Raw genomic sequence first — 48,657 nt, forward strand, 5'->3', positions numbered from 1 at the left:
AGATCCATGCACGTGTAGCAGTCCTTAACAGATTTACGGAATTAGGTCGCCCACTTACCCAAGTTACGCCTTAAATTTGGATCAATTAGGGGCGCTTTGCATTTCAAATCTTTGTGCAACAAAGCCCTCAAGATGAGGAATATTCCGCAAGAGGATGAGGGTGCTGAATTAGAGGCTTAAAATCATGTATGAAAAAAACTTATTTCAGAGGAAGTACAGTTATTTCGTTTGTTTAAATAAAATGCATCAAGTTGTCATAATCTGCACTTAAGCTATTCAGCAAACTCAGTGAAATGTAATAGGTCGTGTTTAGTCTATTTCAGTATAAGTTCTGTATATAAATGTGGCAAAGTGCGCTCAAATGTTACGCTTTAACTATCAAAAGAGGCATGAATATGACAGAACGATACCTGAGAATAGTGACAATTTTTCATGATTAAATAAATTTAAAAGGAATTGTGATGTCTATTTTAGGAATTGCCATTACCACTATTTTGGGTTTATTGGGTATTGCTGCAATTATTATTGGTTTTTTTGGTGGTGAAACTTATTTGGTGGTTGTGGGTATTTTATTATTGGTTAGTGGTGCACTCACTTTATCGATGTTTAAAAAAGCTTATCCAATCCATTTAAAGATTAATTAACTAAGCACTCAATAAATAGAAAACTTAAGTGAAAACGAATTGCCTTGATACATAAAGTCTTGATTTAGCATGTTTAGAGGCTGAATTGTAACTACGCATCAGCCGTAAATTTTATTACAATGTTTTTATGAAAGTAATGAAAAATTAGACCTTTAGATACAGTCTAAAAAGGATAGTTATGTTTATAAAAACAAAGGCGCCAACGCATACTTTAATTTTACAGTTATTGCCAATCGTGCAGCAGGCGTGTGAAATTTTAAATCAGGAATTTCAAGATTATTGTTCAGGTGCTGCTTTTGATGTAGAAAAGAAAACCGATGATTCTCCTGTTACGCAAGCCGATTATCGAGTCAATTATTATTTAATGCAGGCTTTGGCAAAAATCTCCAATTTACCTGTGTTGTCCGAAGAAGGTGAGCAAGACCAACGTCAGCAATGGCAGCAATTTTGGTTGCTTGATCCTTTAGATGGCACGAAAGAGTTTTTACATCAACGTCCTGAATTTACCATTAATTTAAGTTTAATTTGTGGTGTGCAAACAACTTTTGCAGTACTTGCAGTACCAGGCGAGCAAACTATTTATTTTTGTCCTGAACAGGGTATGCCATTGAAATATCATATTTTAACTCAGCAATGGTATCTCTATCAGTCTGAACCCACGGTAACATCTTCAGTTCTAAAAATTGGATTAAGCCACAGTAGTCAAAAAAAATCACACTATGCAGACTATTTAAAAAGCTTGGCGCAGTTGACCAATTTTGAAGAACTAAAAGCAGGTAGTGCTTATAAATTCTGCATGATTTTGGAAGATCGTGTCGATATTTACCCACGTTTTCATCCGACTTCTGAGTGGGACACCAGTGCAGGACAATGTTTATTGGAACGAATAGGTGGTGGATTGGTCGATTTTCAGGGGCGGGCATTTTTATATAATCAGCGCGATACATTGTTAAATGGTGGTTTTATCGCCTATAAAAATACGCAGATGAAACAGATTGCCTTACAAGCACTTGGACTTATGGCGAAGTCAGATTGAGCAAAGTGCTGAACATGGTATAGTGTCAAGCAACCAAGTTAAAATTTTGGCTAGATCATGGCATTAGAACTACTCCCTGCAAGTATGCTTAAAGCAATTGATTTATTGCCTGATGCTCAGACGCCTGTGACTTTGTTTACCCGTCATTCTATTCGTGAAATTGTCGTTGGTCAGGGTTTGGCTGGCTATAATTTACAATTGACCGAACAAGGTCGCGATTTAGCCGAAGCATGGGGAGGCTACTTGGTTGGAAATACAGATCGGGTGATTCAACACTGTATTTCAAGTCCTATTCAGCGTTGTGTCGATACGGCTGCTTTAATGATTCGTGGGGCAGATGGCATTACCCTCGAACCCAATACCCATCACATTGAAATTATAGAACAAGGTTTATTGGTGGAACCAGGAAGCTTTGTACTTGATATCAAACAGGCAGGCCCATATTTTCAGAAACAGGGTGCTTTAGGCTTTATTAATAGTTTTGTGAATAATGCCTTGCCCGGCATGAAACATCCGATTCATGGTGTCGTGGATGTCCTTGAGCTGATTTATAACACCCATCCAACCAACCAATACGGACTGAGTTTAGCTGTGAGTCATGATACGATTTTAGCTGCAATTATCGCGGTGATTTCTGGACGTAATGAAGTCACGCAAGCCGATTGGCCAGACATGATGGAAGGTTTATTCGTTTGGTTTGAAGGTGATGAGTTTTTAGAATCCAAGCTAAAATGGATTTGGCGCGGTCAGATTCACACTTTAGATATCTCGCAATTTCGTCAGAAAGTTTAAGCAGAACATTGAACGCATATTCTAGTGCTATCCATTCAGTACGATAGAATACCGTCTGTCAGAAATTAAAAAAAATAATTCAAATTTTATTCTCTTTTTTTCCTTCATTTTATGCAGTTGTGAGCGCAAACTCGATCAAATATTGTCTATCAATCTGTGTGCTGCTTTAAAAATTCGCTGATTTTTATAAAGAAAAATTAATAAAATTGTGTTGAAAATATAAAGCGATATGAAACTTGAGAATTGCATAATTTTATACATCTATTTAATATAAAAATACAAGCCATTGAAAAATATGTGTTTATTTTTATATTTTTTGTCATAAATTGACATTGGGGTGGAATAAATAATGAAAAGTGTGACTCGGTTTTCGCTTAGTCTATTAAGCGTATGTATATTATCATCCATGCTTGCCGCATGTGGTGGTGGTGGCGATGGGGATGCCGCTGGGAATTCAAATCAAGAAAATCCAACACCATTGGAAATTCCTCAGCAACCACCTGTGGGTAATGTGGCTAATCCTTACCCTGAACCTACACAAGATGTCATCAATCAATCGGCACTTGGGTTTTATGATTACAACGCCAATTCTGAATCACGTGAAGTGCGTAATGATTTAGAAGGTGATTTTCAGGCAATGATTCAATTTGCTCAAGGGCATGTGGTTGATCCGAATGGTAACGAGGCGAAAAAAATGCCACGTTTGACCGCAGAAAAAGAAGCATTATTATTGGTTACACCAAATCAGGGCATGGACAATATCGACACTTTGCAGCTTGAAGTGTATCAAAATGAACGCTTGTTACGTCGTGTTGCTTTACTTGATCCAACCCAGATTCCTGCTTCAGACCAGAGCAATCAAGATGGTCGTGCCGAGGTACTGTATAGTAAGCGTGCGTGGTCGGCTAAATTAAATTGGGATGAAGTACGTCCCGGTTTAAAGCTGCGTTTGGTTGATTCTAAAAACCGTAGTGGTGCACTTGACGCAGAAAAAATTGATTTTGCAGCACCGGGTGAATTGGTACTCAACAATATTCGTATTGGTTTATTGACTGCGCCGCCGAAGTCTGGCGGGCATTATATGTTATTAGAGCCTGAAAAAGCGGGTACCGATTATTTCCAAACCATTCCTGCGGCGCAAATGACTGTGGCTAAATACGACGACATTCAGCTAGATCGGGTGATGGTCGCTAACGGTACGATTTATGATACCCAAAGTACGGGTGAAGGTGGTGTCTATTCGGGGGACATGCGGGAAAATACTGCAAAATCGACCTTTAGTGTAGGAATTAACTTGGCCAACTGGGGGGTGACCAGTGCCTCGATGTTGAGTCATCAACAGCCACAACTTACACAAACTGTAATTGCCCATCATGCACGAGGTAAATATACAAATGGTGATCAAACGCATGGTTTAAGTGGCGGTAATGGTATGTTGACCCTGTATGATTCTGTGGGCAACGAGTTTAGCCATGAAATTGGGCATCATTATGGTCTTGGGCATTATCCGGGTTCACAAGGTGAAAATATGTTCTGGGCTGCACACCATGCAGACAGCGGTTGGGGCTATATTGCGTATCGTAATAAAATGCGTGGCAACTTGGCGTGGCATACTCGAAACTTGGGTGATGGCAAAAATGGTGTGCCTAACTTCCTGAAACAATATGCTTATGGTTGGGATGCGATGTCAGGTGGTGCAACCAACATAGCATTTCGCGTTATACCCATTACACGGGTTACAGTACCCATATTCGGATTCAACCCCACTTTGGGGCGCGACATGTTTGGGATGAAAGCTCACCAAGTGGTTATAAAATTTGGAATAAAGACACACGCCAAATGGAAGTGGTTTATCCAAAAGTACCAAGCTCCAATCAGGTTTGGTACAACAGTGCCGATGGTTACTATTTAAAACCGCGCCTATTTGGTGTGCCTGTAATTACTATTATTGGCGGATATGATCCTGAAACTCAGCAAGGTGTGTTGTATCCTGCTGCACGCAGTAACTGGGGTAATGTTTATAATTTACCTGTGGCAAATCGTGCTGCTGAAAATGCCGCATGTTGGTTAGATGTTCAATATGCCAATCGTAATCAGAACGTAGCATTGGCACCTAACCGTATGACCAGCAATGCCAATAAACTGCATGTCAATTTAGCACTTGCTGAGCAGCCAAAACAGGTGAATTTATACTGTAAAAAAGCCAATCATGCCGAGAAGTTATTATCGACACTGAATATTCCGCAATATAGCGATAGTATTCAACCTGCGGTAAAAATTGGTCGTACACATGGCTATGAAGCTTTAAGAAAAGTTGAAATGCCTGATTTTCAGAAGCAGTTGGAAGCGCAAGCCAGTCAAGCTGTGGTGGCTTTAAAACCTGCTGCACAACTATTGTATGATTCTTATGCAGATTATCGTCAAGAGCTAAGTGCAACTGCACAGCAACAATTACAGCGTTATGAACAACAGCAAAATACGATTTATCGTTTAAACCGCTGGATGAATGTTTATCGTGCCGATTTAGAAAAGACTAAGCCTGAAGCGGAAACAGCATTGCACAATTTTGTGGAGCGATTGGGTTTAGGCAATGAAAATATTGTGGCTGAAGCAACACTAATGAAAAACAGAAATAACTGTTTGAAAGTTGAAACTTTGGCGAGTGGTCAGAAAAATGCTTACATTAGTGGAGCAAGTGGCTGTACAGGCGATGCAACTGAGCAGTGGATTTATGATGGTTTGGGGCGTATTCACAGCAAAGCAGAAATGGATCAGTGCTTAACTAACAACGGCAATGTGGTCTCACTTGCAAGCTGCAGTACATCTAAAGACAGTCAGGTCTGGGAAATGCACACAGCTTCGGGAACGATTCGTCAGGGGAGTCAGTGTTTTGATTTAGAGCATGGCTACCTAAAAGAAAACCGCGCGCGTTTAATTCGTTATGGTTGCACAGGTGGTGCGAATCAGCAATGGACGCAATTAAAGGCTAATAACAGTTTGCAACTGGCTTATTTAAGTCCACAAAATTTACGACTGATGCTGAAATAATTCTTCGTCTGAATTATTCATCTTCATTAATTTAAAACACCTTTTGACCAGTTCAGGAGGTGTTATTTATTTTATGGTGGCAGGTGTATTTGAAGTGATGTAATTGGCGTGCAGAAACTAAAGATTGCTTAATTTGATAAATTATCGAAACAGCAGGCACAAAAAAAGCCCTTAACGGGCTTCTTTTGTTTAACACTTAGTTAGAAGCTAAAGCTTTAACTTGAGCATTTAAACGGCTCTTATGACGAGCTGCTTTGTTCTTATGGATGATGCCTTTATCAGCCATACGGTCAATTACTGGAACAGCTTTTTTGTAAGCTTCAGTAGCAACCGCATAATCACCTGCAGCAATAGCAGCGATTGTGCGTTTTAAATAAGTACGAACCATAGAACGTAAGCTTGCGTTGTGTTTACGTGCTTTAACGTTTTGACGAGCACGTTTTCTAGCTTGAGCAGAGTTTGCCACTCGTGCACTCCTTGAAATAGATTGGTCTGGGCGGGCTGCAATTACTTCCGAAAACCAACATCAGAAGAATTATCACCAGCCCGTAAACAAGTGCCATATTTTGATGAAACTAGACAGTTAAGTCAAGTCTTGACATGCTTTGACAACATTTTAGCTGCAGAAAAATCAGAAAGAAACAGGTAGATTAGCTTTAAGCCTCAGAGATTGTTTAAAAAATGACAAATTCTATTCAAAATGCAATTGTAATTGGTGGGAATGGTTTAGTTGGGCAGCAATTGGTCAAACAGCTTAATCAGCTGCCTGAATGTAAAAATATCACCGTTGTTTTGCGTAGACCTTGCTCGGAATTAAATCGCTTAGAAAAAGTCCAGACGTTACTCCTCGAAGACTTTTTATTGCTCAATGATGAAGATGTGAGCGGTTATAGTCATGCATTCAGTTGTTTAGGCACAACCTTAAAAAAGGCAGGCTCAAAGCAGGGATTTTATGCTGTGGACTATACCATCAATGCACATTTTGCCGAATTATTGCAGGCGAAGGGTACGCATTACATATTGGTCAGTGCTTTGGGAGCAGAAGCCAAATCAGCCGTATTTTATAATCGTGTCAAAGGTGAGCTAGAACAATATATTGAAAGTTTGGATTTAGACAAAGTATCAATTTTGCGTCCATCTTTATTATTGGGTGAGCGCAACGAACAACGGCGTTTAGAAGATTTAGGACAAAAGCTGTATCTTAAAATATCACGATTTATTCCCGATCATTCTACATATAAGCCAGTAAGTGCTACGCAAGTGGCTCATACTATGGTCGAGGCAGCGCAATCGCAAATTCATAAATTTCAAATTTATGATAATTTACAAATACAAAAAACCAAGTAAAAGGGGAACAACGTGTCTACAGTACCATTCGTAACTTGTGACTTATTAGATGACCATCCAGAACATGACCTTCAAGTGGTGATTCCATCTTTGGATGGCAAATTTTTCAAAAGTTACGGTGCACGTAAAACTTTTGGCGGTCAAATTGTGACTGTAAAGTGCTTTGAAGATAACTCGCGTGTAAAAGAGTTGTTGGCAACCGATGGCACGGGCAAAGTTTTGGTGGTAGATGGTGGGGCATCTATGCGCTGTGCCTTAATGGGTGACTTGATTGCTGAATCCGCAGTGAAAAATCACTGGAATGGCGTGATCATTTACGGCTGTGTACGTGATGTCGATGCAATTGCAGCACTTGATTTAGGTGTACATGCTTTGGCTTCAATTCCACAAAAAAGTAACCGCAAAGGCGTGGGTGAAGTGGATGTGAGTTTGCATTTCGGACAAGTCACTTTTAATTCGGGCGATTATGTCTATGCTGATAACAACGGTATTATTGTGGCAAAAGAAAAGTTGGTCGATTTATAAGCGGTTTGATGGCGCAGTCATCAAATTGCTGAGCACATCACAAGGAAAACAAAATGGTGCATCATCAAATTAAAGTCATTCAGGCAGTGGCATCTATGCTTACCGAAGGTGGACGTGGAGTGAATGGGACAGCATTTCCCAAGCAACCCGAAAAAGCCTTAAAGTTATATGAGTTTGAAGGTTCACCATTTTGCCGTCGTGTACGCGAAGTCATGACCTTGTTAAATTTGGATTATGAGGTTTATCCATGCCCCAAAGGCGGCACAAAATATCGACCTTTGGTGAAACAACTGGGTGGTAAAACTCAGTTTCCATTTTTAATTGATGAAAATACAGGTGATCAGCTCTATGAATCACAGCAGATCATTCATCATTTATTCAAACATTATGGCAAAAGTGGAAAAACGCCAAAAAAATACGCGCATTTTCCTAAAATTCCTTATGTTGCACTTGCAGGCACGTTATTGAATGGTGCACGTGGTGTGTGGATTAACCAGAAAATTGTAGAGCGCGCTGCACCTGAACAACTGATTGAACTGTGGGGTTTTGAGGGAAGTCCTTATACACGTGTAGTACGTGGTGTATTGACTGAACTGGAGTTGCCATTCAAATTTCATAATGTAGCCAAAGAGCGTTGGCAAGATCAAGGCTTGGCAAAATTACGTTTAAAACCGGGTAAATATGTGCCACTGGCAGGTGGTAAGCGTGAGCAGGTATTAAAAGTTATGGGTGATAATATTCAAGTCCCATTTTTAATCGATCCAAATACCCAGACTCAGCTTTTTGAATCGGCCAAGATTGTGAAGTATTTACAGCAAACTTATGGCAAATAAGCTTTAAGTCATTTTTTGATTGTTATAAAAGCATCTTCAAGATGCTTTTTTGCATTTGGCAGGATGCAAAATATGCATCATTATAAATAGCCTAAGCAAAGTGGGGTTGAAACACTGACTTATAACATCAGGGGAGCATAAATCACCCTGATCAGTTGCATCTATTTTAGTGAAGCATTTAAACTCTGCAGCATTCACTTTGATTTCGCCAATTTATAGGTTCAAAATGTTCAGCAAACTTACAGGGTTGTTTAAAAATAAAGCCAATCTCGAAGAAATTGCCTATTTAGAAGCACAGAATATTCAATGGGATGCGGAACAAGGCTATATTGTCGATGGTATTTTGCTTAACGATGTTTTGGCAGAGCGTTTAAATTATTTATCCAACCGCCGTATGCAGCAGTTTGATGATTTGGCACAGCTGTATTCTACAGCTATGATTATCAATGAAAAAATTGATCTGGAAATTGCGCAACAGCGTTTTAACACAATGCTTGGTAATACCGAAGAAAACTTACTGGAATTTAAAGCGATTGTTAAAAAATTGAATGATTATTATCGACAGTTTTTACGTGATCAAAAGTAAAGAGGCGTGTGTATCAAACTTTAAAGCTCGCTGTTTTATAAAATTTTGCAATTAAATACGCTGTAATGGTGGATGAAAAAAATTACGTAAAACCGTCAATTCATCGTGCTAGTATAAGCCCCATGTTGTTTAGACCCTAAAGCTATATACATGTTCCAACACGAAATTTCCCAACTCAATTTAGCACAACTGAAAGCTGGCGAAAAACGCTGGATTGGTAATCTACAAGGTTCTGCCGCAGCATTATTATTTAAAGAAATTGGTCAGCAGAATCAGCATTTATTTGTGATTGTCGCGCGCAATCAACAACATTTGGCGCAGTTAGAAAGCGAATTAGAATTTTACGGGGTAAAACCGACTATTTTCCCCGATTGGGAAATTTTGCCTTATGACCGCTTGTCACCGCATCAAGATATTGTGTCGGAGCGTTTGGCGATTTTATCCAATATGCCGCAGCAAGGTGTATTGTTGGTTTCGGCAACCACTTTGGCACAACGTGTTGCACCAACCTCATGGGTGTTAGGCGAGCATTTCGATATTCGTGTTGGGCAAAAGTTTGCTTTGGAACAACAAAAACAGCGTTTGGTACAAGCAGGCTATCATCTGGTCGATACAGTCTATGATCATGGTGAGTTTGCTGTGCGTGGCAGTATTATGGATATTTATGCTTCGGGACAGGAAGCACCCATCCGTATTGATTTATTTGATGATGAAGTTGAAACCTTAAAGTTTTTTGATCCAGAAACGCAGCGTACCACCCAAAGTTTGCAGAATTTTACGGTTTTACCCGCCAAAGAATTTCCATTAAGAGAAGGTCGTGCGATTTTCCGTGACCGCTATGCAGAAAGTTTCCCAACGGCAAACCCGAAAAAGAACCCTGTGTATCAGGATGTGTTAGAAGGCATTGCATCGCCTGGTTTAGAGTTTTATTTTCCGTTATTCTTCACTCAAGCACAGCTTGAAGGTCAAAATACATTACTTTCATACTTACCAAAGCATTGCATTGTCATTACAGATAAGGCGGTGGATGACTGTTTAACTCAATTTTGGAAAGATGTGCTGTATCGTTATGAGGACAGACGTCATAACATCGACCAGCCGATTTTGCCGCCTGAGCAATTATTCCTACAACCAAATCAATTATTAGAACAACTGAATCAATTTGGACGTGTGATTGCATCGCCCGAAGCTTTTGAGCAAAAAGCAGGTGTAGTGAACTTAAGCACACTTGTACCACCACGTTTGGCGGTTGATCCTAAACAAGAACAACCCTTTCATGCCGTTAAGCAATATATTGATGCGGCCAATCATCCTGTTTTATTGGTGGCAGAAAGTGCAGGTCGTCGTGAAACCTTAAAAGATGCGTTGCGTGCCGCTTTGGGTGAAATTCCACAAGTGGAGAGTTTTGAGGCATTTCAGCAGTCTTTACAAGCCATTGCGATTACCAATGCACCTTTAGATCGCGGCTTGGTCATTCAAGATCAATTGAGTGTAATCTCAGAAAATCAGTTGTATGAACATCGTGTGGTGCAGCGCCGTCGTAAACGTCAGCAGGAAGTTTCTGAAGAGTTTTTAATTCGCAGTTTGACCGAGTTAAGCATTGGTGCACCTGTGGTACATATTGATTATGGCGTAGGGCGTTATGCAGGTTTAATTACTTTAAATATTGATGAGCAAGAGCATGAGTTTTTACAACTTGATTATGCCGATGCTGCAAAAGTGTATGTACCTGTTACCAATTTGCATTTAATCAGCCGTTATAGCGGTGGTGATCCAGACCTTGCGCCTTTGCATAAATTAGGCACAGATGCATGGAATAAAGCCAAACGCAAAGCGTTGGAACAAATTCACGATGTGGCAGCAGAATTACTGCATATTCAGGCACGTCGTCAATCTAAACCGGGTTTTGCTTTTGAGTTGGATCATAGTCTTTATATGCAATTTGCCAGTGGCTTTGCTTATGAAGAAACCCTAGACCAAGCCAATGCAATTGAAGCGACTTTACATGACATGCAACTGGCAAAACCAATGGATCGTTTGGTCTGTGGTGATGTTGGTTTTGGTAAAACCGAAGTCGCCATGCGGGCTGCATTTGTCGCGGTACAGAATAATAAACAAGTCGCGGTATTGGTTCCGACCACATTGTTGGCACAACAGCATTATGAATCTTTTAAAGACCGTTTTGCCGACTGGCCTGTGCGTATTGAAGTCTTATCGCGTTTTGGTTCAAGCAAATCTCATCAAAAAACCATTGAAGATTTAGCTGAAGGCAAAGTCGATATTGTGATTGGGACGCACAAAATTCTGCAAGAAAATATTCAGTTCAAGCAGTTGGGTTTAATGATTGTCGATGAAGAACATCGTTTTGGGGTGCGTGACAAAGAACGTATTAAAGCGCTGCGCGCCGATGTGGATATGCTGACTTTAACCGCAACGCCAATTCCACGTACCTTAAATATGGCATTTAGCGGTATGCGCGATTTATCCATTATTGCCACACCACCTGCACGCCGTTTAGCGGTCAAAACCTTTGTGCAAGAGCATACAGGCGATACGGTGAAAGAAGCCATTTTACGTGAATTGTTACGTGGTGGTCAGGTGTATTTCCTGCATAATGAAGTGGAAACCATTGAGCGTAGTGCTGAAACCATTCGTGAATTGGTACCAGAAGCGCGGGTTGCAGTTGCGCATGGGCAAATGCGCGAGCGTGAATTAGAGCAAGTCATGCAGCAGTTTTATCATAAAGAATATAACGTGTTGGTTTGCTCAACCATTATTGAAACAGGGATTGATGTTCCAAATGCCAATACCATTTTAATTGAACGTGCAGATAAACTCGGATTGGCGCAGTTGCACCAACTACGTGGTCGTGTTGGACGTTCGCATCACCAAGCTTATGCGTATTTGCTGGTACCTTCCATTAAGGGCTTAAAAGGCGATGCTGAAAAACGCTTGGATGCGATTCAGCGTGCCTCAACTTTGGGTGCAGGTTTTATGCTGGCAACCGAAGACTTGGAAATTCGTGGTGCGGGCGAATTACTGGGTGAGCAACAAAGCGGTTCAATGCAAGCTATTGGTTATAGCCTGTATATGGAAATGCTGGAAAAAGCCACCAAAGCCATTCAAAAAGGTAAAACCCCTAACTTCGATGCACCATTGTCTTTAACTGCAGAAATCAACCTGCACATGCCTGCTTTAATTCCAGATGATTATTTGGGCGATGTGCATCAGCGCTTATTGTTCTACAAACGCATTAGTAATACCGATACTCAAGAAAAGCTTGATCATATCCGTATGGAGTTGATTGACCGTTTTGGTATTCCACCACAAGCGGTGAAACAATTATTTGCTGTACATCAACTGCGTTTAAAAGCAGAGCAGTTGGGCATCACTAAAATTGATATTGGTACAAATGGCGGTCATATCGAATTTTCACCAGATACACCTGTGCAAGCCATGAGCATCATTCAAATGATGCAAAAACATCCGACCTATTTCCGTATGGATGGTGGACAGCGTTTAAAAGTGATGGTGATGTTGGAGGAAGCTGAAAAGCGGATTCAATTTATTGCCGATCTATTAAATAGCCTGCTAAAAACTTTGCACAGCTGAGTTTAAAAATGCAAATTGATCCAAATATCATATCGGTAAATTTATGAATATTTGCTAAGAAACCTCTGATTCTATAATGAATATTATTCATGATGAATTTGGTTAAAATTGCACTTTATTTACATCGAAACATGATGGGAATCATACTCAGTTCACTAGGGATGTGATAGTATTACCCATCATTACAATTTGCGTCATTTATAAAGATATGTTTAGTTTGCATCCACAACTTGCTCAAGATACTTTTTTTGTAGGCGACTTTCCTCTGTCAACATGTCGTTTAATGAATGATATGCAATTCCCTTGGTTAATTCTAATTCCACGTGTGCCAGGGGTTACAGAACTATACGAATTAAGCCAGGCAGACCAAGAACAATTTTTACGTGAATCTAGCTGGTTATCTAGCCAATTATCACGTGTATTCCGTGCCGATAAAATGAATGTGGCGGCTTTAGGTAATATGGTTCCACAATTGCATTTTCATCACGTCGTGCGTTATCAAAATGATGTGGCTTGGCCTAAACCAGTTTGGGGTACGCCAGCTGTACCATACAGCAATGAAGTTTTGGCTCACATGCGTCAAACCTTGATGCTTGCTCTGCGTGGTCAAGGCGATATGCCATTTGACTGGCGAATGGATTAATTGAAATGAATTGCCACGCAGGATGCGTGGCTTTTTAATCCTAGATTGGAGTAGGCCGCGGTGTTCATGTACAATTGGATGGAAAGAGATCCCAAACAATTCGAATTTCTGCATCGTTTAGTCGGGTATGCAAGTTTATCCCTGATTATGGTGGTCTATCACTACACCTACGCCGATACCAATTATCAAATTTACCTTCCGTTTTTTCTTACTTTTTTATTACTGATAATTCCTAAATTTTCGCGTTGGCTGCAATATAAATATAGTCATCAAGCCAAGCGTAATATCCTGTTTATTATTGATATTGTGGTAGTCGCAGTATGTTTGTCTGCGGTACATCTGAATTTGGTACTTACTTTTGCCGCTTTATTTGCGCTGCTATATACCGCCATTTATATTAAAGTTTCTTTCTTTTTGGTGGCATTGGCATCCTTATTGGCGGTCACAGTTTTTTATTTTTGTAATATTTTTATTTTTGGTTTTAACGAATATTTTGAACAAAGCAGTACCGAACTTACGATTTTAGCCTTTTTATGTATGATCTTTTACTTTGGCATGGGCAGTGCCTATCAGGCACGTCGTATCCGCTATACCACGGCAAAGAAAGACCATTACTACACACAAATGAACCGCTATATGGAATTTGCGAATCAGCTTAGTCGCTATGCACCTTTGCAGTTGTGGCAATCGATTATGAAAGGTGAGTCGGAAGCGAAAATTGAATATAAACGTAAAAAAATGACGATTTTCTTTTCTGATATTCAAGGCTTTACTGAACTTTCTGAAACACTAATTCCAGATGATTTAGCATTCCTGCTCAATGATTATTTAAGCCACATGACCGAAATTGCCAAGCAATATGAAGCGACGGTGGATAAGTTTATGGGTGATGCGATTTTAATTTTCTTTGGTGATCCAAATACGCAAGGTGTTGAACAAGATGCTAAAACTTGTGTAGAGATGGCTATTGCGATGCGTCAGCAAATGAAATTGTTACGCGAACGTTGGGTCAAAATGGGCTATCCGCCTTTACATATTCGTATGGGTATCAGTACAGGATATTGCCACGTTGGGAACTACGGTGCAGCACATCGGATGGCATATACCATTGTTGGGCGTGATGCTAACTTAGCTGCGCGTTTGCAAAGTGCGGCCGAAGTTGATGAAATTTTACTTTCAGATGACACTTATAAACTGATTAAAAATGATTATTTGTGTGCTCCGAAAGCACCGATCTTTTTAAAGGGGATTCAAGGTCCTGTAAAAACTTGGCAAGTGATGGAAAAATATGCGGCCAGCAAGTCGGATTATCAGCGTTGGTTTGACTACGAATATAAAGGTTTTCATTTGTTGCTTAATTTGGATGAAGTGCAGAATTTTGAATATCCTGAGCTAATTACCGTATTAGAAAAAATGATTAAAAGAATTCAAACGCAGCAAAAGCTGACCAACTCACAGGGCATTGTAAAACTTAATCTTGAAGATGAAGTGATTGAACATCCACCTGTTGAAGAAATTGCCAAAACTCATATTCCTGAAAAACACTAAAATTTTTCTTATAATGTAGATCTCGTTTAACTTTTAAATCCTCAAAAATTTTAAATCTAAAGTTGTGCAATAAAAAAACTGCGCCGTAGCGCAGTTTTTTAGAATTAGCATCATTTTATGATTAATGATTTTCTGAAGCATGGTTAATGGTGTATTTTGGAATTTCGACTTCCAAGTCTTCATTGACCACTTTAACCTGACAAGATAAGCGTGAATCAGGCTCTAAACCCCAAGCACGGTCTAATAAGTCAGCTTCAACATCATCCATTTCTTCTAGGCTGTCAAAGCCTTTACGAACAACAACGTGGCAAGTGGTACATGCACAAGACATATCGCAAGCATGTTCAATTTTAATGCCATTTTCAAGTAAGCTTTCGCATAAGTTGGCATTTTGTTCGACTTCAAACTCAGCACCTTCTGGGCAGAATTGCGCATGTGGAAGTACTTTAATACGTGGCATAATCTTTACCTTAAATTAGTTTGAGTTTGACCAGTCGTCGAGTTTAGTGCCTTTAAGTGCTGCATCAATATGTTGATTCATACGAATTGCAGCAAAAGCATCACTGTGTATTTTAAGCTGTTCAACAGCATGTTCAATGGCTTTAATGTCTTGTCCAGTCAATTCGGCTTCCAACTGTGCTTTGGCAGTATTTAAAGCTTCTAATTGTTCTGGGCTTAATAGTTGTGCATCTACTTTTAAGGCTTGTTGTAAAGCTTCAAGTTCACGTTGTGCTTCAACTTTGGTTTCATGCAAATGACGCAATTGCTTGTCTTCTTCTGCATATTTGAAACCATCTAGCAGCAAACGCTCGGTATCTGCTTCAGATAAACCATAAGATGGCTTGATGTCGATATTTGCAGTCACACTAGAAGTGGTTTCTTTAGCAGAAACACTGAGCAAGCCATCAGCATCGACTTGGAACGTAACTTCAATGCGTGCCTGACCCGCAGTCATTGGTGGAATACCGTGTAGCACAAAACGACCTAAGCTACGACAATGTTCTACCAAATCACGCTCACCTTGTACCACATGAATCAACATGGCAGTTTGGCCATCTTGATAAGTGGTAAATTCTTGGCGACGTGCTACAGGAATTGCAGTATTGCGTGAAATTAAGCGTTCCACCAAACCGCCCATGGTTTCTAAACCCAAAGACAGTGGGGTAACGTCTAATAGCAACGAACCATCTTTGCTGTTACCAATTAGTTGATTGGCGGTAATTGATGCACCAATTGCAACCACTTCATCTGGGTTAATTGTGCATAATGGTTCTTGATTAAATACTTCACGAACAGCTTTTTGCACGGCATAAGAACGTGTTGAACCACCAACTAAAACTACATTTTGAATGTCATCTAGGTCAAGTTTGGCATCGCGTAATACACGTTTGCATACACTAATGGTTTTATCTAAAGCAACCTGAATAATACTTTCAAAGTTTGCGCGGTCTAATTGCAGCGTGTGCTCTAACAGTTTTAATTCAACACTTTCTGCATTGCTGAGCGCTTCTTTGGCTTTACGTGCAGACACAATAAAGTGTGCATATTCTGCATCATCTAAACTTTCAATATTCAGCTGTTTTTTTGCCCATTTTACAATCAGACGATCTAAGTCATCACCACCTAAAGCAGTGTGGCCGCCTGTGGCTAAAACTTCAAAAACACCTTGAGAGAAACGTAAAATAGAAACGTCAAACGTACCACCGCCCAAGTCGTAAATCACATAGTTACGGTCTTGAGCCAAGTTGGTGTCTTGATCTAAACCGTAGGCAACCGCTGCTGCAGTCGGTTCATTCAATAAACGCAATACTTTTAAACCTGCAAGCTCGGCAGCGTCACGTGTGGCTTGGCGTTGAGCTTCATCAAAATAAGCAGGAACAGTAATCACTGCACCATTTACAGGGTTTTGTAAGCTGGCTTCTGCGCGGTCTTTGAGTTGTTTAAGTAATTCTGCCGAAATTTCAACAGGTGTTTTACGGCCTTGAGCTGTTTCAAAAGCAGGCATTTGATTGTCTTCACCCACTAACGTGTATGGATGTTGAAATTTAATGTCCGCTTTAGAACGACCCATAAAACGCTTGACTGAAACAATCGTGTTTTTAGGGTCTGTAGTAATAAATGGCGCAGCAGCATTGCCATAATGTGTATTTTGCTCTGCATAATGGACGATAGAAGGCAGTAGCACGCGACCTTGCTCATCATGCAAGACTTTGGCTTTACCAGAAAGAACTGTGGCAACCAATGAATGAGTGGTGCCTAAGTCAATGCCAATCGCAATGCGATGTTCATGCGGTGCACTTGATTGACCTGGTTCTGCAATTTGCAAGAGCGCCATTATGTAAAATCCTTTGCCCGTTAAATATTAAAATACAAACTAAAATTAAAAATCATCGTCTAAATCAAAACTGTCATCATCAAGGAAACGATCTTCAGCTTTGTCTAGGTCAGCCATAACTTTCATGAAAAAGCGTAATTTACGCACAGTGTCACGCGCTTCTGCCCAATCTTCTTCGGCATAGTCAATTTTAAATTCACGGACTAAGCCATCAACCCATTGTTGTACTTCAACCTTTAATGACTGTAAGTCATCGGCACAGTTGGCATCATCCAATTGCTCACGAATTTCCAAGGCATCTTGTAAAAATTCAAAGTCATGGATGGATTGATCGAGATGATAATCTTGCTTTTTCAATGAGAGTAAATATGCAGCACGACTGTCTACCGCAGAGAGTTGTTTAAACGCCTGATTAATTTTACTAGATTTAATCAAGGCTTGATCTTTGTCTTCGGCTTTGTCGGGGTGATATTGCTGCTGTAGCTTTAAAAATTCAGCTTTTAAAGTAGCGAAATCAATATCGAGTGCAACAGGAAGATTAAACAACTCAAAATGATTCATGGGAGATGGAATCCGCGATTAGTGTGCAAAATTGGCTGCATAAATGCAATTAAAACAGTGTATTGTACACTGTTTTAAGCTAAAAAGAGGGAGGTGGCGTTATACCGTGAACGATTCACCGCAGCCACATTCACCTTTTTTATTGGGGTTGTTAAACTCGAAACCTTCGTTTAAACCATTTTTGACATAGTCCATTTCCATGCCATCTAGGTAAACTAGGCTTTTCGGATCAACGAAAACTTTAACACCAAACTGTTCAAACATTTGGTCGTGCGTATCGACTTCATCTACAAATTCGAGTACATAAGCCAAACCAGAACAGCCTGAAGTTTTCACACCAACGCGAATACCTTGACCCTTACCGCGATTCTTTAAGTAATTGCTGATATGAGTTGCAGCATTTTCAGTTAAATTGATCATGAAAACTCCGTTTGTTTTTCCACAAAACTTAGCAAATTAAGCTTTGGTCTTTTTGCTGCGATAGTCTTCTACAGCAGCTTTAATTGCATCTTCTGCCAATACAGAGCAGTGTACTTTCACTGGTGGAAGGGCAAGTTCGGTAGCAATATCAATGTTCTTGATCGCTTGTGCTTCATCTAAAGTTTTACCTTTAAGCCACTCAGTAACCAAAGAACTAGAAGCAATGGCAGAACCACAACCATAAGTTTTGAAACGTGCTTCTTCAATCACGCCTTCGTCATTCACTTGAATTTGCAGACGCATTACATCGCCACATGCAGGTGCGCCCACCATACCTGTACCAACGTTTTCAGCATTTTTGTCTAAAACGCCAACATTACGAGGGTTTTCGTAATGATCAATTACTTTATCGCTATAAGCCATGTCGCTTCTCCAAACCTCGGGGTCAGCCTTAATATAAATATGGGGGTGAAATTACCTTTATCAATCTAATGGCTTCCTGTCAAAGCCATTAGATTTGGGATGAATTAGTGTTCAGTCCATTCTACTTTAGAAAGGTCAATCCCTTCTTTATACATATCCCAAAGCGGTGAAAGTTCACGTAACTTTTCAACAGCAGCTTTAGTCACAGTTAGGACATGATCAATATCTTCTTCAGTGGTGTATTTACCAAAACTGAAACGAATTGAGCTGTGTGCAAGTTCGTCTGAAAGACCTAGTGCACGTAATACATAAGATGGCTCTAAAGTCGCTGAAGTACACGCAGAACCTGAAGATACCGCAGCATCTTTAAGAGACATCATTAAAGATTCACCTTCAACAAAGTTGAAGCTGACGTTTAAATAGTTGGCTACGTTTAGTGTTGGGTGACCATTCAGGAAAACTTGTTCCATGGTGTTCAAGCCATTCCAAAGTTTGTCGCGCAATACACGTAAACGGGCTTGTTCAGAAGCCAAGTTTTTGCCTGCAAGTTCAAATGCTTCGCCCATACCTACAATTTGGTGGGTTGCAAGTGTGCCTGAACGCATGCCACGCTCATGACCGCCACCATGCATTTGTGCTTTTAAGCGTACGCGTGGACTGCGGCGTACAAATAGCGCACCAATACCTTTAGGGCCATAGATTTTGTGTGCAGAGAAGCTCATTAAGTCTACTTTTAAGGTAGATAAATCAATTTCTACCTTACCTGCAGCTTGCGCAGCATCAACGTGGAAGAAGATTTTTTTGGCACGGGTGATTTCGCCAATTGCAGCGACATCGGTAATCGTACCAATTTCGTTATTGACCATCATCAACGACACTAAAATTGTGTCTGGACGAATTGCCGCTTCAACCATTTCAGGTGTAATTAAACCTGTTTGTGGTTGTGGCTCTAAGTACGTGATTTCAAAACCTTCAGATTCAAGCTCACGGCAGGTATCTAAAATGGCTTTGTGTTCAATTTTAGAGGTAATAATGTGTTTGCCTTTAGACGCATAGAATTGTGCTACGCCTTTTAGTGCAAGGTTATCTGATTCTGTTGCACCAGAAGTCCACACGATTTCACGTGGGTCTGCTTTGATCAAGTTCGCAACTTGTTCACGTGCATATTCAACTTTTTCTTCTGCTTGCCAGCCATAAGCGTGCGAACGAGAAGCGGCATTACCGAAAGTCCCATCAAAAGTCAGGCACTCCATCATGCGTTCTGCAACTTGAGGATCTACAGGAGTGGTTGCTGCGTAGTCAAGATAAATTGGACGTTTCATGTCAAATACCTGTAACCGATAACAGAGCTGAATCAAACGGTGCTGTGTTCTGGCGAATGGCAACAGTTTGTACGTTGTCACGCGCAACTAAATCAGCAAGTGAGATTTTAGCGAGATAGTCGGCAATATGATGGGAGAGTTCCTGCCATAAGTCGTGAGTCAAGCACATTGCACCATTTTGACAGTTGCCTTTATGGTCGCAACGCGTTGCATCAACAGTTTCGTTTACGGCTTCAATGATTTCTAGCACAGTGATTTCATTTGCACTACGTGCTAAATGGTAACCACCGTTAGCACCGCGAACACTAGACACTAAGCCGTGGCGCTTAAGTTTTGCGAATAACTGCTCAAGATAAGCAACAGAAATAGTTTGACGGGCTGCAATTTCAGCAAGCGTGATCGTTTGTTCAGTTGGCTGCAAAGCTAAATCAAGTAGAGCAGTCACTGCGTAGCGACCGCGAGTTGTTAAGCGCATGATTCGATACACATGATTAGACTAGATATGGGTATTCTATGAATCCCGACTAAATTAGTCAAGTATTTTATTGTGATATTGTGCGCGAGGATTTACGCTGTTTTTCTTAATATTTTAATGCGTTTAAACGATCCATAAATTATACACTAATAACGTAATTAATAGTACTGTTATTACACCAAAGACGATGTTAATGCGCTTTTGACGACGTTCAATCCGACGAATACGGTTTTTATGCTGTTTAAGCTCAACTTGTAGGGTGTTGATCTTAGAGCGTTGTTCATCAATTTTGTCTAAAAGTGGGGCAATGCGCTTTTTAGAACCAATCACTTCTTGTTCTTGCGGTGCTTCTTTCAGCCATTGTTTCCAGTCAGCTAAAACTTTGGGTGCACTAAAATGCAAAATTAGATCACGAAACTCATCTTTAAGGGTAATGTCACCATCTATACGCATGTGTTTAATACTGCGACGATTACCTAAAATAAAGATTTTAAATAAATCTATGAGGGTGGTGCGCACATCTAAATCGACAGCTTGTTCAGGTGCTTTGCTGTCAAATAAGATGCCGTTTGGATTGAATTCCACGTAAATGTCGAAATAAGGAATATAGCTATTAATTTTAATGGTGATTTTCTGGTCGACAAACTTTTTAGCCTGCAAAGCGACCACACGATCATGTTTTAGAATAAAGCTAAAAATTGTTTCCAGCACAATCATGAGCATGGTCAGCAACAAATGTGGATTACTTTGTCTTTGTTGCGAATCACTCATAAAATCAAGTCCCTAAATCTAAAGTTGAATTCCTTGTTTTGCGCTTCGTTGAGAATACATTCTAAGAAGCGCAGCGAATAATCTTGCTTTGTAGAACAGTTTAGCAAAACGATCAAGTATTTAATTTGCTATTATGAAAGCATTTTGTAGGTTTATTACATTTATGTGCGCATAAAATAAGCAGGAGAGAGGTTCATGGAAAAAACGACGGATAGCGTAGAAGAGCATTTGGTTGAACCAGAAACCACATTGAAAAATAAAGATAAATTACGCTCAGGACGTAAATCATCACTCGATTTTCGTAAATATACCAAGCAAATTTGGCTAGCAGGTTTAGGTGCATTTTCACGCGCAGAAGAAGAAGGCAATAAATTGTTTGACTCTCTGGTCAAGGTGGGTGAGGAATTAGAATCTAAAACTACAGAAATTGCCGATCAAACAGTTGAAAAAGTGTCTGAAAAAGCCAAAGAGTCGGTCATTGATACTAAAGATAAAGTTGAGCGTTTAATTGACCATAGCGTCAATCATTCTTTAAATAGAATTGGCTTGGTGACAGCAAAAGACCTACAACATTTGGAGCAATTGGTACTGCAATTACATGCCAAAGTCGATGCGTTGATTGAAGAAAATAAACAATTAAAAGAAGATGTTGCGAAAAAGTAATTCTGTGGAAAGGGGGGCTTAAAGGATGTTGCTTTATTATACATCGGGTATTTTAGGGCAAAACTGAATAGAGGCTAACAGTTCCATCGTTTTTACCATTTATTTTGCATAAAAGCGTGCAGGGAGTATTGCTTTTACCCTCAAAGCATTGCTATAAAGGCGTTACGGTAATTTAAATTAAATCTCTGGACCTTAAATAAACGATATTAAGAGGACGTAATTTTCATGAATAAATCAGAATTAATCGATGCAATTGCAGAGAAAGGGGGATTGTCTAAGACTGATGCAGGTAAGGCCTTAGACGCAACAATTGCTTCTATTACTGAAGCGCTTAAAGCGGGTGATACTGTAACCCTCGTTGGTTTTGGTACATTTAATGTGAAAGAGCGTGCTGCTCGCACAGGTCGTAACCCACAAACAGGTGCTACACTTGAAATTAAAGCAAGCAAAGTACCAAGCTTTAAAGCGGGTAAAGGTTTAAAAGATTCAGTAGCATAATCTTTTAAAATGCCAAGAAAGCGCGCCAATTGGCGCGTTTTTTATTAATAATGTCAATAAACGGCTTCAACGCATTCATTCGTTGAGGGTTTTCAGTTAAAATCTCGCACAAATAAAATATTGGAATACTTATGGAATCTTTTCGTAAAGTTATTAAGGGTTGGTTGGGCAAAGTTTTGCTCGTCTTGTTCTTGACCCCTTTAGCACTTGTAGGTATTGAAGGATATTTTAGTGGAGGTCAGTCTGAAGACACTGCACAAACAGTCAATGGTCAGCAAATTTCAAAACGAGAATTAGATAATCTGACCAATTCCTTGAAAGAACAATACTTGGCCTATACCAATGGTGATGAAACACTATTGAATCAAAATTATATTCAAAACAAAGCCAAAGATACTTTGGTTGCACGTACCTTGTTATTACAACAAGCTGAGAAATTAGGGATTTCTTTGAGCGATGCACAAATTGAACAAATGATTGCACAGCAACCGAATTTCCAACAAGATGGCAAGTTTTCTGAAAGCTTGTATGCGAACTATCTGCAATCTGTAGGCATGACCAATCAGGCGCTTGTGGCAAATTTACGCCAAGACCATGCGTTAAAAATGCTGAGTGCTAGCTTTACCGATTATGCTTTAGTTAGCCCGTCTGATATTCAGCAAATTGCCAATTTACAAACCCAGCAACGTACTTTGCATTTATCTAGCATTAAGTTAGATGACTACAAGAAAAACATCACCACAAATGCACAAGAGATTGCTGCGTATTATGAACAGCACGCCAATGCCTTTAAACAGGTTGCTAGCGTTGATGTCGATTACATTGTGGTGACTCCAGCCAATATTGCACCTGCAAATACGGCTGTCACTGACGCAGAGTTACAACAGGCTTATCAAAAGTTTGTCGAAACTCAAAAAGGTGCTGCTGTACCGACAGTGAAACATATTTTAATCACCACCGATGCGCGTGATGATGCCGCAGCTAAAAAACTTGCAGAGCAAGCCGCAGCTGAAATTAAGCAAGGTACAAGCTTTACTGCAGCTGCACAAAAGTATTCGGATGATCCTGAGTCTAAAGCCAAAGGTGGTGAGGTTGCAGGTTATGAAGCAGGCGTATTTGGCGATGCCTTTGACAAAGCCGTGGGTAGCTTAAAATCTGGTGAAGTATCACAGCCGATTAAAACTCAATATGGCTATCATGTGATTCAAACAGAAGGTGCTACAGTTCAAGTCCCTGCGTTTGAAACTCAAAAAGCACGTTTAATGGCAGAGTTGCAAAAAGCCAAAACTGAAAATGCGTATACCGATACCATCAACAGCTTAAATGAATTGGTGGTGAGTAGTGATGCTTTAGATGTTGTGGCAGAAGAAGTGAAAACGGCCAAAGTCGAATCTGTTAATGGTTTAACTTTGGCGGCGCAGCATCCTGTTTTAAGCCAGCCATCTGTCAAAGTTAAATTGTTTAATGATGATGTGAAAAATGGCGATCGCAACGCATCGAGTAACATTACTTTAGCCAATGGCGATGTGGTATGGGTGAAAGTGCGTAATTACCATGCCGCAGGTGTGCAAACTTTAGAAGAAGCAACACCCCGCGTAAAAGCTAAACTGATTGAGAAAAAAGCCTTTGATGCAGCGAAAAAAGATATTCAAGCTGCGTTGGATGCCTTTAAAACTCAACCTGCAGCGACCGTTTTGGCGAAAAACCAAATCCGTTTTGAAAATGCAGGCACATTCACCCGTGCAGATGGTTTGTTAAAGCGTGAAATTGAACGTGCTGCATTTAGTGTGCTTGCGCCTAAAGATGGTATGTGGTCAGTAACAACAGCATCTATACCAAATGAATTGGTGGTGGTAGCTGTATCAAATGTAAACGATACTACATCGAATGCTTTAACGCCTGAGCAACTGAAAGAGTTAGCGCAGTTGTATCAACAATTACGTGCTCAACAAGAGCTAGATGACTATACGCAATATTTGAAATCGAAAGCGAAAATCAAATAAGTGATGAACATCTACAAAAAAACCAGCAATTTTGCTGGTTTTTTTGTGCATCTAAAATGATTAAGTAAGCAGTTTCAAGATTTATTCAGCGCGAATTTTTAGCTCATAACCTGTGTATTTACGAATGTTGATGACACCTGTATCCAAGATTAAATATTGCCCTTTAATTCCTTGCAGTTTGCCGCGAATAATTGGGGTTTTATCTAAGTTATGCGATTTAATTTTCTCAGGATACTGTTCTACAGGATAAACAAATTCACGCGGAAGTTCCTGATCTAAAAGCTCTACCGTTTCGTTGAATTCAAGGTTTTGACTAAACTCATCACGAATGGTCTGAATTTTAGGTGCAAACTCTTCAATCAGTTGTTCACGCACTTCAACTAGGTTTAAAGGCTCTGCTTCGCCTTTGAGTAGTTTGCGCCAGTCGGTTTTATCTGCGACCTGTGTACCAAACATAACTTCCAATTGCCCAGATAAACGGCGTGAGCCGACTTTCATAATTGGCAAGGCTTGAGTTGCGCCCTGATCTAGCCAACGTGTTGGCATTTGACCTAAACGGGTGATTCCCACTTTTAAAGCACTTGAATTGGCTAAATATACGATGTGCGGTTGAAAGCAGACTTCTTGAGCAAAACTATCTTCACGACAGGTACCTAAATGATAGTGACAGGTCTCAGGCTTCATGATGCACATATCGCAAGATGCTTTGGTTTTAAAACACTTGAAACAATGTCCTTGCGAATAGGATTTTGGTGTTTTCACACCACAAGAAACACAATAAATATTGCCCGTCCATTCCAGTTCAAGTTCTTGCCCAAGCTGAAAAGGCAGGTCAATTTCTGCACGGTCTAGAATAAATTTATATTCAACATTTGCCTTGTGTACCTGTTCATCAGTTACACTATGGTCCTTAAGACCTGCGTGCATTTTATGGCAAATGCCTTGTAGTTCCATAAGAATACTCTCTCGAAAATGAAGGAATGCAGTGATGGCTGAAATGCGTTTAATTCAAGCATTAATTGATGATTTATCTCAACAACAGCCAATTTCTACTGCATTGTGTATAGGGCAAAATATTGAAGCAAGCCCGAAGTATAACAATCAAGCGGCTGATGAGCAGCCAACTATCCAATGGCAGTATTTTAGCGCATTGGCATTTTTAAATCTGCCTTTTACCCAACGTTTTGATTTGGCAGTTGTATTTTTAGATGCTGCAGATTTTGCTGTGCAGACGCCACAACACACCTCGCAAATTTTGGTGAAGCTACGTGATTTATTGGCAAAACGTATTGTGGTGATTGCTGCGCGTGAAGATGAGCAATTGCTTAGAGCGCTTGGTTTTACGCAATTGATTGAACATCGCTTTGAGCAGCATCATTTGTGCTTATGGCAATTTAATATTTTGACTTATAAGCACGTGCCTGATTGGTTTAATTCTAAGTTTTGGGCAAACCCTGAAAATTGGGATAAATTCCGTTGGTAAGTGGTGCATTAAACTCATAAGAACCTAATAATGATAACTGCTTAACAAATTTAGAATATTGTAAAATTTAACAATTTCAAGTGCGCAATTCAGTCAAAACTTCGTATGCTGTCATAAGGGCATTATGAGGAAAATAAAATGACCAATTTAAGCAATATTGTTGAAATTTTAGCAAAGCAGGCATTGGGCGCGAATCAGCAATCTAATCAATCTCAAGGTGGATTGGGTGGTATTTTAGGTTCGGTTTTGGGGCAACTTGGTGGTAATAACCAACAATCTGCGCAAGGCGGCTTGGGTGGCATTCTTGGTTCGGTACTAGGTCAGTTAGGTGGGCAACAACAGCGTTCTGCTACAGGTGCTTCAGGTACACAAAGTTTATTGATTGCAGTTTTGCCTTTGGTGTTGGCATGGATTCAAAAACAGGGTGGCTTGCAAGGTGCTTTGGATAAACTCAAAGGACAAGGCTTAACCAGTCAGGTGGATGATTGGGTGTCTACAGGCCCAGGTGAAAATGCGCATGTAGGTGCTGAACAAGTACAAAGTTTATTTGATGATGCCGATGTAGAGCAGGTCGCACAGCAAACTCAGGCGCCAAAGCAAGATATTTATAATGCGATTTCTGCAGTATTGCCGCAAATTATTGATTCATTGACACCACAAGGTGAGCAAACTAGCAAACAAGAAGCCAATGATGATATTCAACAAGTGATGAATTTAGTGTCTGGATTTTTAAAGCGTTAATATTGAAAAATTCAGCTTTGCAAAACTGACTTGAATAAACTAAGCCAGCAAGTTTGTTGGCTTAGTTTTTATTTGGTTTTTTAAGTATGCAAAAAACACGCCGAAGCGTGTTTTTATGTTTTAAGTTTGGTTCAGACTTAGAAGTCGTAACGGAAACCTAAAGAAAGAGCTGTTGAGTTTTCGTCTTTAGCACCTTTTACGGAGTTACCAAAGCTACGACCTTCTTTCCAAGGAGTAAGATCAGCATTTTTATCATTTAACATGGTTGCAAGGTTTGCGTATACACGTACAGCCTTGTCTAAACGATGTTCCACGCCAACTGCTAAAAGTGTAGAGTTTGCATCTTCGGTGTCAACGTCACGGTGGAATACCTGACCACGTACATAAGTCTTTGGTGCTACTTTATAGTCTGCCGCTACACCAAATACTTGTGCATCAGCATATTTGGTTGCAGTACCTTCCAAGTCATGTGTAAGATATTGGTATAAACCACCTAAGTTTAGTTCTGGTGTGATTTTGTATGCTGCTGCGATACGGAATCCATCACGCTCACCCGAGCCAATTGCAGAGTTTTCTTCATAGCGTTCATAAGCAGCTGCAAAGTCAACAGGACCTTCTTTATAAGTTAAAGCCAGATCGTAAGCTTTATTGTCGTCCTGACCTTCTCCGGTCGTTGCATCTTTGGGAATTGAAGTGCTTGGATGTAATGATAAAGCTGCAAGTACGTTAAAACCACCACCGAATTTAGGAGATTTATATTCAACGGTATTTTCATTTCGTTCATCAAACTTATTATCACTAACACGTGTTACGTTACGAATGTCACCAACCATATCACCAAAGAAGTTCACTGGACCACGAGCAACTTTAAATGGGCTGTCAAAACGACCTGCACGTACTTGACCAAAGTCACCTTTTAAACCTACGAAAGTATCACGAGTAGCAAAGTCTACGCTTTTACCATCTTGGCTACCGCTAGCAAAGTTAACTTCTTGTTCAACTTGACCAAAAACAGTCATGCCGTTTTCTAATTTTTGTTCAGCTTTGAAGCCTAAACGTGATGAGTTAGAAGAAAGACCAACTTCGTTATAGTCTTTACCATCATCAAGATAGTCTAAAGATACGTGTGCACGACCATAAACTTTAACATCAGCAGCCATCGCTAATGCTGGTGTTAAAAAGGTTGCCCCAACTGCTAATGCGCAAAGCGTTTTTTTCATGTGTAGCTCCAATACAGACTATTGTTTTTTAGTCCTAAACATTGTTCAGAAGTAGGGTTGATCTACCGCTGTTCTCTATTGGTGCTAAGTATTCCTTACAAATGCGACAGTAATATTAAGGAAATATTTCAAAATTATTAAAAAGTACAAATTAGATCAAAAACTTACTTTTATTCGCATTTTTTTAGTGACTGAGTTTTTAAATTTAGAAAAAATATATGAAATGAATAACTTAATTGCAAGCAGACTGAAATGCTATTGTCATAAACTGCTTGAAAAAATGCAGGGTTAAAGTATGAGATGAAAAAAATGGAGCAGGTGCTCCATTCATTTTTGCTGCTTATTTTGGAAATATTTTAGAGCGCTGCTTTAATTTTTTCCGCTTGGGCTTTAATTTTGTCTTGGTCGCCCATTTGTGCAGCATGTTTCCCAAGCTGATGTACCGACGTCGGAATTAAGTGAAAATGCACGTGGGGGACAGTTTGACCTGCGCTTGTACCTGACAATTGCATTAACACGATACCATCTACACCCAAAGCTTGCTGCATTGCTTTTGCAATTTTTTGCACAATTTGAATGGTATATGCTGCTGCATCTGCAGGTAAATCCAATAAAGTTACTGCAGGTGTTTTAGGAATCACGAGAGTGTGACCATCGGCTTGCGGCATGATGTCCATAAACGCAAGCACTTGGTCATCTTCATACACTTTAATTGCAGGAAGTTCGCCACGTAGAATTCTTGCAAAAATATTTTGATCATCGTAAGCCATTATGATTCCTTAAATTCAGCTTTGATATTTCAGAACGGTTATTTACAGTTCAGTTCTTTTTGACGTTCTTTGATTGCGTCAAGACGTTGTTGTTCTTTTTCAGAAAACTTAGGTTTGGTTGTATAGCAGTTGTCATTACCAAAACGTGCTTTAGCTTCTGGGTCTTTGAAGCAGAACCCTTTAGATGCATAAATAACATCGTGGTCATTTTTAAGTTTTTGACATTCTTGTTCGGATGCAAAAGCAGTTGAACTTGCCCCAATTAAAGTTGCAAGGCTTGCAAATACGGCAATGCTAAACTTGTTCATAAGAGTTTCCTCTATTTAATGATGGTGTGACTAGCCACTTAATACACATTATTGGGTTTATGGCTGCATATTCAATGGCGAGTTCTTACTCTAGGGTAATATTACTCCATAATTCATACATTTTCACAGCAGTGGAAAAATCACTGTCTTTTTCTGCGGTTAAATTCGCTGCCTGAATCAGGCTTTGGGTTAAAGCCAATACAGGTGCAGGCAAAGCTGCTTCACGGACTAAATCCAATGCGATTCCTGTGTCTTTGGCCAGTAAAGGCAGAGCAAAAGTCTTTGGAAAAGCACGGTTCAGTACTCGCTGCGGCAAAATCATTTCCGTTACTGCGCTTTTACCGCTCGAAGCATTAATGCATTGCAAGGCCTGATTTAAGTTTACGCCATGCGCTTTTAAGGTGGTAAAGCCTTCAGCTGCAGCACACAAACTTACTGCCATTAACATATTGTTCACCGCTTTTACGGCAAAGCCAGCACCGGGTTCCCCCACATGCTGAATCACTTTACCAAAAGCCTGAATTGCAGGTAAGGCTTTTTCAAAAGCAGTTGCTTTACCACCAATCATGACTGTTAAGGTGGCATTTTCTGCACCAATCGTTTGTCCACTTACAGGTGCATCTAAAAAGTCGATCTGTTGTGTTTCAAGTTGTTGTACCAATTTTTTAGCACTTTCGGGTACGCCACTGGTGCAATCGACCCAGACTGAACCTGCTTTCAGCGGAACTTGTGCAATCAGGTTTTCAACTTCGGTACTGGTAGGCAAGCAAGAAAAAATAATATCTGCTTGCACCGCTTGAGCCAATTCAACCGCTTGTGTGCCATATTCAGCAGCATGTTGCTCGGCTTTGGCAAAGTTACGATTCCAGACATAGACCGTATCAAAATGTTTAGGTAAATGGGCTGCCATGCGGTAGCCCATTGCGCCTAAGCCAATAAATGCAACAGATTGAATCATGTTTTTGCTCTCTTTATGCAATTTTGCTAGATCGTTGTTCTAACCAAGTGGTCAGTTTAGGCCAGAATTCATTGGCACTTTTTTGACTGGACATTAAACCCAAATGTCCACCTGGAATAAGAGTAAACGTGACATCGGTACTACTTGTCAATTCACATAAAGGTTGAGCAGCTTCAGCAGTGACAATTTGATCGCTATCACCCGCACCGACCAAAAGTGAACAATGAATATTTTTAAGGTCTATCTGATGTTGTTTGAGTTGAATATGACCTTGTTTGAGTGGGTTTTGCAGCCATACATTCAATACCATGTCCTGATTAATCCCACCCGGATAATCAATCATATTATTTAAAAAATTGGCTAAAGTTGCGTTTTCATGCAAGGTTTGTAAGTCGTGCAGATTCGACAGCATCTGTTTATTACTTTCCAGCCATGCTCTAGGGTCTAAAATCTTAAAACCAATCGCATTGATTAAACCCGGTGTATGAATTAAATGCTTTGGAATTTTTCCTGAATAAAAGGCATGTTGCAATTTGGGATATTTAGAAATCAGTTGATTGGTCAGTTGAAAGAGTTTACCAACCCGCCCCGAAGCATAGCTATCTACAGGGCTACCCAAAACCATCAAGTTTTTAATATGAGTTGTTTGTTGGTCGGCGGTATAAAGCATGGCAAAAATACCCGCCATACTCCAACCATGTAGTGAAATTTGTTCGACTTTGGCGTGTTGTAAAATGAGTTGAATACAATTAGGGATTGCATCCTGAATAAAAGCCATAAAATTTAAATGACAATGTTGATAGGTCAATTGTCCCCAATCAACCAAATACACATCAAAACCGCTATGCTGAAAATGTTTCACTAAAGAGCGATAAGGATATAAGTCATAAATCGACATGGTAATTGCTAAAGGCGCAACAAAAACCAGCGGCTCTTTATATTGCTTATCTGGCGAAGCGTAATAGCGAATCTGCGCATACTTATAACGTGCCACGATGTCGTATGGCGTGGTCTGAGATAAGATCAAATCACGGCTTTTAAATAAGCGAGTGCTGAGGTTTTTAAGCTTTTTTCGGTGCGGATTAAATTTTCTTTGTAGCTGATTCATGAGGTGTTCCATCACACGTGGCGCCGATTTGAATGAAGTCTAAGCGATATTTATACATTTTACCTTGACCTTAAATGCGCTTGGCGCTCAAAATGTTGGCAATTATTTAACAAACAGGTCTTAGGACTAAGTTTAGGGCTGAGCAGTAAAGATGAGTCAACACGACGACATTGAATATCAATTAGATACTTTGGCAATTCGTACCGGACACAACCGTACAATTGAAGGCGAACACAGTGAGCCAATTTTCCTGACTTCATCATTTGTTTGTGAAAATGCTGCCGATGCAGCTGCAAAATTCTCAGGTGAAATTGAAGGCAATACCTATTCACGTTATACCAATCCAACTGTACAGGCTTTTGAAAAACGCTTGGCAGTATTAGATGGTGCAGAACGTGCGGTTGCGACAAGTTCGGGTATGGCGGCCGTTCATGCGATCACTTTGGCTTATCTTAAAGCGGGTGATCATGTAGTCTGTTCACGTGCTGTATTTGGCTCGATCATTTCACTATTTGAAAAATACGTGATGAAGTTTGGTGTCGATGTCACTTTTGTTGATTTAGAAGATTTAGACAGTTGGAAGCAAGCGATTCGTCCAAATACGCGTTTGTTATTTATTGAAACACCATCAAATCCATTGGCACAAGTAGGCGATTTACAAGCCATTGCCGATATTGCACATGCAAATAATGCTTTATTTGCAGTTGATAACACCTTCTGTACCCCAGTTTTACAACAACCAATTAAATTTGGTGCTGACCTAATTATCTACTCATCGACCAAATATATTGATGGGCAGGGACGTGCTTTAGGCGGCGCTGTGGTGGGCAAAGATAAACTGGTTGAAGAAATCAACGGTGTGATTCGTACTTTGGGTAACTCATTAAGTCCATTTAACGCATGGATTTTCTTAAAAGGTTTAGAAACTTTAAGCCTGCGGATGAAAGCACATTGCGCTAGCGCACAAAAACTTGCCGAGTGGCTAGATGCACATCCAAAAGTTGAAAAAGTGTATTATGCAGGTCTGCCGCATCATGCGGGGCATGAGTTGGCGAAAAAACAACAGTCTGGCTTTGGTGGTGTTGTATCTTTTGTGGTGAAAGGCGAGCGTGAAGGCGCGTGGACTGTGATTGACAACACACGCTTCCTATCTATCACCAGTAATTTGGGCGATGTAAAATCAACCATTACCCATCCTGCAACAACATCGCATGGCAGAATGACCCCAGAAGCCAAACAAGCAGCAGGTATCAGCGAAGGTTTAATTCGTGTTTCTGTTGGCTTGGAAGATATTGATGATATTATTCGCGACATCGAGCGCGGTTTAGACCTCATTTAAAACTAAATAGATCATTTGTTCGGAGATTTTTATGAACATTAATATGTTGATGCAGCAAGCACAGCGCATGCAAAAAGAAGTGGAAAACAACATTAAAAAAGCCAAAGAAGAACTTGCGCAAACTGAAGTGCATGCAGAAGCAGGTGGTGGTTTAGTGAAAGTGACTATGACCTGCCGTAATGTGGTCAAACGCATTGAAATCAACCCTGAATTATTGCAAGACGATGCAGACATGATTGAAGATTTGATTGCCGCTGCAATGAATGATGCTGCCCGTCAAGCCGAAGCAATTTCTGAAGAAAAAATGAAGTCTGCAAACTCAGGCATGGGCTTGCCACCGGGCTTGGCTGGTTTATTCTAAGGAACGGCGTATGTTTAGTGATCGTTTTGATCAACTGGTACAAGCGCTACGCATTTTGCCAAGTGTTGGGCCAAAATCGGCTCAACGCATGGCATTGCACCTGATTATGAAAAATAGAGAAGGTGCAGTCGGTTTGGCTCATGCTTTGAACGAAGCTACTAGCTATATTCATGAATGTTCAATTTGTCACTCATTAACGGAAGATGAAGTCTGCAATATTTGCGCCTCACATGATCGTGATGCACACTTACTTTGCGTGGTGGAATCTCCGGCCGATGTCATGGCGATTGAGCAAAGCGGCAGTTTTCGTGGCAAATACCATGTTTTAGGTGGACACTTATCACCTTTAGATGGCATTGGGCCTGACGAAATTGGTATTCCATATCTGGTTCAGCGTTTAAGTGATGGCAACATTACCGAAGTCATTTTGGCGACCAATGCAACCGTAGAAGGTCAGGCGACAGCGCACTATTTGGCAGAAGCGACCAAACATTTGCCTGTGCAGATGACCCGTATTGCGCAAGGTGTGCCGCAAGGTGGCGAACTTGAATATGTCGATAGCCATACTTTAAGTCAGGCGGTGCATAATCGGATGCGAATGAAATAAGCATTTAGGTGCTTATTTCATGTGGATGTTTATTTCGCATGTGTGGCTATTTTATATGAATAATCAATTGATAAATCATCCATGAAAAGGACTACTTGCCTTTAAAGCCAATAAAAAATCAAATTAAGATAAAAAAACGATAAAAAATTTAAATTTTCACTGTATCGACTTAGAAATAAGATAAAAATTGAAAATACTGGACATATTTTTATAGCTAAATGCTATTTAATGTTTAAAATGAACCCCTAGAGAATCCTGTTTTACCTGCTCGCTATGTTCCAATTTATTCACCAACAAAAAGACTTTGAAAATGTCTTGGCATTAATGAGCCAAAACAGCATTTATGGTTTAGACACCGAATTTATTAAGGTTGATACTTTATGGCCAAAATTGGGTGTATTCCAAATTAATGTGAATGATCAGGTCTATTTGTTAGATGGCACTTCTTTAAATTTAAGTGCATTTTGGGAAAAACTGTTTCAGGCGCAGCAAAATATTTTTCATGCCTGCGGTGAAGATATTGATTTAATTTATCATTATGCACAGCAAAAAAACTTAGATAACGTGTTTGATACCCAAGTTGGCATGTCATTTTTAGGGCATGGTTTACAAGTCAGTTATCAAAACGCTTTAAAAACCATGCTCAATGTCGATATTGATAAAGGGCAAACTCGCTCAGACTGGCTTGCACGTCCGTTGTCCGATGAGCAGTTAAATTATGCTGCCAATGATGTGCTGTATCTAATGCAATTGGCAGATAAGGTACAAACCGACTTAAAACAAAATTATTTACTGGATTTTGCACAAGAAGATTGCCGCAATTTAACTCAGGAAATTGGTGAAGAAACACCTTTAGAGTTGTTGTATCAGGATGTGGGCAACTATCGTCATTCACGCCGTCAACTCATGCAATTGCAACAATTGGCCGTTTGGCGTGAGCAAATGGTAAAAGCCTTAAACCAACCACGTAGTTTTATTTTGCGTAATTCTACTATGCTGGACTTGGTCGAGAAAAATCCTAAAAATCAGTTCCAGCTCAGTACTATTAAAGATTTACGTGCGCATATTGTGCGTGAACATGGCAAAACTATTTTAGATTTAATTAAATATTTGCCTGATCAATCACAATGGCCATTACGTATGGCGCGACCAATTCGTCATTCTTCAAAAGAAGTGGGCGAAAATGTAGAACAGGTGATTCAACGTGCCGTACAGGAAACTCAAATTCCAAAAGAAGTTTTGCTGCGTAAAAAATGGCTCAATGCGCTTTATCAGCATGTGGTATTTCATAACGATGAGCAAGATTTGCCTAACTATTTGTTAGGTTGGCGTTATGAATTACTCACCAAGCCTTTAATTGAAGTTTTACATGCCGACGAGCGTTATTTGTCTGGTCAGATGAAAGTTGCTGAATAAATCAAACCGATCCACATTTTAAATAAAGCCGTTTTTCACCTGAAAATGGATGAATTTTCACGCCATTCTTTGTTTGAGTGTAAACATAGACCAATGCGTTAATAATGGTTAATGTATCTCGGTTTTTTTTGTTGTATCCTTTGCCTGAGTTTTTAGAGTTTTGTTGTTTATGCACTGTTCAATTTATAAATCGAGCAAAAAAGATGAGATGTATTTATACATCGCCCGTCCTGAGCAAACTGAGAATCAAGCAGAAGCGTTTAACCCGCTAGAGGTTTTACCTGAGCCAATGCGAGTTGCATTTGGTCGTGCGACATTTGTAATGGATTTGCAACTGTCTGAAAGCCGTAAGTTGGCACGTGTGAATGTTTTGCATGTCATGGATTCTATTCAAACACGTGGCTTCTTTATTCAAGTGCCACCAGAAGGCTTAATTAACCCAAATGCCGTTGAACCAGAAGGTTTACGTGGTGCTTAAGCTTTATTCAGGAGTTGAGAAATGAATAGTGTGATGACTGGATTGGATTCAATTCCTGAAACTGCAATTGCTGTTTCTGTTTATTTGTTGGGGAGTGCCATTATTTTATGGTGCTGGTACGAAATTGCCAAACGCTTGCCCAATCCGTTAGGTGGTATCACTTGGATTGTGCTGTTTGCAATTTTACTTACCCCAACAGTATCAGAAGGCAGCAATGCAGCACTTGCCCCAGCCATCTTTGGACTTCTTTTTGGTGTTTTAACCAAAGAAACCCCATTGGTTTGGTCTAATTTATCTGCCATTTTATTTGTGATCGGTCTTGGCTTATTGATCGGTTATTTCTGGTCAAGATACCGTCTTAAACAAACGACTTATAAAGCCAAGAAAAATACCTCACCACTGTAACTAAAACAATTAAGGTAAAATCATGTCTGTTGATGCGCAACAATTTTCGGGTACAGATCAGTACATTGCGACTGATAGTTTAAAACTTGCGGTGAAAGCCGCACGTGCTTTGCAAAAACCGCTTTTGGTGAAAGGTGAGCCAGGTACAGGTAAAACCTTATTGGCAGAGCAAGTTGCTAAAAGTTTGGGTTTAAAGTTGATTACATGGCACATTAAATCGACCACCAAAGCGCAGCAAGGTTTATATGAATATGATGCAGTGTCGCGTTTGCGTGACAGCCAACTGGGCGATGACCGTGTGTATGACGTTAAAAACTATATTAAACCCGGGAAATTGTGGGAAGCATTTACCAGCGAAGAACGCTGTGTGTTGTTGATTGATGAAATTGACAAGGCAGATATTGAATTCCCAAATGACCTGCTACATGAACTCGATAAAATGTCGTTTTATGTTTATGAAACAGGCGAAACCATTACGGCAACACAACGTCCAATCGTGATCATCACATCAAATAATGAAAAAGAGCTGCCAGACGCTTTTTTACGTCGTTGTTTCTTCCATTATATTGATTTCCCAGATGAAGCGACCATGCGCGATATTATCGATGTGCATTTCCCGAATATTTCAAGCACATTGGTTTCAGAAGCTTTACAAGTTTTCTTTAAATTGCGCCAAGTTCCGGGCTTAAAAAAACCACCATCTACGTCTGAATTAATTGATTGGTTAAGCCTATTGATGGCAGATGACATGCCGGAAGATATTTTGCGTAATAGCGATAAAAGCAAAGCCATTCCGCCTTTATACGGTGCATTAATCAAAAATGAACAAGATGTGCAATTGCTTGAGCGTTTAGCCTTTATGTCGCGCCGTTAAGGGAGGACAACGCCATGTTCGTGCGCTTGTTTTATACCTTGCGACGTTACGGTGTACCTGTCACCACACGTGAATTGATTGACTTAAATCAGGCGGTGGCATCGGGTCTGGTTTTTGCAGATCAAGATGAATTCTATCAACTTGTTAAAACCGTCATGGTCAAAGATGAGCGTTTTTTTGACAAGTTTGACCGTGCCATGAAAGATTATTTTGATGGCATTTCCACTTTTGATTTAGATGATTTACTGCAGCAAGTTCATCAATTGCCTAAAGACTGGTTCGACTTAGAACTATTAGAAAAACATCTCACGCCAGAACAACGCGAAGAGCTGAAAAAAGCAGGTTCTTTAGAAGAATTGATGAAAATGCTGGAAGAGCGTTTACGCGAGCAGCATAAAAAGCATCAGGGTGGCAACCGTATGATTGGTACGGGCGGTACATCACCGTTTGGTGCTTTTGGTGATCATCCTGAAGGTGTACGCATTGGTGGGCCTGGACGTAAGCGTTCAGCTGTTAAAGTCTGGGAGCAGCGTCAGTATCGAAATTTAGACGATGAACAGATTTTAGGTACACGACAAATGCAATTGGCACTGCGTCGTTTGCGTAAATTTGCCCGTCAAGGTGCAGCTGAAGAATTGGATATTGATGGCACTATCCGAGAAACTGCCAAACAGGGCATTTTAGATGTGCAATTGGTGCCAGAACGTCGTAATCGCGTCAAAGTGTTGATGTTGTTTGATGTGGGTGGCTCGATGGATGCACACATCGCCCAATGTGAAAAACTGTTTAGTGCGGCCAAAACAGAGTTTAAAACCCTCGAATATTTTTATTTCCACAACTGTTTATACGACTATGTTTGGAAAGACAATTTACGCCGTAGCAGTACCCGTATGAATACGTGGGATTTGTTGAATACCTATGGACGCGACTATCGGGTAATTGTGGTCGGTGATGCGAGTATGGCACCTTATGAGCTGAATTCGATTGGTGGTTCGGTAGAATATATGAATGATGAGGCAGGGCAAGTTTGGTTACAACGTCTGCGTCAGCATTTTGAAAAAACCGCATGGCTGAATCCTGAACAGGAAGGCTATTGGCATTACACACATACCATTGGTTTAATTAAACAAATTTTTGAACATCATATGTATCCAATGACTTTAAAAGGCATTGAAGATATGACTAAATATTTGGCGCGTTAATCGTCATTTTCGTCAATATCACTCAACTTTTGAGTGATTGTTAGGCGAAGACTAAGTAAGTGCAGACACGATAGGCAACGTGAATTTCAATCTGAGGGGATCGATATGGATCATCAAATCAATGGCATCGCATTACCGAATGAAGACGGTTTTTTCGGGCAATATGGCGGGCAGTTTATTCCACCACATTTAAAAGAAGCCATGGATGAAATTAACGTTGCTTATGAGGAAATTCGTAAAACGGCAGAATTTCAGAATGAATTAAAAGATTTGTTTGCTCACTATGTTGGCCGTCCAAGTCCTTTATTCCATGCCAAGCGTTTATCTGAACAGTTAGGTGGTGCGCAAATTTATTTAAAGCGTGAAGATTTAAACCATACTGGTGCACATAAAATTAACCACTGTTTAGGCGAGGCATTACTAGCCAAATATATGGGTAAAACCAAAGTCATTGCAGAAACTGGTGCGGGACAGCACGGGGTAGCCTTGGCGACGGCATGTGCGCTAGTGGGAATTCCGTGTGAAATTCACATGGGACAGGTGGATATTGAAAAAGAACATCCAAACGTCGTGAAAATGAAAATTTTAGGTGCTAACCTGATTTCAGTCACACGTGGTACAGCGACTTTAAAAGATGCTGTAGACAGTGCTTTTGAAGAATACTTAAAAGACCCGAAAAATTATATTTATGCAATTGGTTCGGTGGTTGGCCCACACCCATTTCCAAAAATGGTACGTGATTTCCAAGCAATTATTGGCGATGAAATTAAAATGCAAAGCCAAGAACGCTTTGGAGTAAATCCAGATTATATCGTGGCATGTGTGGGCGGTGGTTCAAACGCAGTGGGTGCATTTACCGCATTCTTAAATGACCCAGAAGTTAAGCTTGTGGGTGTAGAACCTGCAGGTCATGGTTTAGATACAGATCAGCACTCTGCAACCTTAACTTTGGGTAAACCGGGTCAATTACACGGTATGGCGTGTTATGTGCTTGAAGATGAACAAGGCGAGCCATTGCCAGTACATTCAATTGCTTCAGGTTTGGATTATCCGGGTGTGGGGCCGCAGCATAGCTTCTTAAAAGACATTGGTCGCGTGGAGTATTCAACGGCAACTGACCAAGAATGTTTAGATGCCTTTATGACGTTGTCACGTGTAGAGGGTATTGTACCTGCTTTGGAAAGCTCACATGCGGTGGCGTGGGCATTACGTGAAGCACCAAAAATGGCAAAAAACGTGAAAATTGTGGTTAATCTTTCAGGTCGTGGTGATAAAGATTCAGACTATGTAGCAGAAAAATTAGGTTTGAATTAATTCTACTGAATATGAAAAACCGCCTAAATGTGTAAGTTTAGGCGGTTTTTTATCTTTACTTTATATTTGGCAGGTTTTATAAAACAGTGTCTTAGCTTGCAATATATTGTTGTAACTGCTCGATCAGTTTGCGCTGATCATCCATAGTCGCTTTCACCAAGTCACCAATCGACACTAAACCTACCAACTGCTCACCTTCAAGTACAGGTAAGTGACGTAAATGATGGTCAGTAATTAAGTTTAAGCATTCTTTCACACTGGTGTTTTTGGTCACGGTCAGTACTTTAGCAGTCATAATTTCACTAACCGTTGTGCTTTTAGAAGTTCGTTCCATCAAAATAACTTTACGGGTGTAATCACGCTCAGACAGAATACCAACCACATGATTGTTTTGATCGGTAACCACCAACGCACCAATGCCTTTTTCAGCCATTAAACTAATTGCTTCTAAAACCGTTGCTTCTGGGCGAATTGTGTAAATTTCGTGATGTGCTTTATCTTGTAAAACGTGAGTTACCTTGGTCATATTCTGTGTCCTGATTTGTTGTTTATTGTTTGACTTTTAAAGTAACGTGAATTGTAAAAATTGCAAATACTTTAGAGTCACGATTGTTGATTTTTACGTCAATTCTATTCAGTTTTTATTTAAGCAATATTTAACGCAGGTTCATTAAAAAAGAAATGCTTCATTTGTGAAGTGGTTAGTTTAATTTTTTGACTTGACGAACCAAACAAGGTTGGCGTGACATTTAAACGGGTGAGCGTTGGTAATAAAAAAGTTTCAAAATCCTGCGCGGAAATTTTACGAGGACTATATTGTGGCCAGTGTTTAGCAGCATATTTATGCGCTTGTACCGCATTTAACCAAAAAGGGAAAATATAATCATCGTGATCTGAACTCATTGCCCAACCTTGATGGAATAAACCCCAAAGTACACCGCAGTACATCATTGATTTTAATAGTGTAACTTTAAGCAGAAAATCCTTTGGTAAAGGGTGGAGTTGGTTAATCTGATTCATAATCAAGCAAGGTTGTAAAATTTGGCTATATTGTAAAAAGAATTGATGAATATACCGTTTAAGCTTTGCTTAAAATCGTAAACAAATATGTATTTATGGTTGGAGCATCTAAAAAAAAGGGTCAAAAAAAACGCCACCTAAGTGACGTTTTATTATGCTTGCATGGTGGCCATGTTTTGCCAGTATTGCGCTTTCAATGAATCACGTTCTACGCGGAAACCTTGATAATACAGTTCTGCTAAGAACATTGCCGCTTTACCATGTCCTGCACGTGCAGCTTCTTCGAGTTGTTTTACCGCGTCTTGGAAGTTCATTTGTGAATGAATCGTGTTTACTGCATTTGCATAAACATGCTCTAAGTCATGGTGAGAGATCGTTTGAATCATATTAAACTCCTTATTGTAATTATGATTACTTATTTTAAGCCTACCTTTTAGGCTTCATATCAATTTAACGCTTTATTGTTAAACTAATATTACAATTTGATTGAATTGTCAAATAATTATCGGGGTTAATGAGCATATTTCAAGTTTACATGATTAAACATTGAACAAGTTTAATTTTGATTAAACTAAAGCTCTAAGCATGATAAAAAAGGAGAACAACATGACAAGATCCGTAGACGGATGTGCTTTTGATGTACCTCCATTGACTTCTCAAATTATTGAGTTGGCACATCATCACCGTAAAAAACTAGATGAGGTAATTTTCCGTCGAGATGTTCATTTAGGTGAATACTGCTTGGCGCAACGTAAACGTGTGGCTGACTTTGCTAAAACTTTAGAGCGAAGCGATCGTATAGAGTTTTATCGTAATTATGATGGTGAATTACTCCGTATTGCCGATGAAGATGAACTGCATCCTGCCGAAGCAGAGGGCGGTGTCAGTGTATTTGCTATTTTCTTGGTGCTTGCAGTCATTGCATTGGTTTTATACTTTGCGGTAATTCGTGGCACGATTGGCTAAAGCTAAATCCTTTGTAGAATTTGTAGAAAAAGGCTCAATTTTTACTGTGACGATACAGTAAAATTGAGCTGTTTAACTTGTACATCTCACAAGGGCATCCTACACTAAGGCGATTAGAGGTAGGTCATGCACAACGCAATTCAAAAAACGATTCAATTTATTTCTCAACTGAAACTCGAGCAAATTTATAATATTGTTGTGCTGAGTATCATTTTTATTATTTTAACTTTAGCAAGTGTTGCGCTTTATCGCCCAGTTGGGGTGCAACAATTTCAAAATGTTGAGCGTTTGTCACAACAATCTATGTATGCCAATACCCAAGACATGGCAGTTCATTTACTCAATCAACGTCCGATTCGTTATGTGCATTATTTAAAGTTGATGCAGGCACATCAAATGGAGCAAGATCGGGCTCAACAACTTCCTGCCTTGGTGCAAGAGTAATTTTTTCTGTTGGCATGTTATTCATATTGTGCGGTGTCGGTGTTAAAGATGTTGGTGCGAGTAAATTGTCCTGCAGCATTTTTACCAATGCGGCTTTATCTAAATGTTCGCTCACAATTACTAAAGTTAAACGATCAGGATGCAAATGTTTGCGAATTGCACGTTGCACATCTTCAGCGGTAACTTTTTCCACTCGTTCTGCATAATCACTTAAATAATTTGCAGGAAGTCGATAAAAACCGATGTGCCCAAGCTGGGCATTAATACTGGCATTGCTGCTGTATTGATTCGGAAATGCACGAATTAAACCTGCTTTGGTTTCTTTTAATTGTTCTAAATTCATAGGTTGTTGTACAAACTGAATTAAGCTCTGGTGAGCGACTTGAATACTATCGAGTAACTGATCTTGGCGCGTAGAATAGCCTAAGCTAAACAAACCCGCTGCTTGGGTAAAACGAAACGAACTGCTAACACCGTAAGTGTAGCCACGTTTTACTCGTAATTCTTTCATCAAAATTGAATTGAAACTGCTGCCGCCCAGCATTTTATTGGCAATTTCTAAAGCCAAATAGTCAGGATCATCCCGTGTAGTCGCAAGTTGTGCAATACTGACATGCGCCTGTTGTGACCGGTAGGGAATATGCTGGATGTTGAAACGTGTTGCAGGTGTAGGCTGTGGCAAAGCTGTTGCTGCAACACCTTGGGCAATATGTGCGCTGATGGTATTGGCAAGTTTTTCTGCTTCTTTTAAGGTTAATTTGCCTGTAATGGCAATGTTCATATTTTGCGCGACCAGAAACTGATCTCTAAATTGTTGTAAGTGCTTTGGTTGAATCCGTTTGATGCTGCCATTGGTGCCTGTAATGGGTTCTGAATAGGCATGTTGTCCGTAAATTGCGCGATATAAGCGAATATTCATTAAACGGCTTGGATTTTCTTGCAGTTGTTTTTGCCCAATTTGTGTATTGCTTTGCACACGCTGGATATTAGAACGCTCAAAAGTTGCATGTTTCAGTATTTCCAGCATCATTTTGACGGCAGTTTGCATTTTCTGCGGATCAGACAGTGTTCTTAGCCGTACCACAAACATATCGCGGTACGCCGTGGTACTAAAACGTGCGCCTGTGGTTTCAAAGGCTGCGGCAATTTCCTCTGCCTTATAACGCTTGGTGCCTTCATCAATCAGTTGGGCTGCCATATTGGCAACGCCAAATAAACCTTTTTCAATTTCTGCATCGCGGGCAGAACCTGCATTAAAAGTCAGTTGGATATCAACCATTGGCAAAGCAGGATTTTCGACAAATAAAGTGCGTACGTGTCGATGATTTTTTAATTCATATACCTGTGGAGCGCGAACATCGACCAATTCATTTACGGCATTTAAACTGTGCAGCAAGCTCAAAGATTGTAAAGGCGTACTTACATCTGTTTCAGCAAAATCATGCGCTGCTCTGGTGGCAGTTTCCATCGCAAAGCCAGCAGAACATAGGCTAAAACTAGTGCTTAAAATAAGCGTGCTGAATAGATGTTTTTTCATGAAAATCACAGTTTAAGGTGTTGTGCTTTGAGGTAATAAATACAAGGTGCTAAGTCTGTCTTTGTTAAAGTAACTTTGCGCAACACGTTGCAGATCCTGGGCAGTAATCGCTTGGAAGTGTTGTGGTAAAACATCGATTAAACGGTGACTGAATCCATTGACTTCCAAATTGCCAATGGTTCGGGCTTGTCCTGCCAAATCATCCTGACTATAAATCCAATTGGCCACAAATTGAGTCACCACGCGCTCAATTTCACTTGAATTGACCAAATCCTGTTTTAGCGTATCCACTTCGTTTTGAATCGCGACCTGTGCTTCGCTTAACGTTACACCTGCTGCAGGCAATGCTGAAATACTAAACAAACTATCCCCACGTTGATACGGGTCATAACTGACACTGACTGAGCTAAGAATCTTATTGTTTCTGACCAAGCGCTGTTCTAAACGTGAAGTAATTCCACTGTCTAACAGTTGTTTGATGATAGTGAGCGCGAAGGCATTTTGAGGATTTTTAGCTGTTGCCAATGAACCGACATTCCAAGCCATATATAAATTAGGAACTTGCACAGTCGCAGACAATTCCATGTGCCGATAACCTAATTGTTCAAACTCCAACACATCATTGCGCGGTGGCGTAGGTGCTTTCGGAATATCTCCAAAATACTTTTGGACTTGCAACAATGCGGCTTGATGATCTACATCGCCCACAATCACTAGAATAGCATTATTGGGGCGATACCATTTTTTGTACCACGCCTGTACATCTTGCAGCTGAATGCTTTGCAAGTTTTTCATGTGCCCAATAATGGGTTGGCGATAATGACTGGTTGGGTAGGCAATCCATTTAAAGCGTTCAAAAGCCAAAGCCCGTGGATTATCATCGGTACGTTGCCGCCGTTCTTCCATTACCACCTTAATTTCAGGCTCAAAGTCTTGTTGGCGAAGTAACAAATTACTCATTCTGTCGGCTTCCAACTCTAAAGCCAGTGGGAAATAAGTTTTGGGATAGAGCTGATAATAATTCGTGTAATTGGTAAAGGTTGCTGCATTGACACTGCCACCATAAATACGACTTAAACGGGTAAATTCATCATTCGGCACCTTGGCTGTACCTTTAAACATCATGTGTTCAAGTACGTGCGAAATCCCAAGTGTATTTCCGGACTCATCGCTACTGCCCACTTTGTACCAAATTTGAGTCATCACTATGGGAGAACGATGGTCTTCACGGATAATGACTTTTAAACCATTGTTGAGTGTGGTTTCAAAAGTGTTATTCGCAGCTAAAACTTCAGCATGGCTAATCGAAGCTGTTAAACCCCAAAGCAACGCACAAACAGACTTCATCGAAAATTGGAACATAAGCAAGTGGAGATCAATCGTTATCGGCTTATCTTTCAGAAATTAAAGCGGAAAGGCAAGGATTGCTGTAGGTATTTTTTGTATGCGGCTATGTGGTTGGAATACGAGGTAAAAGCAATTGGTTTATGTTAGAATCCGATTTTTTAACGCAATGCTTTTCAAGGATTCGGCATGCAACAGCAATCTAATGGGCAAAATAAATTTTTGATTGATGCTGATATCGGAGATGATGATGTCACATTACCGAATTTACCAGCGGTAAATATTCCGATTGTTGAAACAACACCTCTACAACAAGCAGAAACCTCTGAACATGCTGCAGAAACATCATCAGACACGGATGCGCCTGCGAAAGGTGGTTTCTTTAGTCGCATGAAAGAAGGGTTAACCAAAACCCGTAAAAACTTTGCCGATGGCATGGTGAATATTCTGATTGGCGGTAAAGAAATTGATGATGAATTATTAGAAGAAGTCGAAGAACAACTGTTGGTTGCAGATATTGGTGTAGATGCAACGAAAACCATTATTGCCAATTTGACCGAGCGTACTGCGCGTGGCGACTTAATTTATTCACATTCTTTATATAAGGCTTTGCAAGAAGAATTAGTGGCTTTGCTTGCGCCACGGGTAAAACCTTTACATATTGATGCCAATAAAACCCCTTATGTGATTTTAGTCGTGGGTGTGAATGGTGTAGGTAAAACCACAACCATTGGCAAGTTAGCGAAACGCTTACAAGGCGAAGGTAAAAAAGTCATGTTGGCCGCAGGGGATACTTTCCGTGCTGCAGCGACAGAACAATTGCAGATTTGGGGTGAGCGTAACGATGTTGCCGTTGTTGCACAAGGTCACGGTGCAGACAGTGCTTCTGTTATTTTCGATGCGTTTGAAAGTGCGCGTGCCAAAGGCATTGATGTGTTAATTGCAGATACTGCTGGACGTTTGCATAACAAAAGCAACCTGATGCAAGAATTGACTAAAGTTAAGCGTGTGATGCAAAAAATTGATGCGACTGCACCGCATGAAGTGATGTTGGTTGTGGATGCAGGCACGGGTCAAAATGCCATTAACCAAGTTGAAATGTTTGATGAGGCTGTTGGCTTAACAGGCATCACCATCACTAAACTGGACGGCACTGCAAAAGGCGGCGTGTTATTTAACATTGCAAGCCGTAGCCATGTGCCAATTCGCTTTATTGGTGTGGGTGAAAAAATTGATGATTTACGTCCATTCTCAGCCAAAGCATTTGTTGCAGCACTGTTTGAAACTGAAAAATAAGTTTTGAATTAAGTTTTAAAGCTAAAATGTAAAATGCTGTAAGTTTCACACAAACTTCGCAAAATGCGGAGTTTGTTGTTTTTAGCGGGTTTGAGTGTTGTAAAAAGCAGCAGCTAAAAATACGAATGTGAATAAAAGCACTTTCGTCTATATAGAATAAGAAAAAATATTAGATTGATTTTGATTGGTTTTTTGGGGAAGTCAAAATGACACTGTTAAATAAAATTGGTCATGTGCTTACAGCAGATATCACGAAAGACTTTAAGCTTAAGAAAAAGCCGAACTATGACGCAAATGAACTGACTTTCATCGATCAATTAAAAAAGCGCCGTAGTATTTATGCTTTAGGAAAACGCGTTCATTTTAGCCAAACTTATATGACCGAGCTGATTCAGGAAGCTGTGCGTAGCTGTCCATCGGCACATCATTCACAAAGTACGCGCGTGGTTATTTTATTTTCTGAATCACATAAAAAATTTTGGAATTTAGTACAGGAAGTACAACGTCAGTTTGTACCAGAGCAGGTTTTTGCAGGTACTAAAATGAAAATCGAACAATGTGCAGCAGCTTTTGGCACGGTATTGTTCTATGAAGATCAACAAGTGATTCGTCAATTGCAAAAGAAAATTCCATTTAATGCTGCAGAATTTCCAATTTGGTCGGAGCAAACTTCAGGCATGGCGCAATTTGCAGTGTGGACAGCATTGGCAGATTCAGGCGTGGGTGCATCTTTACAGCATTATAATCCAAACATAGACCGTGCTGTGGCAGAGCATTTTGATATTCCAGATACATGGTTGTTACGTTCACAACTCGTTTTTGGATCAATTGAAGAAGAAGTAACCGAACGGAGTCATGCACACTATCAAAATCAATTTAAAGTCTATGCTTAAATAACAGCATTTGATGAAGATTGGTCAAATCAGCTTATTATTATGTGCTACAAAGAGCGAACCGCAGCATATTTATATTGCAATAGACTGTATCTATAGAATAAAAGGTAATAGGGTCTGTTGACAATTCGTCTATGTTTGCGACTACGCATATTTTTTAGCTGATATAAGGCATGAGGCAGGAAATTTAGTCATTCTAAGTGACTGACTCATAACGCAATAGCAGCAAAAAATATGCTCGTCCTTCGCTGCGCCTTGCGCTGCAAACAAAGCAGTGCTTGTTTTTGCTCAGGCTGTGGCTAAAACTTTCTCAGATTGCGTTATGAAACTTGGCAATAGTCTCGCTATTCCCTGCGTTTCATGCCTGATCTGCTCAGTTTTAGCCTACAGCGCAAGCCATTTATGAAATGTCAACAGACCCTAAATGCAGTCACATACATTTGTCACTTTATATAACTATAATCGTTCTATACATAAAACACACTGTCGTATTTTTTGTAATGTTTATGCTGAATAAAAAGCTTAATATCGCTGTATCAATTAATTTATACAAAATTCTGCAGAGGAATTAAAAATGTCATTTTTAAATCAATTAGAAAAACGCCGTTCAATCTATGCACTTGGTAAAAATGTTTCTGTAGATCAGGCAACTATTGAAAGTACAATCAAACAAGCAGTTCGTTTAAGCCCATCTGCATTTAACTCGCAAACTTCACGTGTTGTGACTTTATACGGTGCATCGCATACACAATTTTGGAACATCGTTTTAGAAACTTTACATAAAATGGTTCCTGCAGAAGCATTTGCAAACACTGAAGCAAAAATTAATAGCTTTATTGCAGGTTTTGGTACAGCTTTATTTTTTGAAGATCAAGATGTTGTAAAAGGTCTACAAGAGCAATTCCCGCTATATGCAGACAACTTCCCAGTATGGTCAGAACATTCGACAGGGATTGCACAATTCGCAGCGTGGACAGCTTTATCTGAAATCAATGTGGGTGCATCATTACAGCACTACAATCCAATCGTAGATGAAGAAGTTGCGCAAACTTATGACATTCCTGCAAACTGGAAACTACGTGCACAATTAGTGTTTGGTTCAATTGAAGCACCTGCTGGTGAAAAAACATTTATGGATGATGCAGCACGTTTCAAAAGCTTTAACTAAGCTCTAGCAACACATACTGCACAGACAAAAAAGTAGGATGATGATTCATCCTACTTTTTTGTTTCTGGGGGTAGTGATGTGCCTTACAACTTACTTATTCATGTGCAAATGCCTAAACCCATGAATTGTCATAAAACTGTCATTTATACATTGCATAGTGCAATCAAACTTTAATAAACGATATAGAGTGAAATATGGCATTTAAATTAGGCATAGCAAGTATTGCATTGATGGCTTGTAGTTCAGCATTTTCAGCAGTAACTATTGCAGTACCTGAAGAAATTAAGTTGCTCGCTGTAAATGATCAACAAATTCGTTCAGGTTTATTCAGTTCTGCACAGCAAGTGAAAGTCAATGCGGGTGAAAATGTCATTAACTTGCGTTATCAACAATATTTTGAACATCATAATGGTGCGCACGATATTTTAAAATCAGACGTCATTACACTCAAAACCCCAATTCTTCAAGATGGCGAAAACTATCGACTCGCTTTGGTAAATCCACCTAAAGACTTCGATGCTGCAAAAGAATTCAAAGATCAACCAAGCGTTGGTTTATATAATCAAAAGAATCAGTTGCTGGTACAACAAACAGGTGCTAAAGCAAACTCAACTGGTTGGTTAGGTGGTAGTTGGCTTAATAAAACTGTAGATACCACTCAAAATAGTGCTGCGGTCAATCAGCCAGCAGCAGTTTATACCGCGGCAGCAGTGTTGCCATCTGAGAAAACCACCTCAGTAACATTGCCTACAGCAAAACAAACACAGGGCAAAGAGCAACAATTGATTCAATTGTGGCAACAAGCCACTAAAGCAGAGCGACAAAAATTCATGTCATGGCTTGCAGAACAAGCCAATTAATGTTGATTTGCAACCAGCTCCATTGAGCTGGTTGTTTTTTGTTATCGCCTTAAAAGGATTTATTTAAAAACCAATCCAGTAACGTGCGAAAAAAAGACAAATTATAAGAAAAGTGTGATAAAAATATGAAATGCGTCTAAAATTTGGGCGGATGGTGCTTTTTTTGAAAAAAAACTAAAAAATATATTGCGTCTATTCAAAAACTGTATAGAATACGCAACACACCAACGCAGTGTTGATTGAATTGGTGCTGTTATTGACGAAATAACAGGAAATCATTAAGAGATTATGAAGAACAACTTGTGTGGATTTTTGCTGATTGATCGATCGAACATATTTCATTGATTGATTGGTTTAAATTACTCGAAGTTTATTTGAGCGAAATTTAAGTCAGAAAATTGATGAGCCAGATTTGGAAGTTTAGATTAAAACTTCAAAATGATTTTAACTGAAGAGTTTG

General features: G+C 39.9%; 50 protein-coding genes and 1 pseudogene. 31 read left to right on the plus strand and 20 right to left on the minus strand.

The features are described 5' to 3' along the window. The first annotated feature begins 461 nt into the window (after positions 1 to 461). The 4 genes and pseudogenes from FTU71_RS10425 (at position 462) to FTU71_RS10440 (ending at position 5,520) form a co-directional block, all read left to right on the plus strand. On the plus strand, positions 462 to 644 hold the full coding sequence (locus FTU71_RS10425; protein ID WP_179993810.1) for a hypothetical protein: 183 nt from the start codon (positions 462 to 464) through the stop codon (positions 642 to 644). Between the two features lie 178 nt (positions 645 to 822). After that, positions 823 to 1,680: a 3'(2'),5'-bisphosphate nucleotidase CysQ gene (locus FTU71_RS10430; RefSeq protein ID WP_131261461.1), complete on the plus strand. Its 858-nt coding sequence runs from the start codon at positions 823 to 825 to the stop codon at positions 1,678 to 1,680. Between the two features lie 57 nt (positions 1,681 to 1,737). Beyond that, positions 1,738 to 2,472 carry a histidine phosphatase family protein gene (locus tag FTU71_RS10435; RefSeq protein WP_004976677.1) on the plus strand — a complete coding sequence of 245 codons (735 nt, stop codon included), beginning with the start codon at positions 1,738 to 1,740 and terminating at the stop codon, positions 2,470 to 2,472. 349 nt (positions 2,473 to 2,821) lie between these two features. Beyond that, positions 2,822 to 5,520 (plus strand): annotated as a pseudogene (locus FTU71_RS10440) (M66 family metalloprotease). 196 nt (positions 5,521 to 5,716) lie between these two features. Here FTU71_RS10440 and rpsT read toward each other — a convergent pair. Next, positions 5,717 to 5,986 carry a 30S ribosomal protein S20 gene (rpsT, locus tag FTU71_RS10445; RefSeq protein WP_004976669.1) on the minus strand — a complete coding sequence of 90 codons (270 nt, stop codon included), beginning with the start codon at positions 5,984 to 5,986 and terminating at the stop codon, positions 5,717 to 5,719. 215 nt (positions 5,987 to 6,201) lie between these two features. On the opposite strand from rpsT, the gene FTU71_RS10450 reads away from it, so the two are divergent. From FTU71_RS10450 to FTU71_RS10480, 7 genes are all read left to right on the plus strand, one after another. Continuing rightward, positions 6,202 to 6,867 (plus strand): NAD(P)H-binding protein, encoded by a 666-nt coding sequence (locus FTU71_RS10450; RefSeq protein ID WP_180111967.1) that lies wholly within the window; start codon positions 6,202 to 6,204, stop codon positions 6,865 to 6,867. 12 nt (positions 6,868 to 6,879) lie between these two features. Further along, on the plus strand, positions 6,880 to 7,392 hold the full coding sequence (gene rraA / locus FTU71_RS10455; RefSeq protein ID WP_004976667.1) for a ribonuclease E activity regulator RraA: 513 nt from the start codon (positions 6,880 to 6,882) through the stop codon (positions 7,390 to 7,392). A 53-nt stretch (positions 7,393 to 7,445) separates the two neighbouring features. Then, positions 7,446 to 8,225, plus strand: a complete 780-nt coding sequence (locus FTU71_RS10460; RefSeq protein ID WP_004976665.1) for a glutathione S-transferase N-terminal domain-containing protein — start codon at positions 7,446 to 7,448, stop codon at positions 8,223 to 8,225. Positions 8,226 to 8,451: 226 nt separating this feature from the next. Further along, on the plus strand, positions 8,452 to 8,811 hold the full coding sequence (locus FTU71_RS10465) for a hypothetical protein (protein ID WP_004976663.1): 360 nt from the start codon (positions 8,452 to 8,454) through the stop codon (positions 8,809 to 8,811). 150 nt (positions 8,812 to 8,961) lie between these two features. After that, complete coding sequence (gene mfd / locus FTU71_RS10470) at positions 8,962 to 12,423, plus strand: transcription-repair coupling factor (protein WP_180111968.1); 3,462 nt, start codon at positions 8,962 to 8,964, stop codon at positions 12,421 to 12,423. A gap of 208 nt (positions 12,424 to 12,631) precedes the next feature. Beyond that, positions 12,632 to 13,066 carry an HIT domain-containing protein gene (locus tag FTU71_RS10475; protein WP_004976660.1) on the plus strand — a complete coding sequence of 145 codons (435 nt, stop codon included), beginning with the start codon at positions 12,632 to 12,634 and terminating at the stop codon, positions 13,064 to 13,066. A gap of 66 nt (positions 13,067 to 13,132) precedes the next feature. Continuing rightward, the gene (locus FTU71_RS10480) at positions 13,133 to 14,614 is read left to right on the plus strand and encodes an adenylate/guanylate cyclase domain-containing protein (RefSeq protein WP_004976658.1); all 1,482 of its coding nucleotides are present in this window, start codon (positions 13,133 to 13,135) and stop codon (positions 14,612 to 14,614) included. 121 nt (positions 14,615 to 14,735) lie between these two features. Here FTU71_RS10480 and fdx read toward each other — a convergent pair whose 3' ends face one another. From fdx to FTU71_RS10520, 8 genes are all read right to left on the minus strand, one after another. Further along, positions 14,736 to 15,074, minus strand: coding sequence for an ISC system 2Fe-2S type ferredoxin (gene fdx, locus FTU71_RS10485; RefSeq protein ID WP_004976656.1), 339 nt, complete (start codon positions 15,072 to 15,074; stop codon positions 14,736 to 14,738). Positions 15,075 to 15,089: 15 nt separating this feature from the next. Continuing rightward, positions 15,090 to 16,949 carry a Fe-S protein assembly chaperone HscA gene (hscA, locus tag FTU71_RS10490; RefSeq protein WP_180111969.1) on the minus strand — a complete coding sequence of 620 codons (1,860 nt, stop codon included), beginning with the start codon at positions 16,947 to 16,949 and terminating at the stop codon, positions 15,090 to 15,092. A 45-nt stretch (positions 16,950 to 16,994) separates the two neighbouring features. After that, positions 16,995 to 17,510 carry a Fe-S protein assembly co-chaperone HscB gene (hscB, locus tag FTU71_RS10495; protein WP_004976652.1) on the minus strand — a complete coding sequence of 172 codons (516 nt, stop codon included), beginning with the start codon at positions 17,508 to 17,510 and terminating at the stop codon, positions 16,995 to 16,997. A 99-nt stretch (positions 17,511 to 17,609) separates the two neighbouring features. Further along, positions 17,610 to 17,930, minus strand: coding sequence for an iron-sulfur cluster assembly protein IscA (iscA, locus tag FTU71_RS10500; RefSeq protein ID WP_004976650.1), 321 nt, complete (start codon positions 17,928 to 17,930; stop codon positions 17,610 to 17,612). Between the two features lie 36 nt (positions 17,931 to 17,966). Beyond that, a complete protein-coding gene (gene iscU, locus FTU71_RS10505) occupies positions 17,967 to 18,353 on the minus strand; it encodes a Fe-S cluster assembly scaffold IscU (RefSeq protein WP_004976649.1) in 387 nt (128 codons plus the stop codon). Positions 18,354 to 18,457: 104 nt separating this feature from the next. Continuing rightward, a complete protein-coding gene (locus FTU71_RS10510; RefSeq protein WP_136143974.1) occupies positions 18,458 to 19,675 on the minus strand; it encodes an IscS subfamily cysteine desulfurase in 1,218 nt (405 codons plus the stop codon). Between the two features lies 1 nt (position 19,676). Further along, on the minus strand, positions 19,677 to 20,150 hold the full coding sequence (locus FTU71_RS10515) for an Rrf2 family transcriptional regulator (RefSeq protein WP_004976645.1): 474 nt from the start codon (positions 20,148 to 20,150) through the stop codon (positions 19,677 to 19,679). A 123-nt stretch (positions 20,151 to 20,273) separates the two neighbouring features. Beyond that, positions 20,274 to 20,921, minus strand: coding sequence for a hypothetical protein (locus tag FTU71_RS10520; protein WP_004976643.1), 648 nt, complete (start codon positions 20,919 to 20,921; stop codon positions 20,274 to 20,276). Between the two features lie 195 nt (positions 20,922 to 21,116). On the opposite strand from FTU71_RS10520, the gene FTU71_RS10525 reads away from it, so the two are divergent. The 3 genes from FTU71_RS10525 (at position 21,117) to FTU71_RS10535 (ending at position 24,085) form a co-directional block, all read left to right on the plus strand. After that, positions 21,117 to 21,584 carry a phasin family protein gene (locus FTU71_RS10525; protein WP_178867785.1) on the plus strand — a complete coding sequence of 156 codons (468 nt, stop codon included), beginning with the start codon at positions 21,117 to 21,119 and terminating at the stop codon, positions 21,582 to 21,584. A 225-nt stretch (positions 21,585 to 21,809) separates the two neighbouring features. Next, entirely contained in the window at positions 21,810 to 22,082 is a 273-nt protein-coding gene (locus FTU71_RS10530) for an HU family DNA-binding protein (protein WP_004976639.1), read from the plus strand. 131 nt (positions 22,083 to 22,213) lie between these two features. Next, the gene (locus tag FTU71_RS10535; RefSeq protein WP_131261456.1) at positions 22,214 to 24,085 is read left to right on the plus strand and encodes a SurA N-terminal domain-containing protein; all 1,872 of its coding nucleotides are present in this window, start codon (positions 22,214 to 22,216) and stop codon (positions 24,083 to 24,085) included. Positions 24,086 to 24,166: 81 nt separating this feature from the next. Here the strand turns inward: FTU71_RS10535 and FTU71_RS10540 are convergent, their stop codons facing one another. Next, a complete protein-coding gene (locus tag FTU71_RS10540; protein ID WP_096901440.1) occupies positions 24,167 to 25,039 on the minus strand; it encodes a DUF2797 domain-containing protein in 873 nt (290 codons plus the stop codon). Between the two features lie 34 nt (positions 25,040 to 25,073). Here FTU71_RS10540 and FTU71_RS10545 point away from each other — a divergent pair, with 34 nt between their 5' ends. After that, the gene (locus tag FTU71_RS10545; protein ID WP_167845983.1) at positions 25,074 to 25,568 is read left to right on the plus strand and encodes a DUF6231 family protein; all 495 of its coding nucleotides are present in this window, start codon (positions 25,074 to 25,076) and stop codon (positions 25,566 to 25,568) included. Between the two features lie 138 nt (positions 25,569 to 25,706). Continuing rightward, positions 25,707 to 26,309 (plus strand): YidB family protein, encoded by a 603-nt coding sequence (locus tag FTU71_RS10550; RefSeq protein WP_004976634.1) that lies wholly within the window; start codon positions 25,707 to 25,709, stop codon positions 26,307 to 26,309. Positions 26,310 to 26,446: 137 nt separating this feature from the next. Here FTU71_RS10550 and FTU71_RS10555 read toward each other — a convergent pair whose 3' ends face one another. The 5 genes from FTU71_RS10555 to FTU71_RS10575 form a co-directional block, all read right to left on the minus strand. Beyond that, positions 26,447 to 27,529 (minus strand): porin, encoded by a 1,083-nt coding sequence (locus FTU71_RS10555; RefSeq protein ID WP_004976633.1) that lies wholly within the window; start codon positions 27,527 to 27,529, stop codon positions 26,447 to 26,449. 356 nt (positions 27,530 to 27,885) lie between these two features. After that, positions 27,886 to 28,299, minus strand: coding sequence for an HIT family protein (locus FTU71_RS10560; protein WP_004976632.1), 414 nt, complete (start codon positions 28,297 to 28,299; stop codon positions 27,886 to 27,888). A gap of 38 nt (positions 28,300 to 28,337) precedes the next feature. Beyond that, positions 28,338 to 28,607, minus strand: coding sequence for a YARHG domain-containing protein (locus FTU71_RS10565; RefSeq protein ID WP_136144520.1), 270 nt, complete (start codon positions 28,605 to 28,607; stop codon positions 28,338 to 28,340). Positions 28,608 to 28,692: 85 nt separating this feature from the next. Continuing rightward, positions 28,693 to 29,565, minus strand: coding sequence for an NAD(P)-dependent oxidoreductase (locus FTU71_RS10570; RefSeq protein ID WP_167845985.1), 873 nt, complete (start codon positions 29,563 to 29,565; stop codon positions 28,693 to 28,695). Positions 29,566 to 29,578: 13 nt separating this feature from the next. Beyond that, a complete protein-coding gene (locus tag FTU71_RS10575) occupies positions 29,579 to 30,673 on the minus strand; it encodes an alpha/beta fold hydrolase (protein WP_131261453.1) in 1,095 nt (364 codons plus the stop codon). A gap of 151 nt (positions 30,674 to 30,824) precedes the next feature. On the opposite strand from FTU71_RS10575, the gene FTU71_RS10580 reads away from it, so the two are divergent. The 9 genes from FTU71_RS10580 to trpB all read left to right on the plus strand — a co-directional run bounded on the left by FTU71_RS10580 (position 30,825) and on the right by trpB (position 38,669). Beyond that, positions 30,825 to 32,012, plus strand: coding sequence for an O-succinylhomoserine sulfhydrylase (locus FTU71_RS10580; protein WP_096901446.1), 1,188 nt, complete (start codon positions 30,825 to 30,827; stop codon positions 32,010 to 32,012). A 31-nt stretch (positions 32,013 to 32,043) separates the two neighbouring features. After that, the gene (locus tag FTU71_RS10585) at positions 32,044 to 32,373 is read left to right on the plus strand and encodes a YbaB/EbfC family nucleoid-associated protein (protein ID WP_004976621.1); all 330 of its coding nucleotides are present in this window, start codon (positions 32,044 to 32,046) and stop codon (positions 32,371 to 32,373) included. A 10-nt stretch (positions 32,374 to 32,383) separates the two neighbouring features. Beyond that, positions 32,384 to 32,980, plus strand: a complete 597-nt coding sequence (recR, locus tag FTU71_RS10590) for a recombination mediator RecR (RefSeq protein ID WP_004976618.1) — start codon at positions 32,384 to 32,386, stop codon at positions 32,978 to 32,980. 273 nt (positions 32,981 to 33,253) lie between these two features. Continuing rightward, complete coding sequence (locus tag FTU71_RS10595; RefSeq protein WP_096901447.1) at positions 33,254 to 34,396, plus strand: HRDC domain-containing protein; 1,143 nt, start codon at positions 33,254 to 33,256, stop codon at positions 34,394 to 34,396. Positions 34,397 to 34,565: 169 nt separating this feature from the next. Next, positions 34,566 to 34,874 (plus strand): YcgL domain-containing protein, encoded by a 309-nt coding sequence (locus FTU71_RS10600; RefSeq protein ID WP_180111970.1) that lies wholly within the window; start codon positions 34,566 to 34,568, stop codon positions 34,872 to 34,874. Between the two features lie 21 nt (positions 34,875 to 34,895). After that, positions 34,896 to 35,279, plus strand: a complete 384-nt coding sequence (locus tag FTU71_RS10605; RefSeq protein ID WP_180111971.1) for a hypothetical protein — start codon at positions 34,896 to 34,898, stop codon at positions 35,277 to 35,279. A 22-nt stretch (positions 35,280 to 35,301) separates the two neighbouring features. After that, complete coding sequence (locus tag FTU71_RS10610; protein ID WP_004976610.1) at positions 35,302 to 36,153, plus strand: MoxR family ATPase; 852 nt, start codon at positions 35,302 to 35,304, stop codon at positions 36,151 to 36,153. A 14-nt stretch (positions 36,154 to 36,167) separates the two neighbouring features. Beyond that, positions 36,168 to 37,355, plus strand: a complete 1,188-nt coding sequence (locus tag FTU71_RS10615) for a VWA domain-containing protein (protein WP_004976609.1) — start codon at positions 36,168 to 36,170, stop codon at positions 37,353 to 37,355. Between the two features lie 105 nt (positions 37,356 to 37,460). Further along, positions 37,461 to 38,669, plus strand: coding sequence for a tryptophan synthase subunit beta (gene trpB / locus FTU71_RS10620; protein ID WP_179990183.1), 1,209 nt, complete (start codon positions 37,461 to 37,463; stop codon positions 38,667 to 38,669). A 91-nt stretch (positions 38,670 to 38,760) separates the two neighbouring features. On the opposite strand, the gene FTU71_RS10625 is transcribed toward trpB, so the two are convergent. The 3 genes from FTU71_RS10625 to FTU71_RS10635 form a co-directional block, all read right to left on the minus strand. Then, positions 38,761 to 39,195 carry a CBS domain-containing protein gene (locus tag FTU71_RS10625; RefSeq protein ID WP_004976604.1) on the minus strand — a complete coding sequence of 145 codons (435 nt, stop codon included), beginning with the start codon at positions 39,193 to 39,195 and terminating at the stop codon, positions 38,761 to 38,763. A 119-nt stretch (positions 39,196 to 39,314) separates the two neighbouring features. After that, complete coding sequence (locus FTU71_RS10630; RefSeq protein WP_004976601.1) at positions 39,315 to 39,689, minus strand: DUF2750 domain-containing protein; 375 nt, start codon at positions 39,687 to 39,689, stop codon at positions 39,315 to 39,317. A gap of 152 nt (positions 39,690 to 39,841) precedes the next feature. Next, positions 39,842 to 40,075: a hypothetical protein gene (locus FTU71_RS10635; protein WP_004976599.1), complete on the minus strand. Its 234-nt coding sequence runs from the start codon at positions 40,073 to 40,075 to the stop codon at positions 39,842 to 39,844. A 220-nt stretch (positions 40,076 to 40,295) separates the two neighbouring features. On the opposite strand from FTU71_RS10635, the gene FTU71_RS10640 reads away from it, so the two are divergent. Together FTU71_RS10640 and FTU71_RS10645 are read left to right on the plus strand one after the other, a co-directional pair. Next, positions 40,296 to 40,655 (plus strand): hypothetical protein, encoded by a 360-nt coding sequence (locus tag FTU71_RS10640; RefSeq protein ID WP_004976597.1) that lies wholly within the window; start codon positions 40,296 to 40,298, stop codon positions 40,653 to 40,655. Positions 40,656 to 40,781: 126 nt separating this feature from the next. Continuing rightward, positions 40,782 to 41,099: a hypothetical protein gene (locus tag FTU71_RS10645; RefSeq protein ID WP_004976594.1), complete on the plus strand. Its 318-nt coding sequence runs from the start codon at positions 40,782 to 40,784 to the stop codon at positions 41,097 to 41,099. Here the strand turns inward: FTU71_RS10645 and FTU71_RS10650 are convergent. Both FTU71_RS10650 and FTU71_RS10655 read right to left on the minus strand, forming a co-directional pair. Continuing rightward, the gene (locus FTU71_RS10650) at positions 40,996 to 42,636 is read right to left on the minus strand and encodes a pitrilysin family protein (protein WP_131261451.1); all 1,641 of its coding nucleotides are present in this window, start codon (positions 42,634 to 42,636) and stop codon (positions 40,996 to 40,998) included. The genes FTU71_RS10645 and FTU71_RS10650 overlap by 104 nt on opposite strands. Before the next feature lie 12 nt (positions 42,637 to 42,648). Next, the gene (locus FTU71_RS10655) at positions 42,649 to 43,998 is read right to left on the minus strand and encodes a pitrilysin family protein (protein ID WP_180111972.1); all 1,350 of its coding nucleotides are present in this window, start codon (positions 43,996 to 43,998) and stop codon (positions 42,649 to 42,651) included. A 171-nt stretch (positions 43,999 to 44,169) separates the two neighbouring features. Here FTU71_RS10655 and ftsY point away from each other — a divergent pair, with 171 nt between their 5' ends. The 4 genes from ftsY (at position 44,170) to FTU71_RS10675 (ending at position 48,197) form a co-directional block, all read left to right on the plus strand. Further along, positions 44,170 to 45,276 carry a signal recognition particle-docking protein FtsY gene (gene ftsY, locus FTU71_RS10660; protein ID WP_004976589.1) on the plus strand — a complete coding sequence of 369 codons (1,107 nt, stop codon included), beginning with the start codon at positions 44,170 to 44,172 and terminating at the stop codon, positions 45,274 to 45,276. Between the two features lie 206 nt (positions 45,277 to 45,482). After that, complete coding sequence (locus FTU71_RS10665; RefSeq protein ID WP_096901452.1) at positions 45,483 to 46,169, plus strand: nitroreductase family protein; 687 nt, start codon at positions 45,483 to 45,485, stop codon at positions 46,167 to 46,169. A gap of 574 nt (positions 46,170 to 46,743) precedes the next feature. Next, complete coding sequence (locus FTU71_RS10670; RefSeq protein WP_004976581.1) at positions 46,744 to 47,337, plus strand: nitroreductase family protein; 594 nt, start codon at positions 46,744 to 46,746, stop codon at positions 47,335 to 47,337. 194 nt (positions 47,338 to 47,531) lie between these two features. After that, the gene (locus tag FTU71_RS10675) at positions 47,532 to 48,197 is read left to right on the plus strand and encodes a DUF2057 domain-containing protein (RefSeq protein ID WP_096900938.1); all 666 of its coding nucleotides are present in this window, start codon (positions 47,532 to 47,534) and stop codon (positions 48,195 to 48,197) included. Positions 48,198 to 48,657: the final 460 nt, after the last annotated feature.

Source organism: Acinetobacter sp. YH12136, assembly GCF_013418545.1.
Lineage (GTDB): Bacteria > Pseudomonadota > Gammaproteobacteria > Pseudomonadales > Moraxellaceae > Acinetobacter > Acinetobacter towneri.

Excerpts from the sequence above, each read along its gene's own strand:
- FTU71_RS10515 (WP_004976645.1), bottom strand. The coding sequence starts at position 20,150 with ATGCGCTTAACAACTCGCGGTCGCTACGCAGTGACTGCTCTACTTGAT.
- fdx (WP_004976656.1), bottom strand. The coding sequence starts at position 15,074 with ATGCCACGTATTAAAGTACTTCCACATGCGCAATTCTGCCCAGAAGGT.
- FTU71_RS10585 (WP_004976621.1), top strand. The coding sequence starts at position 32,044 with ATGAACATTAATATGTTGATGCAGCAAGCACAGCGCATGCAAAAAGAA.
- FTU71_RS10545 (WP_167845983.1), top strand. The coding sequence starts at position 25,074 with ATGGCTGAAATGCGTTTAATTCAAGCATTAATTGATGATTTATCTCAA.
- FTU71_RS10520 (WP_004976643.1), bottom strand. The coding sequence starts at position 20,921 with ATGAGTGATTCGCAACAAAGACAAAGTAATCCACATTTGTTGCTGACC.
- FTU71_RS10650 (WP_131261451.1), bottom strand. The coding sequence starts at position 42,636 with ATGAAAAAACATCTATTCAGCACGCTTATTTTAAGCACTAGTTTTAGC.
- FTU71_RS10565 (WP_136144520.1), bottom strand. The coding sequence starts at position 28,607 with ATGAACAAGTTTAGCATTGCCGTATTTGCAAGCCTTGCAACTTTAATT.
- FTU71_RS10435 (WP_004976677.1), top strand. The coding sequence starts at position 1,738 with ATGGCATTAGAACTACTCCCTGCAAGTATGCTTAAAGCAATTGATTTA.
- FTU71_RS10555 (WP_004976633.1), bottom strand. The coding sequence starts at position 27,529 with ATGAAAAAAACGCTTTGCGCATTAGCAGTTGGGGCAACCTTTTTAACA.
- hscA (WP_180111969.1), bottom strand. The coding sequence starts at position 16,949 with ATGGCGCTCTTGCAAATTGCAGAACCAGGTCAATCAAGTGCACCGCAT.
- FTU71_RS10615 (WP_004976609.1), top strand. The coding sequence starts at position 36,168 with ATGTTCGTGCGCTTGTTTTATACCTTGCGACGTTACGGTGTACCTGTC.
- FTU71_RS10580 (WP_096901446.1), top strand. The coding sequence starts at position 30,825 with ATGAGTCAACACGACGACATTGAATATCAATTAGATACTTTGGCAATT.
- FTU71_RS10575 (WP_131261453.1), bottom strand. The coding sequence starts at position 30,673 with ATGAATCAGCTACAAAGAAAATTTAATCCGCACCGAAAAAAGCTTAAA.
- recR (WP_004976618.1), top strand. The coding sequence starts at position 32,384 with ATGTTTAGTGATCGTTTTGATCAACTGGTACAAGCGCTACGCATTTTG.
- FTU71_RS10560 (WP_004976632.1), bottom strand. The coding sequence starts at position 28,299 with ATGGCTTACGATGATCAAAATATTTTTGCAAGAATTCTACGTGGCGAA.
- FTU71_RS10540 (WP_096901440.1), bottom strand. The coding sequence starts at position 25,039 with ATGGAACTACAAGGCATTTGCCATAAAATGCACGCAGGTCTTAAGGAC.
- trpB (WP_179990183.1), top strand. The coding sequence starts at position 37,461 with ATGGATCATCAAATCAATGGCATCGCATTACCGAATGAAGACGGTTTT.
- FTU71_RS10610 (WP_004976610.1), top strand. The coding sequence starts at position 35,302 with ATGTCTGTTGATGCGCAACAATTTTCGGGTACAGATCAGTACATTGCG.
- FTU71_RS10480 (WP_004976658.1), top strand. The coding sequence starts at position 13,133 with ATGTACAATTGGATGGAAAGAGATCCCAAACAATTCGAATTTCTGCAT.
- FTU71_RS10450 (WP_180111967.1), top strand. The coding sequence starts at position 6,202 with ATGACAAATTCTATTCAAAATGCAATTGTAATTGGTGGGAATGGTTTA.
- FTU71_RS10510 (WP_136143974.1), bottom strand. The coding sequence starts at position 19,675 with ATGAAACGTCCAATTTATCTTGACTACGCAGCAACCACTCCTGTAGAT.
- mfd (WP_180111968.1), top strand. The coding sequence starts at position 8,962 with ATGTTCCAACACGAAATTTCCCAACTCAATTTAGCACAACTGAAAGCT.
- FTU71_RS10670 (WP_004976581.1), top strand. The coding sequence starts at position 46,744 with ATGTCATTTTTAAATCAATTAGAAAAACGCCGTTCAATCTATGCACTT.
- FTU71_RS10630 (WP_004976601.1), bottom strand. The coding sequence starts at position 39,689 with ATGAATCAGATTAACCAACTCCACCCTTTACCAAAGGATTTTCTGCTT.
- FTU71_RS10550 (WP_004976634.1), top strand. The coding sequence starts at position 25,707 with ATGACCAATTTAAGCAATATTGTTGAAATTTTAGCAAAGCAGGCATTG.
- iscU (WP_004976649.1), bottom strand. The coding sequence starts at position 18,353 with ATGGCTTATAGCGATAAAGTAATTGATCATTACGAAAACCCTCGTAAT.
- FTU71_RS10600 (WP_180111970.1), top strand. The coding sequence starts at position 34,566 with ATGCACTGTTCAATTTATAAATCGAGCAAAAAAGATGAGATGTATTTA.
- FTU71_RS10665 (WP_096901452.1), top strand. The coding sequence starts at position 45,483 with ATGACACTGTTAAATAAAATTGGTCATGTGCTTACAGCAGATATCACG.
- FTU71_RS10640 (WP_004976597.1), top strand. The coding sequence starts at position 40,296 with ATGACAAGATCCGTAGACGGATGTGCTTTTGATGTACCTCCATTGACT.
- FTU71_RS10625 (WP_004976604.1), bottom strand. The coding sequence starts at position 39,195 with ATGACCAAGGTAACTCACGTTTTACAAGATAAAGCACATCACGAAATT.
- FTU71_RS10605 (WP_180111971.1), top strand. The coding sequence starts at position 34,896 with ATGAATAGTGTGATGACTGGATTGGATTCAATTCCTGAAACTGCAATT.
- FTU71_RS10675 (WP_096900938.1), top strand. The coding sequence starts at position 47,532 with ATGGCATTTAAATTAGGCATAGCAAGTATTGCATTGATGGCTTGTAGT.
- FTU71_RS10465 (WP_004976663.1), top strand. The coding sequence starts at position 8,452 with ATGTTCAGCAAACTTACAGGGTTGTTTAAAAATAAAGCCAATCTCGAA.
- FTU71_RS10460 (WP_004976665.1), top strand. The coding sequence starts at position 7,446 with ATGGTGCATCATCAAATTAAAGTCATTCAGGCAGTGGCATCTATGCTT.
- FTU71_RS10530 (WP_004976639.1), top strand. The coding sequence starts at position 21,810 with ATGAATAAATCAGAATTAATCGATGCAATTGCAGAGAAAGGGGGATTG.
- FTU71_RS10475 (WP_004976660.1), top strand. The coding sequence starts at position 12,632 with ATGTTTAGTTTGCATCCACAACTTGCTCAAGATACTTTTTTTGTAGGC.
- iscA (WP_004976650.1), bottom strand. The coding sequence starts at position 17,930 with ATGATCAATTTAACTGAAAATGCTGCAACTCATATCAGCAATTACTTA.
- FTU71_RS10570 (WP_167845985.1), bottom strand. The coding sequence starts at position 29,565 with ATGATTCAATCTGTTGCATTTATTGGCTTAGGCGCAATGGGCTACCGC.
- FTU71_RS10635 (WP_004976599.1), bottom strand. The coding sequence starts at position 40,075 with ATGATTCAAACGATCTCTCACCATGACTTAGAGCATGTTTATGCAAAT.
- FTU71_RS10535 (WP_131261456.1), top strand. The coding sequence starts at position 22,214 with ATGGAATCTTTTCGTAAAGTTATTAAGGGTTGGTTGGGCAAAGTTTTG.
- FTU71_RS10645 (WP_004976594.1), top strand. The coding sequence starts at position 40,782 with ATGCACAACGCAATTCAAAAAACGATTCAATTTATTTCTCAACTGAAA.
- FTU71_RS10425 (WP_179993810.1), top strand. The coding sequence starts at position 462 with ATGTCTATTTTAGGAATTGCCATTACCACTATTTTGGGTTTATTGGGT.
- hscB (WP_004976652.1), bottom strand. The coding sequence starts at position 17,510 with ATGAATCATTTTGAGTTGTTTAATCTTCCTGTTGCACTCGATATTGAT.
- FTU71_RS10525 (WP_178867785.1), top strand. The coding sequence starts at position 21,117 with ATGGAAAAAACGACGGATAGCGTAGAAGAGCATTTGGTTGAACCAGAA.
- ftsY (WP_004976589.1), top strand. The coding sequence starts at position 44,170 with ATGCAACAGCAATCTAATGGGCAAAATAAATTTTTGATTGATGCTGAT.
- FTU71_RS10430 (WP_131261461.1), top strand. The coding sequence starts at position 823 with ATGTTTATAAAAACAAAGGCGCCAACGCATACTTTAATTTTACAGTTA.
- FTU71_RS10655 (WP_180111972.1), bottom strand. The coding sequence starts at position 43,998 with ATGTTCCAATTTTCGATGAAGTCTGTTTGTGCGTTGCTTTGGGGTTTA.
- FTU71_RS10595 (WP_096901447.1), top strand. The coding sequence starts at position 33,254 with ATGTTCCAATTTATTCACCAACAAAAAGACTTTGAAAATGTCTTGGCA.